At 43.4% G+C, this 46,464-nt stretch carries 42 protein-coding genes, 1 tRNA gene and 1 riboswitch (1 of these 44 running past the window's edge); of the genes, 31 read left to right on the top strand and 12 right to left on the bottom strand.

Annotation, left to right across the window (positions count from 1 at the left end; translation table 11 throughout):
• The 3 genes from BM003_RS08385 to BM003_RS08390 form a co-directional block, all read right to left on the bottom strand.
• A protein-coding gene (locus BM003_RS08385; RefSeq protein ID WP_342742015.1) for a M23 family metallopeptidase crosses the window boundary here: on the bottom strand, positions 1-245 show its 5' portion. Its footprint begins 163 nt before the window's first position; the window shows 245 of its 408 coding nt (coding positions 1-245); the start codon lies at positions 243-245; its stop codon lies beyond the left edge, outside the window.
• A 71-nt stretch (positions 246-316) separates the two neighbouring features.
• The gene (locus BM003_RS17830) at positions 317-622 is read right to left on the bottom strand and encodes a hypothetical protein (protein WP_218143233.1); all 306 of its coding nucleotides are present in this window, start codon (positions 620-622) and stop codon (positions 317-319) included.
• A 79-nt stretch (positions 623-701) separates the two neighbouring features.
• The gene (locus tag BM003_RS08390) at positions 702-1,328 is read right to left on the bottom strand and encodes a TetR/AcrR family transcriptional regulator (protein ID WP_093672042.1); all 627 of its coding nucleotides are present in this window, start codon (positions 1,326-1,328) and stop codon (positions 702-704) included.
• Positions 1,329-1,706: 378 nt separating this feature from the next.
• Between BM003_RS08390 and BM003_RS08395 the strand changes: the two genes are divergently transcribed.
• From BM003_RS08395 to BM003_RS08425, 7 genes are all read left to right on the top strand, one after another.
• Positions 1,707-2,258 (top strand): CvpA family protein, encoded by a 552-nt coding sequence (locus tag BM003_RS08395; protein ID WP_093672044.1) that lies wholly within the window; start codon positions 1,707-1,709, stop codon positions 2,256-2,258.
• Positions 2,259-2,306: 48 nt separating this feature from the next.
• Positions 2,307-4,025, top strand: coding sequence for a DNA polymerase/3'-5' exonuclease PolX (gene polX / locus BM003_RS08400; RefSeq protein ID WP_093672046.1), 1,719 nt, complete (start codon positions 2,307-2,309; stop codon positions 4,023-4,025).
• Between the two features lie 36 nt (positions 4,026-4,061).
• Positions 4,062-6,413, top strand: coding sequence for an endonuclease MutS2 (locus tag BM003_RS08405; RefSeq protein WP_093672048.1), 2,352 nt, complete (start codon positions 4,062-4,064; stop codon positions 6,411-6,413).
• Positions 6,414-6,508: 95 nt separating this feature from the next.
• Entirely contained in the window at positions 6,509-6,826 is a 318-nt protein-coding gene (gene trxA, locus BM003_RS08410; RefSeq protein WP_010027600.1) for a thioredoxin, read from the top strand.
• A 234-nt stretch (positions 6,827-7,060) separates the two neighbouring features.
• Entirely contained in the window at positions 7,061-8,020 is a 960-nt protein-coding gene (locus tag BM003_RS08415; protein ID WP_245734159.1) for an AEC family transporter, read from the top strand.
• A 157-nt stretch (positions 8,021-8,177) separates the two neighbouring features.
• Positions 8,178-9,959 carry an excinuclease ABC subunit UvrC gene (uvrC, locus tag BM003_RS08420; RefSeq protein WP_093672052.1) on the top strand — a complete coding sequence of 594 codons (1,782 nt, stop codon included), beginning with the start codon at positions 8,178-8,180 and terminating at the stop codon, positions 9,957-9,959.
• A gap of 61 nt (positions 9,960-10,020) precedes the next feature.
• A riboswitch (Lysine riboswitch) is annotated at positions 10,021-10,237 on the top strand.
• 175 nt (positions 10,238-10,412) lie between these two features.
• Positions 10,413-11,645 (top strand): aspartate kinase, encoded by a 1,233-nt coding sequence (locus BM003_RS08425; protein WP_093672054.1) that lies wholly within the window; start codon positions 10,413-10,415, stop codon positions 11,643-11,645.
• Positions 11,646-11,790: 145 nt separating this feature from the next.
• Here the strand turns inward: BM003_RS08425 and BM003_RS08430 are convergent, their stop codons facing one another.
• A complete protein-coding gene (locus BM003_RS08430) occupies positions 11,791-12,258 on the bottom strand; it encodes a YslB family protein (RefSeq protein WP_093672056.1) in 468 nt (155 codons plus the stop codon).
• Between the two features lie 257 nt (positions 12,259-12,515).
• Between BM003_RS08430 and fumC the strand changes: the two genes are divergently transcribed.
• Positions 12,516-13,904: a class II fumarate hydratase gene (gene fumC, locus BM003_RS08435; RefSeq protein WP_093672058.1), complete on the top strand. Its 1,389-nt coding sequence runs from the start codon at positions 12,516-12,518 to the stop codon at positions 13,902-13,904.
• 260 nt (positions 13,905-14,164) lie between these two features.
• Positions 14,165-14,389 (top strand): helix-turn-helix domain-containing protein, encoded by a 225-nt coding sequence (locus BM003_RS08440; protein WP_093672060.1) that lies wholly within the window; start codon positions 14,165-14,167, stop codon positions 14,387-14,389.
• Between the two features lie 243 nt (positions 14,390-14,632).
• Here the strand turns inward: BM003_RS08440 and BM003_RS08445 are convergent, their stop codons facing one another.
• Positions 14,633-16,312, bottom strand: a complete 1,680-nt coding sequence (locus BM003_RS08445; RefSeq protein WP_245734161.1) for an AMP-binding protein — start codon at positions 16,310-16,312, stop codon at positions 14,633-14,635.
• 419 nt (positions 16,313-16,731) lie between these two features.
• On the bottom strand, positions 16,732-17,163 hold the full coding sequence (locus BM003_RS08450; RefSeq protein ID WP_093672064.1) for a hypothetical protein: 432 nt from the start codon (positions 17,161-17,163) through the stop codon (positions 16,732-16,734).
• A gap of 303 nt (positions 17,164-17,466) precedes the next feature.
• On the opposite strand from BM003_RS08450, the gene BM003_RS08455 reads away from it, so the two are divergent.
• Entirely contained in the window at positions 17,467-18,048 is a 582-nt protein-coding gene (locus BM003_RS08455) for a GNAT family N-acetyltransferase (RefSeq protein ID WP_093672066.1), read from the top strand.
• A 158-nt stretch (positions 18,049-18,206) separates the two neighbouring features.
• Here the strand turns inward: BM003_RS08455 and BM003_RS08460 are convergent, their stop codons facing one another.
• Positions 18,207-18,572: a FlxA-like family protein gene (locus BM003_RS08460; RefSeq protein WP_177184713.1), complete on the bottom strand. Its 366-nt coding sequence runs from the start codon at positions 18,570-18,572 to the stop codon at positions 18,207-18,209.
• Positions 18,573-18,828: 256 nt separating this feature from the next.
• Here BM003_RS08460 and BM003_RS17615 point away from each other — a divergent pair, with 256 nt between their 5' ends.
• The 5 genes from BM003_RS17615 to BM003_RS08485 all read left to right on the top strand — a co-directional run bounded on the left by BM003_RS17615 (position 18,829) and on the right by BM003_RS08485 (position 26,651).
• Positions 18,829-18,987, top strand: coding sequence for a hypothetical protein (locus BM003_RS17615; RefSeq protein WP_177184714.1), 159 nt, complete (start codon positions 18,829-18,831; stop codon positions 18,985-18,987).
• A gap of 705 nt (positions 18,988-19,692) precedes the next feature.
• A complete protein-coding gene (locus BM003_RS08470; RefSeq protein ID WP_093672072.1) occupies positions 19,693-21,333 on the top strand; it encodes an L-lactate permease in 1,641 nt (546 codons plus the stop codon).
• A 284-nt stretch (positions 21,334-21,617) separates the two neighbouring features.
• A complete protein-coding gene (locus tag BM003_RS08475; protein ID WP_093672074.1) occupies positions 21,618-23,405 on the top strand; it encodes an MptA/MptB family glycosyltransferase in 1,788 nt (595 codons plus the stop codon).
• A gap of 34 nt (positions 23,406-23,439) precedes the next feature.
• Positions 23,440-25,644 carry a glycosyltransferase family 39 protein gene (locus tag BM003_RS08480; RefSeq protein ID WP_093672076.1) on the top strand — a complete coding sequence of 735 codons (2,205 nt, stop codon included), beginning with the start codon at positions 23,440-23,442 and terminating at the stop codon, positions 25,642-25,644.
• Between the two features lie 26 nt (positions 25,645-25,670).
• Positions 25,671-26,651 carry a glycosyltransferase family 2 protein gene (locus BM003_RS08485; RefSeq protein WP_093672078.1) on the top strand — a complete coding sequence of 327 codons (981 nt, stop codon included), beginning with the start codon at positions 25,671-25,673 and terminating at the stop codon, positions 26,649-26,651.
• 60 nt (positions 26,652-26,711) lie between these two features.
• Here BM003_RS08485 and BM003_RS08490 read toward each other — a convergent pair whose 3' ends face one another.
• Positions 26,712-28,082, bottom strand: coding sequence for a methyl-accepting chemotaxis protein (locus BM003_RS08490; protein ID WP_093672080.1), 1,371 nt, complete (start codon positions 28,080-28,082; stop codon positions 26,712-26,714).
• Between the two features lie 234 nt (positions 28,083-28,316).
• On the opposite strand from BM003_RS08490, the gene BM003_RS08495 reads away from it, so the two are divergent.
• From BM003_RS08495 to bsh, 9 genes are all read left to right on the top strand, one after another.
• Positions 28,317-29,336 (top strand): GerMN domain-containing protein, encoded by a 1,020-nt coding sequence (locus BM003_RS08495; protein WP_093672082.1) that lies wholly within the window; start codon positions 28,317-28,319, stop codon positions 29,334-29,336.
• Between the two features lie 294 nt (positions 29,337-29,630).
• Positions 29,631-30,383 (top strand): ribonuclease PH, encoded by a 753-nt coding sequence (gene rph / locus BM003_RS08500; RefSeq protein ID WP_093672084.1) that lies wholly within the window; start codon positions 29,631-29,633, stop codon positions 30,381-30,383.
• Positions 30,380-30,985 carry an XTP/dITP diphosphatase gene (locus BM003_RS08505; protein ID WP_093672086.1) on the top strand — a complete coding sequence of 202 codons (606 nt, stop codon included), beginning with the start codon at positions 30,380-30,382 and terminating at the stop codon, positions 30,983-30,985. Before rph ends, BM003_RS08505 begins: the two co-directional genes overlap by 4 nt.
• Complete coding sequence (locus tag BM003_RS08510) at positions 30,982-31,509, top strand: metallophosphoesterase family protein (protein WP_093672088.1); 528 nt, start codon at positions 30,982-30,984, stop codon at positions 31,507-31,509. Before BM003_RS08505 ends, BM003_RS08510 begins: the two co-directional genes overlap by 4 nt.
• 487 nt (positions 31,510-31,996) lie before the next feature.
• On the top strand, positions 31,997-32,764 hold the full coding sequence (locus BM003_RS08515; protein ID WP_093672127.1) for an epoxyqueuosine reductase QueH: 768 nt from the start codon (positions 31,997-31,999) through the stop codon (positions 32,762-32,764).
• A gap of 379 nt (positions 32,765-33,143) precedes the next feature.
• Positions 33,144-33,965, top strand: a complete 822-nt coding sequence (ku, locus tag BM003_RS08520) for a non-homologous end joining protein Ku (protein WP_177184715.1) — start codon at positions 33,144-33,146, stop codon at positions 33,963-33,965.
• Positions 33,966-33,968: 3 nt separating this feature from the next.
• Positions 33,969-34,922: a non-homologous end-joining DNA ligase gene (ligD, locus tag BM003_RS08525; protein ID WP_093672092.1), complete on the top strand. Its 954-nt coding sequence runs from the start codon at positions 33,969-33,971 to the stop codon at positions 34,920-34,922.
• Positions 34,919-35,827, top strand: coding sequence for a non-homologous end-joining DNA ligase (gene ligD / locus BM003_RS08530; RefSeq protein ID WP_093672094.1), 909 nt, complete (start codon positions 34,919-34,921; stop codon positions 35,825-35,827). The genes ligD (BM003_RS08525) and ligD (BM003_RS08530) overlap by 4 nt, the downstream gene beginning before the upstream one ends.
• Positions 35,828-35,937: 110 nt before the next feature.
• Positions 35,938-36,927, top strand: a complete 990-nt coding sequence (gene bsh / locus BM003_RS08535) for a choloylglycine hydrolase (protein WP_093672096.1) — start codon at positions 35,938-35,940, stop codon at positions 36,925-36,927.
• Positions 36,928-37,059: 132 nt separating this feature from the next.
• On the opposite strand, the gene BM003_RS08540 is transcribed toward bsh, so the two are convergent.
• Positions 37,060-37,491 carry a hypothetical protein gene (locus BM003_RS08540; protein WP_143128444.1) on the bottom strand — a complete coding sequence of 144 codons (432 nt, stop codon included), beginning with the start codon at positions 37,489-37,491 and terminating at the stop codon, positions 37,060-37,062.
• Between the two features lie 203 nt (positions 37,492-37,694).
• A complete protein-coding gene (locus BM003_RS08545; protein ID WP_093672100.1) occupies positions 37,695-38,042 on the bottom strand; it encodes a hypothetical protein in 348 nt (115 codons plus the stop codon).
• Between the two features lie 227 nt (positions 38,043-38,269).
• On the opposite strand from BM003_RS08545, the gene BM003_RS08550 reads away from it, so the two are divergent.
• The 6 genes from BM003_RS08550 (at position 38,270) to BM003_RS18100 (ending at position 44,081) form a co-directional block, all read left to right on the top strand.
• On the top strand, positions 38,270-38,632 hold the full coding sequence (locus BM003_RS08550; protein WP_245734163.1) for a 3D domain-containing protein: 363 nt from the start codon (positions 38,270-38,272) through the stop codon (positions 38,630-38,632).
• Between the two features lie 400 nt (positions 38,633-39,032).
• Positions 39,033-40,775: a DUF4153 domain-containing protein gene (locus BM003_RS08555; protein WP_093672104.1), complete on the top strand. Its 1,743-nt coding sequence runs from the start codon at positions 39,033-39,035 to the stop codon at positions 40,773-40,775.
• A 160-nt stretch (positions 40,776-40,935) separates the two neighbouring features.
• On the top strand, positions 40,936-41,397 hold the full coding sequence (locus tag BM003_RS08560) for a DUF2975 domain-containing protein (RefSeq protein ID WP_093672106.1): 462 nt from the start codon (positions 40,936-40,938) through the stop codon (positions 41,395-41,397).
• 11 nt (positions 41,398-41,408) lie between these two features.
• A complete protein-coding gene (locus tag BM003_RS08565; RefSeq protein ID WP_093672108.1) occupies positions 41,409-41,621 on the top strand; it encodes a helix-turn-helix domain-containing protein in 213 nt (70 codons plus the stop codon).
• A 15-nt stretch (positions 41,622-41,636) separates the two neighbouring features.
• Positions 41,637-43,214 (top strand): DUF4153 domain-containing protein, encoded by a 1,578-nt coding sequence (locus BM003_RS08570; RefSeq protein WP_093672110.1) that lies wholly within the window; start codon positions 41,637-41,639, stop codon positions 43,212-43,214.
• A 735-nt stretch (positions 43,215-43,949) separates the two neighbouring features.
• Positions 43,950-44,081 carry a hypothetical protein gene (locus BM003_RS18100; protein WP_281242882.1) on the top strand — a complete coding sequence of 44 codons (132 nt, stop codon included), beginning with the start codon at positions 43,950-43,952 and terminating at the stop codon, positions 44,079-44,081.
• A 483-nt stretch (positions 44,082-44,564) separates the two neighbouring features.
• Here the strand turns inward: BM003_RS18100 and BM003_RS08575 are convergent, their stop codons facing one another.
• Entirely contained in the window at positions 44,565-45,335 is a 771-nt protein-coding gene (locus BM003_RS08575) for a 2-keto-4-pentenoate hydratase (RefSeq protein ID WP_093672112.1), read from the bottom strand.
• 339 nt (positions 45,336-45,674) lie between these two features.
• Positions 45,675-45,748 (bottom strand) — tRNA-Arg (locus tag BM003_RS08580).
• Between the two features lie 487 nt (positions 45,749-46,235).
• On the opposite strand from BM003_RS08580, the gene BM003_RS08585 reads away from it, so the two are divergent.
• On the top strand, positions 46,236-46,464 hold a 229-nt coding region (locus tag BM003_RS08585; RefSeq protein WP_143128445.1), incomplete at its 3' end, for a DUF4372 domain-containing protein.

Raw genomic sequence — 46,464 nt, forward strand, 5'->3', positions numbered from 1 at the left:
GTAGAATTTCCTGAATGTCCAACTTTTCCTATTAGTTGTCCTTTTTGAACTTTTTCTCCTGCCTTAATCACAATAGAGTTTTTTTGGAGATGACAAAATACTGCATAGATTCCTTCTTTTTTCTTTAATAATACATAGTTGCCTCCGATTGATTCAAACCCATCTCGTTCAGAATCGAAGAAGAGGGAATTGTGGATTGCCAAAGGCTGGTCATGAAGCCAAGAAGCCTTCTCCCCATCTAGCACACTATTCTCAACAGTAACAACCTCTCCCGAAAAAGGAGCATAGACAGGTTTTCCAAAACAATAATAGCTTTCTAAAGGAATACCTTTGAGAAAATAGTCTGAGTTTTTTTATCATGAGTGGGGTGCTTTGCATTATCCCAGTTTACCTGAATAAAATCAAACGCATACCGTAACCCAAAACGATTGGTTCCATGGCTGGGAATACGGTCTGCTGGACTAACTTCAGTAACCCATTCTCCACGTAGCGGAAATTCAATGATAGTTACCTCTCTATCCATTATTTCGCCTTCTTTCTGAACTGATTTTTCTGGACTAATGTTTGTGAAAAAAGCTCCAATAAATAGCAAAATAAATAGTATGCTTAATTTTTTTATCATGCCTATGCATCCTGCCACCCTCCTTAACCTGATTAAAAAGATCACTCATTCATAGTTGAAATTACGTTCATATAAAGGATTAGTTCTGATAAAAAATTGATTCAAGGTCATTAATATATTCATTGAGTAACTTACTAGTTTTTATATAGTTAATACTGCTATACTCAGTATTCCTAATAGTTTCTAAAATTTGATTTGTAAAGCCAACATTAGACCAGTAAATAATTTGCTTGCATTTTTCTATATCTAAATTTGCTCTAAACCTTGCTTCACTTATCGAGTCGAAGATAGATGGATAACATGTAGTGTTTTGTATACTATGTCTTTTTGTTAGCTCATTATTTATTTCATTAGAACTAGTGGTCGATGAAAGTTTACTAAAATCAAGTATCCACGGATATTTTTTTAGTAGCTTAATTTGAAGAGCGTAAGACTGGCGGAGTCTAGTAAAGATATCTGTTTCATCATAATTGATTAGCTGATAATATTCTCTGTTAAGCAATTCTGCGAAATAGTCATATACGAATAGAAAAAGCTCATGTTTGCTACTTACATAATGAAACATCAAAGGTTTTGAAATTCCAGCTGCTTTTGCAATTTTATTTGTTGAAGCATCGTCAAATCCTTTTAATGAAAACTCTTTAAGCGCGGCATTTAAAATGGCATCACGTCGTTCACTAGTTAAATCCTGTAACCTTGTGTTCATTTAATTCTCCTCAATGTAAATTGACCTATTAGGTTAATGCTAGCGTAAAGTGTTTTACCTTATTGGTCACTATCATCTGCGACCGTATCTTGTTGATGCGAGTAACAGGAGTGTATTCAACTCTCAGCATGAGTTAAGTTCCAAGAGTGCCCGCTTTTTCTAGGGCATACAATTGAGCCAAACTTTTATTGCGAAGAACGGATGATCAATGATGTCGACTGGGTTGCCCCAAAACTTATCAGCACAAGCTAAATCATATTTTTCATCTGCCTGAGTTTCTGATATGATTAATACAAAAAGCGGCATGTTTCGCTATGTTCTATGAGGGCGACAACGAATCTTTATCATATGTAAAAAAAGAAAGTTGGGATAGATGTTATGCTTCTCACGTTCATTTTACTGATCGTACTTGCTTCGGGATTTTTTACTGGTTTCAGGCGTGGCCTGATTTTGCAACTGGTGCATCTGGCAGGTTTTGTCATCGCCTATATTGTTGCGATGATCTACTTTAAGCCGCTCGCCGGCACGTTGAAATTCTGGATTCCTTTTCCTACCTCCGCATCGCAAAGCGATATGTTTCAGTTTCTAGGAAATATGGATTTACAGACCGCGTACTATCGTGCAATCGCGTTCGTCATCTTATTTATCGCCACGAAAATTATCTTGAACATCTTCGGATCAATGCTCAATTTCTTGGCGGAACTCCCTATATTGCGGTCTGTGAACCATTTAGGGGGAGCGCTTCTTGGATTCGTTGAAGTCTATCTCATCGCCTTCTTCCTGCTGTATGCCGGATCGCTGACACCGCTAGGCGAGATACAATCAGCGATTGATAATTCGTCGCTCGCTCAATCAATGATTTCACACACTCCGTATTTTTCTGCGCTGTTAAAAGAGATATGGGTCGCGTTTGCGGTATGGATGGGGTAATCGCAAGATGTTATGTCTATTTTGCTCGATTTTAAAAGGTGAAGACTTGTGAATAAAAAACAGATTATTAATCAATTGGATACAATTGCGCTTTATCTAGAAATAAAAGGTGAGAACTCATTTAAAGTTGCCGCTTATCATCGCGCAGGGCTGGCCTTAGAAAATGATCCACGATCGATGGCCGATATTGACGATTTAAGCAAAATTAAAGGGATCGGAAAATCAACAGCTCAGGTCATTGAGGAATTAATGACTCGCGGAGAATCAAGTGTTCTTGCGGCCCTTGAAAAAGAAATCCCTTATGGATTGCTCGATCTGCTTCGCCTGCCCGGACTTGGCGGCAAGAAGATTGGAAAACTATATCGTGAACTCGGTGTCACTAGCCTTGATTCCTTGCGGGATGTATGTGAACATGGGAAGGTTCATGCACTTGCAGGGTTTGGGAAGAAAACCGAAGAACATCTGCTGCAAGCATTGAACGATCAGCAGCAGCGGCCGATCGTGTTGCCGATTCCTTATATGCTTGATCTTTCGGAAAAGATCGCACGCGTCTTGAAGTCGATGGAATCCATCAGCCGATTTTCTCATGCGGGCAGCCTCAGACGTGCGAAAGAGAAGATGAAGGATCTGGATTTTGTTATTGAAACGACTGATCATGAGAACGTCTCAGAAGCACTGCTTGAGAAATTACCGATTCATGAGATCGTTGGCAGAGGGGACGCCAAAATGACCGTCCTGCTTGATGATCCTAATCGGGTTTCTGTTGATTTTCGATTTGCCACGGTAGATTCCTATGCCTCGATGCTGCTGCATTTCACTGGTTCGAAGGAACATAATGTCCAACTGCGCCGAATGGCGAAGGAACGCAATGAGAAAATCAGCGAATATGGCGTCGAGATGGAAGACGGCACCATGCGCACATTCACTACTGAAGCGGAATTTTACCGCTATTTTGGTCTGAATTTTATACCTCCGCAGGCACGCGAGGGGAAGGATGAGTTAGACCGAGCGAAAGACGGGCCGCTTAACTTGATTCAGTTTTCCGACATTAAAGGCGACTTGCATATGCACTCAACATGGAGTGATGGATCGCATACAATCGCAGAAATGGCAGAAGCAATGCACGCGAAAGGTTATGCGTACGCTTGCCTGACTGATCACTCCCGCTCACTTCGGGTTGCAAACGGATTGAGCACGGAACGTTTGCTTAAACAAATTGATGAAGCAGCGAAAATTGATGATCAATACGATGATTTTACGCTGTTTTCCGGCATAGAGATGGATATTTTGCCTGATGGATCATTAGATTATCCTGACGAAGTATTAAGCAGGTTGGACTTTGTAATTGCTTCCATTCACTCATCATTTTCCCAAGATCAGAAACAGATCATGAAGCGCTTGGAAAATGCTTGCCGCAATCCCTATGTACGCTTGATCGCGCATCCAACCGGGCGCATGCTTGGCAAACGGAAGGGTTACGCCGTTGATGTAAACCGTCTCATTCAAATCGCAGCGGAAACAGGAACAGCGCTCGAACTGAACGCTAGCCGATTTCGACTTGATTTGTCTTCGGAGTGGTTGGGAAAGGTTCAGGATGCGGGCGTGAAGATCGCGATTGATACAGACAGCCATTCATTGAAGATGATGGACGACATGAAACTAGGCGTAGCGACAGCAATCCGCGCAGGTATAAAGCCGGAGAATGTGATTAATACATGGCCGATAGATCGGCTCAAGCAATTTTTCAATCAAAAGAAAAAATTTTAATCGATACGTATCCTCAAATAGAGGGAGATGTCATTGTTGAACAAACATGCACTGCGCATTCTTGAATATGAGAAAATTAAACAACAATTAATGCATTATACAGCTTCGTCTTTGGGCAAGAGCCGGATCGCAGACCTAACGCCATCTGGTGATCTGGATGAAGTGAAGCGGATGCAGGGAGAGACCGAGGAAGGCGCTACGGTGCTTCGTCTGAAAGGATCAATTCCGTTTGGCGGAATTACCGACGTTCGTTCGGCTTTGAAGCGTTCAAAGATCGGCGGAATTCTTCAGGCGAAGGAATTAATCGACATCGCCGATACAATCCGCGGCGCGCGCTTGATGAAAAGTTTTATCACAGATTTGGTTGAAGACCGCGCGCTTGATCTTCCAATCCTGATGGAGTTGGTTACAGCAATTGACCCGCCGGGAAGCTTGGAACGGAAAATCCGCAGTGCGATCGATGACCAAGGCGGTGTTATGGACTCAGCTAGTCCGGCATTGCGCCATATTCGTGGGCAAATCAGAACCTGTGACAGCCGAGTGAAGCAGAAGCTGGAGAACATTGTCAGATCGAACGCCAAGATGCTGTCTGAACAGATCATCACAATTCGTAACGATCGTCAAGTTATTCCGGTGAAACAGGAATACCGAGGATCATTTGGCGGAATTGTTCATGATCAGTCAGCCTCGGGCGCGACACTATTTATTGAACCGCAAGCCATTGTGGATCTGAACAATCAGTTAAGTGAAGCGCGAGCTAAAGAACGCCATGAAATTGAACGGATCTTGCGCCTCCTGTCTGAGGAAACAGCGGAATACGCTGAATCGATGCTTGAAAATGTTGAGGCACTGGCACAGCTTGACTTTATCTTTGCGAAGGCTGCCTATGGACATCAGATGAAGGCGACACGCCCCAAATTAAATGCCCAAGGTTTGATTCGTTTGAAGAAGGCACGCCATCCGCTGATTGACCGCGAACGTGTTGTACCGATTAATGTTGTGTTTGATGAGCATACACATGCGCTGATCATCACAGGACCGAACACCGGTGGCAAAACCGTTTCGCTGAAAACGATCGGTCTGCTCACACTTATGACCCAATCCGGTTTGCAGATTCCGGTGGATGAGGATTCAGAGGCAAGCGTTTTTCACGAGGTGTTTGCAGATATTGGTGATGAACAGTCGATTGAACAAAGTCTTAGTACCTTTTCCTCACATATGACGAATATTGTTGAAATTCTGAAACACGTTGATTTTAACAGCCTCGTTCTTTTTGACGAACTTGGTGCCGGAACCGATCCGCAGGAAGGCGCGGCGCTGTCAATGTCGATTCTTGACGCGGTTTATGGAAAAGGAGCAACGATCGTCTGTACAACGCATTACAGTGAATTAAAAGCGTACGCTTACGAACGGCCGGGTGTAATGAATGCGAGCGTGGAATTCGATGTTGCAACCTTGAGTCCAACCTATCGACTGCTGCTTGGCGTTCCCGGCCGAAGCAATGCCTTTGAAATTTCGCAAAAATTAGGCTTGCCGGCCGATATTATAGACGGGGCGCGTCTTCAAATCAGCACAGAGACCAATCAAGTCGACAAAATGATCGCTTCACTGGAAAAGAATCAGAAGGCTGCTGAGATGGAGGAAGAAAAAGCGCGCGAGCTGAAGCTTCAGGTTGAAGCGAAGGAAGCGGACTTATCTAAGAAATTAAGCGAACTGGAACGGTCGAAAGAAGACATTCTGAAAAAGGCGCGTGATAAGGCGGAGCGCGCGCTCAAGGATGCTCGGCGTGAGGCAGAGGAAATTATTGATGAGCTGCGCCATTTCAAGAGGAATGGTCAGGTTAAGGATCACCAATTGATCGATGCGAAAACCAAACTCACACACGCGCTTGACGCGCTCGAACAGACGGATTCTGCTAATAAAGCGAAGCCTGCTCAAGAGACAGGCTCCGGATTCCATCCGGGAGACACAGTGAAGATCCTCAGCTTCGGTCAGGATGGGTACATCGTCAGCAAGATCAGCAATCAGGAATATCTGGTTCAAGCCGGCATTTTAAAAATGAATGTCAAGGCGAGTGATTTGAAGAAAGTTAAAGAAAAAAAGAAAGTCAAACCGGTTGTGAACGTGCGTACATCGGGGCAAACCGTGCGTCCGGAATTGGACTTGCGCGGTGAGCGTTATGAAGACGCGATGCTTAAGGTCGAGAAGTATTTGGACGAGGCCTTGCTCGCCGGTTACGCGCGCGTCTCCATTATTCATGGGAAAGGAACCGGCGCGCTTAGAAAAGGCGTGACTCAATTGATTGATCGTCATCCACGTGTGAAAGCGTCACGATTAGGTGCACAAGGCGAGGGCGGAAGCGGCGTGACCGTCGTTGAATTCAAGTGACGCGGGCGCCAAGCTGAATAATGGCATCTGCTTCTTGCACATGCTATACTTTGTGACATAGAGCATTTTGAACTTTTTGAGGAGGTTTTTCAGTAATGGCAATTAGTCAGGTAAATGATGCAAATTTTACGGATGAAACGTCAAAAGGACTCGTACTTGCTGATTTTTGGGCAACATGGTGCGGACCATGCAAAATGATGGCTCCAGTTCTTGAAGAAGTTGATTCCGAATTAGCGGATAATCTTAAAATTGTTAAGTTGGATGTTGATGAAAATCAAGCTACTGCGAGCAAGTACGGAGTTATGAGCATCCCAACGATGTTCTTGTTCAAAGATGGCGAAGTGGTCGACAAAGTTGTTGGTTTCCAGCCGAAAGAAGCATTGGCTGAACGTATCAAGCAGCATATCGGCTGACAGCTAAGCAATTGAATTAAGTAATTCACCGAAACCGGGACGTATCGCTCACATGCGACAACGCCCGGTTTTTTTTATGCTGATCAATCACACCGAACATGGTAAACACGGATCAAATTTCATATATACTGTCACAAATTATTGTTCAAATTTTTTAAATAGTTGTTGACTATGATTCTAGCAAAGATGTATGCTCATTGGTACAAGAAAAAAACGACAATGAGTAGACGCATCATGTCAGTCATGGAGGCACTCGAAGTGGGCACCTTTTTTCAAGGAATTCAAGGGATTTTAGTAATTATTGTAATGATCAGCGTGGGCTATGGTTTGACTCATCTCGGCTGGTTTGATAAAAAGGCAAGTAAATTAATCGCCAAATTGGTGACACAAATTGCGCTTCCTGCTTATATGATTAGTACAATTACCAATCATTTTACAAGTAAGGAATTAATTGAATTGCTACCGAATCTGCGTTTTCCGATTCTGTCGATGCTGATTTTGTTCGCCATCTCTTTTTGGGCAGTTAAGATCTTTTCTGTTCAGAAAAATCATAGCGGATTGTTTAAATCAATGTTTTGCAACTCGAATACGGTTTTCATCGGTCTGCCGGTCAATCTGGCTCTGTTCGGCGAGCAAAGCCTGCCCTATGTACTTGTGTTTTATATGGCCAATACAACTTTCTTTTGGACGTTGGGTGTCTATCTGATCCAACGAGATGGAAACTATCTGAGCAAAATAAGTCTGAAACAAACACTTGGCAAAATATTTTCACCGCCGCTGCTGGGGTTCATCATAGGCGTCATTTTAGTTCTTCTGCATGTGAAGCTGCCTGCGTTTCTCATGTCCGATTTTAATTATATCGGTGGGCTCACCATTCCGTTATCAATGATTTTTATTGGTATCGCGATTCATCAGGCGGGTCTGAGCAAACTCCGTCTTAATAAAGACAATATAGGTGTCCTGATCGGCCGTTTTGTTGCGGCGCCCGCAATCATGACCTTGCTTGTACTGCCGGCACCGATGCCAGCGCTTATGAAGGAAGTATTTATCTTGCAATCAGCAATGCCGGTCATGACGAACGCCCCTGTAGTCTCTGAGTTGTATCATGCAGATTCGGACTATGCGGCTGTGATGGTGACCGAAACAACGCTCCTCAGCATGATTGAAATTCCAATTCTGATGACCATTTTTTAACAGAGAGAGCTAACCGGGACAGAGGCGTGCATTTTCCCGTCCGCTGTCCTTTTTTGTTTTTGAATTCTAAAAGTTGAATGTTTCTCTCATCTCTTAGATAATAAATGAAGAATGAGTTTATGAACTTATGTACATCTATTAAAGGATGATCCATAGAATGGTCAGTCAGAAAATAAAAGAAAAGCTCAGCTTGCTTCCAAAACAGCCGGGCTGTTATCAAATGAAGAATGTACAGGGAGAAATTATTTACGTCGGCAAAGCGAAGAATCTGTTCAACCGCGTGCATTCCTATTTCAGCGGTTCGCATGACGCAAAAACGCAGCGGCTTGTTGCAGATATTGCAGATTTTGAATATATCGTCGTTTCTTCAGAAATTGAATCGCTGCTTTTGGAAATTAATTTGATTAAGAAATATGAGCCTAGATATAATATCATGCTTAAGGATGATAAGAGTTATCCATTCATCAAGCTGACGTCTGAGAAGTATCCGCGCCTAATCATTACGAGAAAGGTGAACCGTAAGAGCGGCAAGTATTTTGGTCCCTACCCGAACGTGACTGCGGCGAATGAGACGAAGCGGCTCCTTGATCATCTCTATCCTTTGCGAAAATGCCGCACCTTGCCGAATCGTGTCTGCCTTTACTATCATATCGGGCAGTGTCTGGCGCCGTGCGTCAACAATATTCCGAAAGAAACCTACGAGTCGATGTCGGAGGATATCACCCGTTTTCTGAATGGCGGCTATCAAGATGTGAAAAAACGCTTGAAAGAGGAGATGCTTGAAGCCTCAGATCAACTTAATTTTGAAAAGGCTAAGGAACTGCGCGATCAGATCAGCAACATTGAGACGATCATGGAAAAGCAAAAAATTATTTTTAATGATCTCGATAATCGAGATGTCTTTGGTTATGCCTTTGACAAAGGCTGGATGTGTGTTCAGGTGTTCTTTATGCGCCAGGGAAAATTAATCGAGCGGAAAGTCTCTCATTTCCCTTTTTATCAGGAGCCGGAGGAAGACTTTCTGACTTTTATCGGCCAGTTCTACAGTCACCAGAATCACATCAAACCTAAAGAAGTGCTTATTCCAAATTCTGTTGACCAGAATCTGATCGAACAGATGCTGGAAACCGATGTCATTCAGCCTCAGCGTGGACGAAAGAAAGATCTAGTTGAGATGGCGGTGAAGAATGCGCGTATCGCACTCAAAGAAAAATTCGCTCTGATTGAGCGCGACGAGAAGCGAACCGTCGGCGCTGTCGAACAGCTTGGCGAGGCATTGGACATGCCGGCACCGCGCAGAATTGAAACCTTTGACAACTCGAACATTCAAGGTGCCGATCCGGTATCGGCGATGGTTGTCTTTGAAGACGGACGTCCAAAAAAAAGCGACTATCGAAAATATCGTGTCAAAACGGTGAACGGGCCCGATGATTACGCGACGATGCGCGAGGTTGTGCGCAGACGCTATACAAGGGTTCTCAAGGAAGGAAAACCGCTTCCTGATTTGATTTTAATTGACGGGGGTAAAGGGCAGCTATCCGCGGCGATTGATGTGCTGGAAAATGAATTCGGACTCTATGTTCCGGTCTGCGGTCTTGTGAAGGATGACAAACACCGGACATCTCAGCTTGTGATTGGCGAGCCGCCGCAGATTGTTCCGCTTGCGAGAAACAGCCAAGCCTTCTATTTGCTTCAGCGTATCCAAGATGAAGTGCACCGGTTCGCGATCACATTCCATCGACAAGTCAGAGACAAGTCAATGATTCACTCGTTGTTAGACGATGTGCCCGGCGTTGGCGAGCAGCGGAAGCGAATGCTGCTGCGCAAATTTGGTTCGATTAAGAAGATACGTGAGGCGAGCAGTGAAGAACTTCGGGAGGCGGGATTGCCTAAAAAAGTTGCCGAATCCATGAGAAATTATTTGGACAATTCCCGATGAAGGGTATTGTTTCAATTCTTTAGGTTTGTTATAATTTCCATAACTTAATTTTTCAAATAACTGAAGTGATAGAGGAGCAGTCTTCATAAGTATGGCGCGCGAGAAAGATGAATTTCATTGACCGCGACAGAAAGGGAATCCTGCCGAAGTCGGAACAGCTTCATCACCGTTCCGTGCTGGATCTGCATTGAATAAATGCAGAGCTGTCACATTTTAAGGAGTTTATAAAGGCGTTGAGCCTTATGAAACATCCTAAAGTGTGGAGAACTATCTCAGCATGTTGAAATAGATTGACTGTTCAACAGCGGGGATTTCTCGCTGTTCTTTTTGTCACTGACGTGAACGAATCATAAGGAGCACGCTCTTATCACAGAGATCCCGCGGCTTCATTAAAGAGGATCCGGAGAGAGTAAGCACGTATATGCCGGTCATAGTTTAAAGGAGCGAGTGAAGTTGTCTTTAACGGTAATGAAGTTTGGCGGAACATCGGTAGCGTCAGTTGAACGGTTGCAGAAGGTAGCGGATAAAGTCATTAAGAAAAAAGAGGCTGGGCATCAAGTAATTGTGGTTGTTTCCGCAATGGGGAAAACAACGGACGCACTTGTTTCGATGGCCAGTGAGATTTCGAGCAGACCGTCTAAACGGGAAATGGATGTGCTCTTATCCACAGGCGAGCAGGTTACGATCGCTTTGCTTTCCATGGTTTTGGTTGAACGTGGATATGACGCTGTCTCATTTACCGGCTGGCAAGCCGGTATCAAAACGGAAGCAGTTCACGAAAACGCGCGGATCGCGTCAATTGATACCTCATTGATCCGGCCGCAGTTGAAAAAGGGTTCGATTGTCATCGTCGCAGGATTTCAAGGTGTGACTGAAGACAGTGAGATTACAACACTGGGCAGGGGCGGATCCGATACATCCGCCGTGGCGATCGCTGCAGCATTCGGTGCGCGGCGATGCGAGATCTACACGGATGTGACCGGTGTCTTTACTACAGATCCGCGCTACGTGAACAAGGCGCGAAAACTGCAGGAAATCAGTTATGATGAAATGCTTGAATTGGCTTATCTTGGAGCGGGTGTACTCCACCCGCGCGCGGTTGAGTATGCGAAGAACAGTCATCTCGAACTCGTGGTGTGCTCTTCGTTTTCCGACGAAGAGGGCACGGTAATTAAGGAGGAAGTGTCAATGGAGAAGACGAAGTCGGTCAGAGGACTCGCGTTTGAGAAAAATGTGACGAAGGTGACGCTGCTCGGACTTCCAAATAGTGTGGAGGCAGTATCGCGTGTATTCGACGCGATTGCGGCGAAGCATATAAACATCGACGTTATCGTTCAGAACGTGCTCGATGAAGCGAGAACGAGCCTGTCGTTCACTGTTGATCACGATGTCTTAAATGAAACACTGGATGTACTCCGTGAACAGGAGAAAGAACTGGAATACCATCAGATGATCTTTGAGTCGGAACTTGCCAAGGTTTCAATTGTCGGATCAGGAATGGCATCTAATCCGGGCGTTGCCGCTCAGATGTTTCACGCCCTGTCAGCACGAGACATCAAAGTTAAAATGATCAGTACTTCTGAAATTAAAGTGTCAACGATTATTGACGAGAGCAAGCTTATTGAAGCGCTCGATACGCTCCATGAAACCTTTCATTTGGCAGAAGAAGAATCGGTAAGCTTGTAAGGTTAAAGGAAGATAAGAACAATAAAAAGCAGGCGATATGCCTGCTTTTTATTGTGTCTTAATTTGAGTGTATAAAGAAAAACAACACACCAAGTTTCGTCTTCCCCGGGCTATGATCATATACAGGTTCATGCAGAGAGAAAAGTTAATTTTCCACTTTTACATGGTCTTTTGCGTCCCACTTTATAAGAAAAACAACTTTTTTTTGGCGGCCGGTTTTGATTTCCATATACGTTTCCGCAACGCAACCGATCTGATGCTGTATCTGCTCTGCAATGAACCCGGATTCTAATGAAAAACTGCCTGAATCAGGAAAATCATTGATCCGTGCTTCAACAAGCGGAGAACTGCATTCAAAAATCGTTTTATTTTTCGCCTTAGTTACGTGTTCCAAATTTCCCCATCCTGCCCGATTAAAAAAATCGATAATCTGTTGTTCGTTATCGAGAGGATATTGGCGCGCCAATTTTCGTCCCGACCAATAAAGGATCGATGCTGTTTCCTTGCCAAGAAGCTCAGGAATCAGTAAATTTCTTATTAATTCATAACCGAAAGCCGGTACGGTCGCGTCTCCGTAGTGTTCCGGCTGCGGACAGGTTGCGTTTCTCGTCATCTTCTATCCCTCCACAGACTATTATAACTTTCTTTTCCTCGTTTCACTATTAATGATATGGAATGAGCGCATTTTATTTTCCAAACGGTTTTTCCCTTTTATTCGATTGGTAAATAGCACCTTTTACTGTAAAATGAATGGAGTTAATATAGACTATTTACCATAAAGGGGTTATGAAACCATTAATAACTGATTTTTTACAAAAAGAGGATTATGCAGCAATCTGATAGAAAAATAACGAAAGGGATGATCGATCAATGGAATTCAGGATTGAACATGATACGCTTGGAGAAGTCAAGGTACCGGCTGAACGCCTGTGGGCCGCACAAACGCAACGGAGTAAAGACAACTTCAAAATCGGATGGGAGAAAGTGCCGCTTGAAATTGTTCACGCATTTGCCATCTTAAAAAAAGGTGCGGCACTCGCAAATCATAATTTAACTATATTAGATGCAGATAAAGCGGAGGCGATCGCAAACGCAGCGGATGAGGTAATTGCAGGAAAATGGAACGATGAATTTCCGCTTGTTGTTTGGCAAACCGGCAGCGGTACACAATCGAACATGAACATAAATGAAGTACTCGCCAATCGCGCCAATCAATTGCTTGAGGCAGGAGGAAGCGATGCGCGTGTTCATCCGAACGATGATGTCAATAAAGCGCAAAGCTCAAATGATACCTTTCCGACGGCGTTACATATTGCGGCTGTTCAAGCCATTGAAGAAAATGTATTCCCTGCTTTGGATGAACTGAAAGCGACACTTGACAAAAAGGCACAGGAATTCAGCGACGTTGTCAAAATCGGCCGCACCCATCTTCAAGATGCGGTTCCGCTCACCGTGGGCCAGGAAATCAGCGGATGGGTTTATATGTTAAAGGAGTCTAAAGAACTCATCGAAGGAAGCCTAAACCACTTAAAGAGTTTGGCAATCGGCGGAACTGCGGTTGGTACCGGCCTAAACGCACCGAAGCAGTTTGGCGATCTGACTGCTAAGGAAATCAGCTTGATGACCGGCAAAGCCTTCTATGCTTCGGATAATAAGTTTCACGCTTTAACCAGTCACGACGCAATTGTCACGGCACATGGCGCTTTGAAGGCGTTAGCTGCGGATTTGATGAAAATAGCGAACGACGTGCGTTGGCTGGCGAGCGGTCCACGCTGCGGACTTGGTGAATTAGAGATTCCTGCTAATGAACCGGGCAGTTCCATTATGCCCGGCAAGATAAATCCGACTCAGGCTGAGGCAGTCACCATGGTTGCGGTTCAGGTTATGGGTAATGACGCGGCGATTGGATTTGCGGCGAGCCAAGGGAATTTTGAATTAAACGTATTCAAACCAGTGATTGGGTACAATTTTCTCCAAACGACGAAGCTTCTTTCTGACGTGATGCGTTCGTTCAACGTCCATTGTGCGACTGGTATTAAAGTAAACCAGGAAAAAGTGGACTATTTCCTACACCATTCTTTAATGCTGGTTACAGCGCTGAACCCGAAGATTGGTTATGAGAAGTCAGCGAAAATCTCGAAACTCGCCCATAAAGAAGGTATTAGTCTTAAGGAATCCGCCATAAAGCTAGGAATTCTCAGTGGCGAAGAATTCGATGCCCTTGTAAAACCGGAGGAAATGGTTCATCCGCGTCACTAATTTTCTTTGAGTCATAAGTAACCGTCCACCCGCAATGATTGGTAGTCCGACAATCACTTTGTGATGAAATTCGCCATAATTTGCATAGTTCATGACTGACTTCTTGGGGGGACACGCGTCACTGTGTTCGTGTTCTCTCCATGTTACGGGCACTTGCGTAAAATGATCAATCTGCGCACGCATCGACACTGCTTTCATAAAATGTTAAGGACTAAAAGCCTTTCCCGCCCGCTCTTCTGCTGAGCAAGGAGGGGGAATTTTTGAAGGAAGATTATCACCGTCCAAAACCTTTACTTACGAAGAGGGAAAGAGAAGTTTTCGAATTGCTTGTCCAAGACAAGACGACTCGAGACATAGCTAAAGAACTCTTCATAAGTGAAAAAACAGTTCGTAACCATATTTCAAACACCATGCAAAAATTAGGTGTGAAAGGTCGTTCCCAGGCGGTTGTTGAACTGCTTAGGCTCGGAGAACTCAAACTATAGCATTAGCCGGTCCCTGATAAAGGGCCGGCTGTTGTTTTTTTATACTATAAGAAAGTATATAATTTTAAGGATCATAGTATAAGTGCAACTAAGTCTTCGCCTTCGTCAGAGAGGCTTGGCGAAGCCAACTTTTCTTATCGTAAATTGAGAAAAGTCAAAAAAATAGAGAACTTTTCATGCGCCGTCATACGGGCAACAGCGCTAAAAAGTCCTCTTAAAATGCTTTTCATTTGCAGGATTCTATCAAACGAGATTTATGCCGCATCGTCTGATTTTCCGTGTCGTTGTTTTTTCAAATTCTTTTTCCAAAACTTCAAACACACGGATGTGTTTATAATTCGGCATTTTGTTGTTCACATCATCGATCATTGATTTTATCGTAGCTTGTATTTCTTCTTTGGCAGGCAGATGACCGATAATCTCGGTCAGACAGTCTAAATTAGGGAATATTTTGGCCTTTACACAGACACTTCCATTACGATCATTTCCAGTAAGAATAAGCGCTTCACTGATCGTTTCTTTTTCCAACAGTCGCGCCTCTAATTCCTCCGGATAAATGTTTTTGCCATTAGCTGTGACAATCACATTTTTCATGCGGCCCTTGATATACAAAGCCCCGTCTCCATCGATGTATCCCAGATCACCTGTCCGAAAATAGCCGTTGCAGAATGTTTTTGCGGTAGCCACCGGATCGTTATAGTAACCAAGCATGATATTATCGCCCTTGGCGAGGATTTCGCCAACACCGGATTCATTGGGGCTGTCAATCATCAATTCGACGCCGGGAACAGCAACACCGGTTGATTTGGCATTGAAATAAAAATCGTTGTTTCCCGCCAAAAGAGGAGCCGTTTCAGTAAGCCCGTAGCCTTGCAAAGCCCGAATGCCAAACGCCAGAAAATCTTCGACTACAGCAGAGGAAAGATCTGCCCCGCCGACAATACATGTATGAATTTTTCCCCCAAGTGATTTCTTCACTTTTCGACGTATAGCAATTCTTACAAGCGCAGGCAATTCTCGAAGCGCTGTTGAGATTGACGATGATTTGAGTTTTGTTTGATACTTTGCCGGACTATTCTTTACAATAGCCGCTTGAATCCGCTTGTCTAAAAGCTGAAGCAATGCGGGAACGACGACGAGAATCGTTGGCCTGTATTCAAGAATATTGCGACGTATTGCATTCAGGCTGTCGGCGTAAGCAATGCAGGCTCCGCGCGACAGAAGAAGCAAACAATCTAATGTGCATTCGTACGTATGACAAAGCGGCAGGATTGAAAGCGTTTTGTCACGGGATGTGATCTTTACGATTTGCGAAGTAGAATAAATATTCGCGCAAATATTTTTTTGCGAGAGGCATACACCTTTTGGATTTCCTGAAGTGCCTGAAGTGAAAATAAGCACACTTATTTCATCTTCAGCAATCGGAACCGTGTCAATGCGCGTATCATCCGCAGGTATCGGTGCCAGGGTATCCTGCAAAGGCAAAAGTAATCGTTGACTGCTGATTAACGGTCTTAATTGTTCGAGTATCTCCTTGTCCGCACATATCGCGGCACAGTCGGCACTGACAATGAAGTGATGCATATCTTCCGGCAACAGTTCACGATCAATTGGAACCGCCACACCGACCGTAGCGGCGCACGTATAGTGCAGCACCCATGCGTAGCTGTTTTTACCGATCACGGCGATTCGCTTACCGTGCAAGCCGAGATCTAGAAAATGTGTGCCTACCGTCCTGTACCCCTCTTTAAATTGAGAATAACTCACATATCGGTAACTCCCGCTTCCAATCTTTATTTGGAAGGCAGTTTTTTTTCTGAATTTCTTTGCACTCGCATAAATCATTTCCCGAAAATCAGTATACCGTGTGGCTTTGTTCAACCGTTTTGTTCTCAAATTAGTGCTCCTTCGCCTGTTCGTCATTTATAATCATTCAGAAATTTGTCTCAGACAATTGTTCAGCCAATTGCGCAACTGGTTCATTCTAGAGCACAGTGAAAGTCGTGGGTTCTGAAAAAATACGAATCTGCTCATTGTGATTCGTACGGCATCCCTTTTGCTAAATGGAGAGGGATTAATAACATAAATTTTAGATTTTAATATCACCTCTAAATACGTTACTTTTCGCGGATAGTTTCAATTAATAACACGAGAACTTTTTGATTAGGATCACGGGTGCTTCTGTTGATTTAGTTGACTTAAATCAGGGCGTGGTTACTTGAGCAGAGGTGCGAAGAATGGTCACAGCATTTGTTTACTTAGATTAGAATTGAAGGACTTAACAGCCGGCACCTGAAAAAGGGCCGGCTGTTGTTTTTTGTCTGTTTTTCAAATGCAAATGATTAGTTAATTCTAAAGACATAGTAGGGTTTATAAATTCTTTTCCTGTGCAGATTAATCAATTCACCGTACTGTTTTCCATCTTTTTTCCATTTGACAAAAACGATTAAAATGCTTGTGTCTGGTGATGGTTGTGCATCTTGCTCTACAAATCCAACACTTTTTCTTACAGTGATATTATCGTTAGCATTGGTAGCCCTTTTATTATTTTCATAAAAGGTAGTTTGCGTGACCGTTATCTTTTTGGAACCCCTCCAATAGAGTCTTCCTGTGTATCGTTTCATGGGCAGAGTATAGTAATAACGACCCGACCAGTTTTTAGACTTTCCCTCCCAGATTGGATGTTGGTAAAGGTAAACTAAGTAACAGGCAAAGAGTATTAGAATCACAAGGCCGCACATGGCTAGTGTTTGGATGAGACGCTTCTTTGACATTTAATCGATGCTCCTTTGGTCACTACACGATCAAGTATAATGATTAACGGAAACTTGTTACAACGCATTTCTTTTGCGTGGTACCGAACCCAATGATACGCGATCACGCATGAACACGCCCTTTTTTGCGGCTAACATCAGGTGAATGATGACCGCTACTCATCTATGGTAGAAGGTGAGTCCTTATTGAGGCTCGATTATAAATAAAAAAGTGAATCTTGGATCTTAATACGTTAAAATTAAGGTATTCTAATGGTTATGACCTAACTGTAAAAGGAACATCAAAAATAAGGAGTTTTTCAATTGTTAATCAGAGAATACCGAACAGATGACGAGGAAGGCTGGCTGCGCTGCCGCGTTCTGTCCTTTTTACATACGGCTTATTATGATAATGTTTTACAGGAAAAGGAAACTTATGATCACCCGTCGATTGAGCTGGTTGCGGTTGAAAGTGGGAAAATTGTCGGCTTGATTGACATTGAATGTGAAGAAGAAATCAAGACCGTTTGTGCAGAATGTTCGTCACTTGGCGGGATGATCTGGCACTTGGCTGTCCATCCCGATTTTCAGTGTCAAGGAATTGGGCAGCAATTGCTTCTTGAAGCGGAAAAGAGACTCAAAGCACAGACTATTGATCAGCTGGAAGCCTATACGCGCGATGATGAATGGGTGAATCGCTGGTATCAGAAAAACGGTTTTCACCAAGTGAATCATTATCTGCATGTGATTATGGAAAACAATGAATTGAATGGAATTATTGAATCGTCACTAAAAAAATTGAGACCGATTAGCTGTTTTGCACACTATACAGGAGAAGAAGAGAATACGATCAAGAACAAATTCAGCCGAGTTCATGAGTGCCGTTGTTATCGAAAAGACATTTGAACCATGGCGGAATTAATAAAAGAGGTATGTTTAATGAATGCAGTGACTAAGTCTGGTGCGGACGTAACAGAGCAGTATATCGATGGTGCCTAGTTAACTTTGAAAACAGAAATAAACGAGCGTCCGTAAAAGATGCTCGTTGTTTCAATAATTTTAAATTATTCACTTTGCTCTAAACTGTTTTGGCTAATCGTTAGCTGATCGCCATCTTGCGACTGTTCGGAAACAGCAATGCCGGTGTCAATCTGATTCGAAGTGCGCTGCGCCTGTGTTCCGGTCGTATTACCGCTTTGTGATCGGGATTTTAACTGCTCAATTTGCGCTTCAATTTGTTGAATTTGTGCTTGAATTACTTGGATTTGTTTTTGCTGATCTTCTTGATCCGATTTTTGTGATTCTAATTGTTTTAATTGAGATTCTAATGTTTCTTCTTGCTTTTCAAGTGTTTCGATTTTTTGACTAGAGTCGGAGCTGCTTCCGGATTGATATGTACTGCTTGAAGACCCAATGGATTGAATGTTCACAACGAACCGCTTCCCTTCATAATTGAACAGGTATATACCTCCCCCATAGTAAAGTTTAATTATTAATAAATCCTTAATTTTTCTCGCATGTATTTTCAGTTATGAGGTGTCTGACTATCTCCGGATCAACACGAGCTGTTGCTTCATCAATAATTCTACCGAATCGCTCATTATTTTGTGCAAGTTCTATATTTTCCAGAATTCGAATGAGATTGGATAAGGCTGTCAAGTGATGAGGGAATAAAGGGTCAAAATTATGGTGAATGCAGTAAGCGATAATAACCAAGAGAATAAGGCAGATGAAAGAAAGAATAAGGTAGAGAAAAGCGTCCTCAATGTGATTGCCGACAATATGATCAAAAAGCCAAAGATTGAACGAAATCCAGATGCAAACGAAAAGGACAAATGGATATAGTGATAGATTATAAAAAGCATTTTTCTTAAACGATTTTGCTCGTTCCTTTTTCTTTTCTTTGAGACCTTTGATCAAAAAAAATATATCTATAGCGGTAGTGTTCTTCTTCAAAAAATCTCTGAGGATTGCATAAATAAATACGCGCCATTCCTCTAAAAAAAAAGAAACGTGGTATAGCTGTCTGCTTTTTTTTACGGCTTGAGGGAATAAAAAGTACTTGAGATTAATTAAAAAAGCGATTTCAAAAGTGACGAGACAAAAAAGAGTATCAGCAAGCCACGATAGCCGCACAAAAAGTGGGACTAAATAAGCTAAAATTAGCGATACGCAGATTGTGGAGACAAGGTTGAGTACCATAAAGATTACGAGATTCTTTTTCATGTGCCGAAGTACGAGATTCCAAACGGACAGTCTTTTATAAAATAATATCAACCGGTGTTCAATGTTCAAAATAGTCATTCCTTTAGCAATTTTGTCACCTCTAATTATCGTTGTTTTTAATAAAAACTGATATGTGACTAAAGTATTATTTATTCGACAATTGGCACGAACAGGCAATCTCTTTCTGGTTAAGCTGTTCACAAATTGTTCAATAAAATGTCACAGTAATTGCAAATTTGTTTCCGCACATGTAAAATCGAATTATGTAAGCGCTTTAATTTCGGCTGGTCAATCTAATTTTATGTGCGGAAGGGGAATGAATCGATGCAATGGGCCCAGAACTATGATCCAATGAATAACATGTTTTTGTCATTTGTTGTGGCTTGTATTCCGCTTGTCTTTTTTTTCTGGTGTTTGGCAATCAAGAAGATGAAGGGGTATAAGGCGGGCTTATTAACGGTTGCAATTGCTGTGATCGAAGCGATTGTCGTCTACAAGATGCCGATTCATTTAGCGCTTGAAGCGACCGCATTAGGCGGATTGCAGGGTTTATGGCCTATTGGGTGGATCATTGTCACTGCAGTGTTTTTGTATGAATTAACGGTCGCCTCAGGCAAGTTTCAAATCATTAGTGATTCGATTGCATCCATCACTCAAGACCGGCGTCTGCAGGCGCTGCTTATTGCTTTTTCTTTCGGGGCATTTCTCGAAGGAACGGCAGGCTACGGCACGCCGGTTGCCATTGCCGGTGGATTGCTTGCCGGACTTGGCTTCAATCCATTTTACGCAGCCGGGCTTTGCTTAATTGCGAACACGGCACCGGTCGCATTCGGCGGTGTCGGCATTCCCATTCTAACCTCTGCTCAAGTTACCGGCATTGATGTGCTTTCAATCAGTCAAATGGTTGGCCGCCAGGTTCCTTTTCTTTCTCTTTTTGTTCCATTCTGGCTTGTGTTTATTATGGCGGGTTGGAAACGAACGATCGAAGTACTTCCGGCGATTCTTGTATGCGGAATTTCTTTTGCCGGTACGCAATACGTAACGTCCAACTTCTTAGGACCGGAATTACCGGATGTGACCTCATCGATCGTCAGTATGGTATGTCTCATAATTCTGCTTAAGTTCTGGCAGCCGAAATCTATTTTCCGATTTAAGGATGAAAAAGAGCAGCCTGTTCCAGCACATTTGCAAACTAATAACAGCTTTTCTTTCGGCAAAATCGCGCAAGCATGGTCACCATTCGTTTTGCTCGTTGTTGTTATTTGTGTCTGGGGCGGTTCCGCAAGCATTAAGGCGTTTCTCAGCAAAGCAACGTTCATGATTCCTATACCCGGACTGGATCGGATGATCGAACAAGTGAAACCGATTGTTGCTCAGACGACAGCTTATGGCGCTGTTTATAAGTTTGATGTGATTGCGGCTACCGGAACGGCTATTTTAGTGACCTGTATTCTAAGCAAATTTTTAATTGGCATCAGTTGGAAAAAGTGGGTGCTGACCTTTGGCCTTACACTAAAAAAACTGGCTCTCCCATTGGTGATGATCGTATCCGTTCTCGGTTTTGCTTACATCGAAAACTATTCGGGCATGAGCGCGACTTTGGGGCTTGGGCTCGCATCGACGGGTACCGTTTTTCCGCTTCTGGCACCGCTCATTGGATGGATCGGTGTATTTCTTACCGGGTCGGATACTTCGTCGAACGCCTTGTTCTCAAATCTGCAGAAGGTATCTGCACAGCAAATTGGTGTCGATCCGACTTTGCTTGTCGCTGCCAATTCAACCGGTGGTGTCGCTGCAAAAATGATTTCACCACAATCCATAGCTGTCGCGACAGCGGCTACCGGATTGGTCGGTAAGGAAGGCAGTTTGTTCCGGTTTACAATTAAGCATAGTTTGCTTTTCGTCGCGATAACCGGAGTGATCACGCTACTTCAAGCCTATGTACTGCAATGGATGATTCCATAAATAAGTTCCTTGTGAGATTAATTAATAAGAAAGAGATGCGGGTTCCGTCTGCATCTCTTTTTTTCTGCAATTGCTCGCATACATGCATACACGACTTTGGTCATACGAAAATGGTGTCTATCCGCATGATCAAACTGGTAGCTAAAGTACGTCGTTGAGGAGTCGAATGAGTATTAAACCTCAGTATCGAGAATGTCATGCAGTACTTGATAATGAGCGGTTAAGCGTTTTTTAATATATTGAGGTTACGATCATCACATCGAAACAGAAAGGATGTGGGATGAGTGATCAAAGGATTAAACAAAAGACTCATTGCGAGTCTTTTTCTTGTAATGATAATTGCGATTGGTGTTGCGTTGTTTTCTATAGTGAGCAGTTTGACGACAAGTCAAGCTACTCAAAGTGGGCAGGGGGTGGTGAAGCAGAATGCAGCCCCTGGTTCGAACCAAATTTCCGCAAAAAAACCCGGTTCACAGCAGAAAAGCGATTCAACCAATCATCCAATTGCGAATCAAAACAAAGCTGATTCTACTCGTGCAACGAATGCGCCGCCAACATCGCAGCAGCAGAAAGGAACGACTTCGAGCCACGGACCGCCAACGCATAACGCACAGGATGGACAATCCGCTAAAAATGGAGCAAATAGTCAAGCAGGACCATCTGCATCAGGCAAAGGTGCTCCCATGATGGGCCAGCAAAGCGGGTCACAATCAAGCGGGTTAATCAAAAATCTCGTTATTGGTTTTTCAATCTTATTTTTCGTTGGATTCCTCGTACTGACACTTTTTCTTTGGAAAAGAAAAATCAGAGTTAGGAAAAAAACGATGAAGCTCCTTATGTTGACTCTTTCGGTGATTGGACTATGTACTCGATTGGCAATTGCTCCTTGGGTGTCAGGACATATGGATTTAACGCTTTTTCAAAACTGGGCTCAGTCGGCGTCTTCTGGCTTCTTGCACTTTTATCAAAATAGTTCTGCTGATTATCCTCCGCTTTATGTTTACGTGCTCTATCTGATTGGAAAAGCGGTCACTCTGCCTGGATTGAGCAGCGGATATACATTGTTGCTCAAACTACCGTCAATCATTGCAGATGTACTCACGGCATGGCTCATCTATCGGTTAGCCAAGAAAAAAGGTCATGAATCGCTTGGTCTGCTCGCAGCTGCTTTTTATGTGTTCAATCCTGCAGTTTGGATGGATTCGGTCATTTGGGGACAAGTTGATTCATTTTTTACATTGATTATTGTCCTTGCGCTTACACGCTTGATTGATCGGAGATATTTCCTGTCTACAGCGTTGTTCGCAGCAGCAGTCATGATGAAACCGCAGGGAATTATTTTTCTTCCGGTGCTTGCTTATGTGTTTATTATGGATCGAAAGATAGGTAAAGGATTCCTTGCACTTGGTTGGTACGCATTAGTTACGGCACTCATCGCGCTGCCATTTTCCTTTTATGCAAACGGAGGCGTGCTGTGGCTTGTCCAGTTGATGAAGCGGACAATCAGTGAATATCCCTATGCATCGGTCAACGCGTTTAATGTATACAGCTTGCTTGGCGGCAATTATCAATCGGACAGCGCATCGCTCTTTCTCTTCAGTTACCACACATGGGGACTGATCGCGATCAGTCTTGTTTCGCTCGCTTCACTCTGGCTGATGCTGCACGCGCGCAGTATTCGGTCAGCGGCAATCGCAGGCTTGATGCAGATCGCCGGTGTGTTTACATTTGCTTCCGGGATGCATGAACGCTACCTTTATCCAGCCATTGCTCTAGCTCTTCTTTCATGGTTGCTTACTGAAGATCGGCGCTTCGGTATACTTGCCGCCGGCTACAGTCTCACGATTTTTATGAATATAGTTTGCGTCTACTATTTATCCGGAAATTTGATGGCACCCTATAGTTGGCCTCTTGTTGTCACGTCGATAATGAATATACTGCTTTTCATAGTTCTGATTTGGACAGCATTTGGTAAAGAAACAACACAATGGTTGGCTGTTAAGGATTCTTTAAGAATGAGTTGGCATAATGACGCTATACAAGGAACCCGTGCTGACGAGCATGGACATTGATTAAGACGCTTTTGGTTAACGAGGAGGAATTAAGATGAACTTATTAAAACACAAACGCATTGATTTTTATTTGATTGGGGTTATTCTCTTATCCGCATTTATGAATATTTTCCTACTTAATCAAGCGAGCACGAATGAGTATTATACCGTAGCAGTAAAAAGCATGATGAAGAATTTTCATAACTTTTTCTATGCGTCCTTTGACCCCGCAGGATTTATCACTGTTGATAAGCCGCCGGTCGCGCTCTGGATCCAGACGCTCAGCGCAAAGCTTTTTGGTTTAAGTAATTTTAGTGTGTTGCTTCCCGAAGCTCTTGCTGCAATTGTGTCGACGATCATTGTTTATCAAATGGTGAAACACAAAGCGGGCAGGCTTGCCGCATTTCTATCCGGAATTACGATGTCGGTCACACCAATCTTTATTGCTGTGACCCGCACAAATAACGTTGACAGTATTCTGATCCTGACCTTAGTTATCGCCGCATGGGCAGTGATGAAAGCTGTTCAAAAAACACAAATGCGTTGGCTAATTCTTAGCGCGGCGATGATCGGCATCGGTTTTAATGTGAAAATGCTTGAAGCATTTATGATTCTTCCTGCTATTTATCTTTTTTACTGGATCGCCATGAACGTAAATTGGAAGAAAAAAATACTGCATCTCTTGGCTGCGACTGTGGTTTTGGCAGGCATCTCGCTTTCCTGGGCTGTCGTTGTCGATTCGATTCCGGCAAGCAAACGGCCATATATCGGCAGCAGTCAGACAAATTCGGTTTTGGAACTTGCTTTCGGCTATAACGGTGTTTCTCGTCTGACTGGTCAGCAGAATAGTGGAGGCGGACAAAAAGCGCCGACATCCACGAGAAAACAGTCCGGTAACCAATCGACGGCTCAGAAAAGAACGACTTTCATGAAAAACACATCAGGGCAACACTCCTCTGAAAACCAAATGGGCGGAACGCCTCCAAACGGCAGAACAGGAAGAGGAGGCGGACAACAGGGCAATATGTTTGGTACGGGAACTGCCGGGCCGCTCCGTTTGTTCTCTAAATCGTTATCAGGACAAGCAAGCTGGCTCCTCCCGTTCGTGCTCTTCAGCGTTATTGCGATTGTCGCTGATTGGCTTCGTCGTAGAAAAATGGATGAAAAGCACAGTTTCGCAATTTTCTGGATTGCATGGCTTATTCCGGCAATGGTCTTCTTTAGTATCGCTGGATTCTTTCATCAATACTATTTAAGTTTATTGGCACCGCCAATCGCAGCACTTGTTGGACTTGGTTTTTCCTATCTATGGAGAGACTTCAGTGATCCGAAGAGTTCATGGCGAGGCTATTTGTTGCCAATCGCATTTGGTACGACCCTATTTTTTGAAGCTCTTATCTTCAATCAAAACAGCATTGCGACGATTTGGATTGTGCTGCTCATCATTGCCGGCGTTTTAACGATGGGATTCGGGATCGTTTGGCGGACTGCCGAAAGAAAAATTCAGGGTACGATCGCCGGAACAAGCCTTCTCCTAATGCTGCTTGCGCCGCTGTATTGGACACTGCCATCCACAGTCAATCAGACCAATAGTGCAACACCGATTGCCGGACCAAGCGCGACCCAATCAGGTATGGGCGGCATGGGCGGTGGCCAAATGGGCGGCCAAAACAGCAAGTCAACAGGAAAAACAAATGGTTTCGGTGGCCCAGGCGGAGGAGGGCAGGGCGCTCCTAGCAACTCGGAAGGTCAAGCACCGCCATCAATGAACGGTGAATCCGGTGCTCCCGGCCAGCCGACAAGTCAAAAAGGCTCCGCTAATGAATCAAAACAGATGCCAAGCGGCACGATGAATCGGAGAATGACCAACCGAGGCGGTATGGGTGAGCAGGTCAATACGAAATTACTCAACTACCTACGGAAACAGTACAGTGGTGAAAAATACATTCTTGCCGTTGAACGCGCACAGTCCGCTTATTCCATTATGATGAAAACGAATTATGCGGTCATGGCGATGGGTGGTTTCGGAGGAAGCGATCCTGCATTAAGTGTAAGCAAATTGGAAAAAATGGTTGAAGCAGGAGAAATCAAGTATTTCATGATTTCCGGTAGTCAAGGTGGTGCTCAGAATTCGAGCGTAACGAATTGGATTAAAAAGAATTGCACGAAAGTCTCTTCAAGTGCATGGTCGAGTGGAAGTTCTAGCTCAAGCCAAAACGGACCTGGTGGACAAGGAACACTATATGTCTATAAAAAATAATGCGGCATGGAAATTGAAAAGGAGGTATTGCCATGACGGTGAAATTCTCAATTGTTGTTCCGGTATTTAATGAAGAAAAGGTGATTTATGAATCGTACAAACGACTAAAAACAGTCATGGATCGCACTTACGAACGCTATGAATTACTCTTCGTCAATGACGGCAGCCGTGACCGTACTTCCGAACTACTCAATTATATTTCTGAGGGAGACACGAATGTGAAAGTTATCGAGTTCTCTCGTAATTTCGGACATCAAATTGCGATAACGGCGGGTATGGACTATGCGACCGGCCAGGCGGTTGTCGTCATTGATGCGGATCTTCAAGACCCGCCGGAACTGATTTTGAAAATGATTGAGAAGTGGAAAGAAGGCTTTGATGTTGTCTATGGGAAGCGCGTGGAACGCAAAGGAGAAACGTTCTTTAAAAAGATTACCGCAGCTCTCTTTTATCGAACCCTGCGCATGTCCACAGATATTGATATTCCGCTGGATACAGGTGACTTTCGTTTGATCGATCGTCATGTATGTGATGAAATGAAACGTATTCCTGAGAAGAACCGTTTTATACGCGGACTCGTGAGCTGGGTCGGCTTTAAGCAGACGGCAATTGAGTATGTACGTGACGAACGGCTTGCCGGAGAAACGAAGTACCCATTGAAAAAAATGCTGAAGCTATCGGTAGATGGGCTCACCTCATTTTCCTATAAGCCGTTAAAGTTGGCGACTTATGGCGGCGCATTACTCTCGATTGCCGGGTTCGTGTACATGATCGTCGCGCTCGCATTAAAGCTTTTCACATCGAACACCGTTCCCGGATGGACGTCGTTGATTGTGATTCAGCTCTTGTTCAGTGGTTTTACACTATTCATCCTTGGCGTGATGGGCGAGTATATCGGTCGAATCTACGATGAAACCAAAGATCGTCCCCTGTACATCATTAAAGAGGCCAAAGGTTTTGGCGCTGTGAATAAGGTGCGAACCATTTCCAGTGTTAAGCACGGTTAATATAACAAAAAATAGGCTGAATAGATCGTAAGGATCTGCTCGGCCTATTTTTTGCATTCGTTACGTGACTGTCAAGTCTGCGCCGAAGACGCCGATCACAGATCCGTCTTGACTAATTGGAAAGGATAATGTCACACATGGTTGTTTCGTAATTGCAGAATAATAGGGTTCGGACACATAAGTCGTCCCTTTCATAGCCTCTAGGAACCATGGGCGGGCCCCCGCATTCGCTAAAGCTGCTTCCGGATCCGAATAGACAAAGGCGCCATCCGGAGTATTTGACCAAACCGCCTCAAGCTCATGATACTTCTGACGAAGGGCGCTTAAAATTGTCTTATGCCGAATTGGCTCAAGTGGAACGAGCGGGTGATTCTCACAGAATTGATGGATTTCTCCTTTGATATGATCCACCAGCTCTGTGTTAACGTGAATCGTCATACGCTGGTCTTGGTGAATGGAATCCTGCAATTCATTCGACGTGTCGATTAAACGTTTATTTAATGCCAACATTTGATCAATGCTCTGGAACTGGTTGGCGACGTCCCGATCAACGGTTTCAGCAAGTGCTTGATTCGATTGTGTCATTGCCGAGATTTGATTGAGCAAATCAGAGACGGCAGATATACTGTTTGTCTGCGCGCCAACTGAAGCCGCGGATTCCTTGCTCCCAAGTGTGATTGTTTCTAATTTTTTCTTAAAGGCATCGAGATGTGTAATGATATTCTTCAGTCGCTCTGATCCATTGTCTATTTCGGCAGTTTCCAGATTCACTCGTTCTGTTGATTTTTTAATTTCCGATTGGATTAATTGAGTGGTTTGTTTCGTTTCGGAAACCGCCTGCTGCGTTTCGCCCGACAACTTGCGGATTTCGGTGGCGACTACGGAAAAACCTTTGCCCGCTTCACCTGCTCGTGCAGCTTCAATGGCTGCATTTAATGAGAGTATATTGGTTTCCTCAGAAATTGAACCGATGAATTGAAACACTTGATCGATCTTTTTCGAATGCGCGACAAGTTCATTCATCTGATTTATTAACTGACGGTGCCCATTTAGGATCGTATTCATCGTCTTTTCTAAGTCATGAATCGCTTCTAACGAAGAAATCAAATCGTGATAGGACTCCTGACTATCGTTCTGTACGCTGGTGACGATTGAGAGAATCTTTTTTGCGGATTGTTGAATGACCTGTACTTGCTCATTGACCTGTGCGGTATCCTCAGCGGTTCGAGTTGTATGTAATTTAAACTCCGAGACGCTTGACTGGCTCGAAATGGAGGACTTACTCAAAGCCTCTGCCGCGTGTTTGAGCTGTTCGACAATGCCTTTGAGCTGGTCGGATGCAACCTGAATTCTCCCTATTGATGTGCTGTCACTCGATGTCTTTTCGAAATCGGCAGCTTGGTGCGGCGACCGCTTTTTTAAACGTATCAATGAAAATCCCTCCTCGTTCAGGCAGTGAATAGTGCGGATACGAAATAATAGTTTAAGCAAAGTATACCATGACTTAACAAAATTTTCTTACTGCTTCATCGATTGATGCCATAATGATTCCTTGATGATCTCTTTGCCATAAAAATATATTGTTCGAATTGAAAAGGTCTATTCGCCCCGATAGCCCGTATACATGGTAGTACAACCCCATAGGGATTAAGGGAGGGTACGACTATGTATCGTCGAGCATCGATTCTTATTACGACGACTTTGCTTATAGTCTCGATGACGCTGCTTGCCGGTTGCGGAAGTATGGCAGATCAAGAACCAAGCAGTGTAAAGTATGTCGACAGCAAAGCTGATTTGACGAAAACCGCGACACATCAACAATTCACGGAAAGGGTGTTGTATTTAACAGATGCGAATGGTTTTGTTGCACCGCAGATGGTTGGATTGCCTAAGAGCAGTGCCGCGATGAAACAGGTATTAAGCTATTTAGTTAATGATGGGCCTGTTTCTAACTTGCTCCCAAACGGATTTCAGGCGGTACTGCCTTCAGGGACAGAGGTTAAAAATGTGACCACCGATCAGCGAGGCAATGTGATCGCAGACTTTTCTAAAGAACTTTTGGATACGCCTGCGGCCAGCCAGAAACAAGCCGTTCAATCCATTGTCTGGACGTTGACCCAATTTCAAGCGGTTAAATCGGTTACGATCACGGTGGATGGCAAGGCGCTTGATGTGTGGCCCTCAAGCAAGATGGATGTAGGACGAGGGCTCACTCGAGCAGACGGCATTAATCAAGGTGTCAGTGATGTTGCGGATGTGACGGGAAGCGAGCCGCTTACGGTCTATTATATGGCTGCCAATAAAGGTAAAACGTACGATGTACCGGTTACCGTTCGCGGTGTGGTGGATTCAGATCGTGTGACGAGTCTCATCAACGCGCTGATCAATGAACCTGCCACAGGTGTGCTCATTTCGCCGATGAATCCCGACGTGCAACTGACCCGTAAGCCGCAAATTAAGAATGGAACGGTTAGTCTTCATTTTAATAATGCGATTTATGATAATAAAAAAGCGAAGACTATTAATGATCAGGTACTGCGCAGTCTCGTGCTCACGCTTACGGGGGAGGCAAATATTCAGAAGGTATCGATCCAAGTCGGGAATGCAACGAAGATGACACTGGAATCGGGAAAAACATTGTCGGGACCTGTTTCTCGTGATTTTGTTGATGCAACGGGCTTGTAATTTTATAGGATAAAAAATATGGTATAGTAAGAGGAGCGAAATCAGCTTCTCTTATTTTTTTACTATAAGAAAGTATATAATTTTAAGGATCATAGTATAAGTGCAACTAAGTCTTCGCCAGAGGCTTGGCGAAGCCAAGTTTTCTAACACTGATAAGAAAGTATAAAAAAATTAAAGATTCAAGGAAACGAGTGTAAGTGCAACTAAGTCTTCGCCTTCGTCAGAGGCTTGGCGAACCCAAGTTTTCTAATGAGAGCAGGCTATTACTACTAGACACGGGGGCTAAACGGAACAATGAGACCAGATGGCAGAGCAAGTGATGAACTTAGGTCTGTTCAAATACAGCCGGATTTTATTATTCATCCTGAGGGATCGGTCCTGATCACTGTGGGTAAAACAAAGGTGATTTGCAACGCGAGCATTGAGGATCGAGTACCGCCGTTTTTGCGTGGGCAAAAAAAGGGATGGATTACCGCGGAGTACGCGATGTTGCCGCGAGCGACTCCTGATCGGAATATACGAGAATCGTCACGGGGAAAAGTGACCGGAAGAACAATGGAAATTCAACGCTTGATCGGGCGCGCGCTTCGGTCTGTGGTCGATCTGGACCGATTAGGCGAGCGTACCCTATGGATTGATTGTGACGTCATTCAGGCGGATGGAGGCACACGTACTGCTTCCATTACCGGCGCGTTTGTGGCAATGGCGCTCGCATTTAAAAAAGCACTTGAACGCAAACAAATTGCGAAGCTTCCGATTAAGTCCTATTTAGCCGCGACCTCAGTTGGAGTTCATCCTGTTCACGGACCAATTCTCGACCTTTGCTATAAAGAGGATTCGACGACCGATGTCGATATGAACATTGTGATGAACGGACATGATGAATATATTGAGATTCAAGGAACCGGTGAGGAAGCGACGTTTAATGAGAAGGAATTGGCAACGCTGCTTTCTCTTGCGAAAAAAGGGATCCATGAGCTCATTGAAATTGAAAAAGCGATTCTCGGCGATCTAGTTATCGAACAAAAGGTGGGGACGAACAAGTGACCAAGGTATTGATTGCTTCGAACAACCCGGGGAAAATTAAAGAATTTAAAACCTTGCTTGCCGGATTTGGCGCTGAGGTTTTCTCGTTGAAAGACATGGATATCCATACGGACGTTCCGGAAACCGGGACAACATTTCGTGAGAACGCGGCGTTGAAAGCGGAAGCGTTGGCACAAACGACCGGAATGATCACGTTAGCTGATGATTCCGGATTATGTGTGGATGCGCTAAATGGCGAACCGGGAATTTATTCGGCGCGTTACGCGGGACCGGATAAGAATAGTGAACACAACATTGATCTTTTGCTGCGCAAGCTTGACGGCGTGCCTGTGGACGCGCGAACCGCACATTTTATTTGCGTGCTTGCGATCAGCAGACCCAATCATCCAACTCATTTTGCCGAAGGACGTTGTGACGGATTAATCACGATGGAAAGGCGTGGTGAAGATGGATTCGGCTATGATCCGCTATTCCTGATTCCGGATCGGCAGCAGACGTTCGCTCAAATGGGCGAAGAAGACAAGAACAAGATCAGCCATCGCGCACGTGCGCTGCTTCAGTTAGTTGACAATTGGACAAGCTGGGTTGGTGAAAACCAATGAAGGGATTAATTGTCAGCGACACGCATGGCTTTACTCATGAATTGTCGACAGTGAAACAGCGTTATGCGGGACAGTTGGATTTCATGATTCATTGCGGTGATTCGGAACTGCAACCGGATCGACCGGAAATGGACGGATTTGTGGCTGTTGAGGGAAATTGCGACTACATGGGCGCATATCCAAATGAATGCACGAAACGGTTTGGTGCATTGAACTTTTTTGTTGCTCATGGACATTTGCTTGGCGCGCGTCAATCACCTGCACGTTTGTGCTACCGTGGACTTGAGGAGAAGGCGAATGTTGTCTGTTATGGCCACACGCATTTCGCCGGTTGCTTTCAAGAAGAAGGTATGATTGTCATCAATCCCGGAAGTCTGCGTCTGCCACGTAATTATCAAGAAGGAACCTATGTCATTTTTGAGTATGATGAAGAAAAACAGCAAGCTCAGGTTGCCTATTACAACTTTGCGGGACAATCTGTAGACATGTTTTCCAAAACGTTTACACTCAATCTGAATGAATAACGAATAGAACGACAAAGAGAGCCGGATTTCCAGTCCGGCTCTCTTTGTTTGCGGAACAAACCGCTACGCTTAGGAGTGATGAGGAGGGGCACTCATATGGCGGCTATCAGACATCGTTAACCTTTTGCCTGATAATACATATTATGTTGGTTCAGGTGTTTTGAGTGGGGAGATGAACGAGCAGAAAAGCCTGTTTTGCGTCCAAAAGTATAAAAAGTATCACTTTGCGGAGAGATGGACATACTGCCAATAAGTAAATTCTGACAGATGCGCGACGTAAAATCCGCTCATTCAGAGATCATGAGGTGTTGACGTGGAGGGAAACTTTTTTAAAGGTGCGTTATGGGCGATGGTGCTCTGTATCCCGTTTTGGTTGGTTGTCATTGGCCTTGCTATCGTACTTTTGTGATCATTTACTCATTGATCGGATGATTTAACCTTGATACAATTGAATGAATTGATGTGCAATTAAAGAGGCCTGATTATGCTGATTAATGCTGAAGAAATTCTAAATAAATTACAACCAAATCAAAAGATTAATTATGACGATGTATTAAGGAAAATGATTGAGTCCTGGAAAAGGCAAGGCACACGACCAAGGCTGCTGATTCATAGCTGCTGCGCGCCATGCAGTACCTACGTACTTGAATTTCTGTCGCAAAGCGCCGACATCACGATTTATTATACCAACTCCAATATTCATCCCAAGGCGGAATACGAGCGGAGAAAGTATGTCCAAGAGAAATTTATCATGGACTTTAATGAACGCACCGGTAATCATGTCGCGTTTATTGCTGCGCCGTATCGGCCACTCGACTATTTCGCAAAGGTAAAGGGTCTGGAGAAAGAGCCGGAGTGCGGCAAACGGTGCAGCGCGTGCTTTGAGATGCGGCTGGATCTGGCCGCAAAGAAAGCGAAGGAATTAGGTTTTGATTACTTCTCAACAGTTCTGACAATCAGTCCGCATAAAAATAGTCAAGTAGTGAACCGGATCGGACTTACGGTTCAGAAGACTGATAATTTTCCTTATCTTCCTGCTGATTTTAAGAAAAGAGGCGGCTATCAGCGGTCAATCGAACTGTGCAATGCGTATGATGTCTACAGACAGTGCTATTGCGGCTGCGTGTTTGCGGCATTGCAGCAAGGAGTCGACTTGGTACAGACCGTTCGTGAAGCAAAAGAGGCACTCAAAGAAGCGAATCGCGCTGATGGCTTACATGAAAATGATGAAAAATTTGAGGTAACAAAAAAATAATAAAGAAAAAACATTATTATAATAAAAAATTTGCAAAAAATGTAGAAAATTTATAAATTCTCTGTTATGCTAAACTTGTAACTCGGTAAAGCAATAACCCCCCTTTTTAGGACCTTGAAAAAGGTCTTTTTTTTTCTCTTAAATCATTTAAATTGTCGATGACCATACTGATTCTTAAAAACAAAAAACTTGTGTATGCTTAAATTCAAGTTATATAATAGGAATCGCCTTCTGCTTCTGATAAGTAACATCCTTTTCTTTCGCTTCTCAATAATTTGAGAGGCTTTTTTTTATGAATAAATCGTGGGAAATTGTTCCTTTTTGACATCGATCATTAAACTTTATGTGACGCGCGCATACTATCCGTGAGGTGAACATGATGCGAACAATGTGGAAGGGCTCAATTCAATTCGGACTTGTTTATATTCCGATAAAACTGTATACAGCCACAGAAAACAAAGACATCCGGTTAAGAATGCTTCATAAAGAGTGTTTGGCGCCGATTAATTATACGCGTACGTGCTCGAAATGCGGAAAAGCGATTGAGAATGAGTCAATCGTCAAGGGGTATGAGTATGCACCGGGTCAGTTTGTACCCATTAGCGAGCAGGAATTAAATGATCTTCAAGATAATGGTGACAAGCATATCGAAATCATAAATTTCGTGAAGCTGAGTGAAATTGATCCTATCTATTATGAAAAATCCTATTTTATTGGTCCGGACAGTGGAAATGGTATTCGTGCCTTTTCTTTGCTGAAACAAGCGATTCAGGATTCTGATCGGATTGGAATCGCAAACATCATTATTCGATCAAAGCAGCATTTGGCCGCAATCCGCAGCTTTGAGAATGGCATGCTTCTAGAGACTCTGTACTATCCAGACGAGGTGCGTGCGATTAGTGAAGTGCCTGGCCTCGGAGACCTCGCCACGGATAACGCTCCCAAAGAAATGACGATTGCCAATCAATTAGTTGATCAGCTGACAACTGAATTTAATCCCGATCAGTATAAGGACGACTATCGGTTGAAATTGGAGAAATTGATAGACGACAAAGTCGCCGGACTGCCTGTAGAGAAGAAAAAGGGACGAACCTCGCAGCCGAATGTTGTTGATCTGCTCTCTGCGCTAGAAGCGAGCGTAAAAGAAACCAAGCCGAAGCCAAAACGAAAGACAGTCGCGCGCCGAAAGAAAACGGTGTAGACGATGAATCTCCAACCGATCGTGCCATTTGAACCAATTCGCAAGACTGCCATTCCCGCAGGCGCAGGGTGGGTGCATCAAGTAAAGTGGGATGGTGTGCGTATTCTGACTTACTATGACGGACAAGAAGTACGTCTGTTCAACAGAAGACAAAATGAACGTACCGATAACTATCCTGAACTGACGAAGATCAACCAGACTGCGAAGGCGAGTTCGTTGATTCTCGATGGGGAAGTGATCGCGCTTGATGTGCATGGACGACCGTCATTTCATGAAATCATGAAGCGGGACAGCATACGCAATCCGGCCCGTGTTCATCTGTTAATGGCTGCTGTCCCAATCGATTACATGGTTTTCGATCTAATTTATTGTAATGGTCATTGGGTGAATGATCGTCCGTTCAGTGAACGTACGGAACTGCTGAAGCAATGGCTGCCCACTAATGAACGGATCCACATCGTTCCGAACTACGAAGATGGCGACGTCCTTTTTGAAAAAATTAAAAAGCAGCATATGGAAGGAATCGTTTCGAAAAGGCTGGATAGTACCTATGCCATTAATCGCAAAAGCGATCAGTGGATAAAAATAAAGGTAACGCGTGATTTAATTGCGGTGGTTGGCGGTGTGACGTACAGAGGAGCTGTCGTGAATGCGTTGCTGCTCGGTCTCTATGCGTCTGGAGGTCATCTTGTCTATATTGGGCACGCGGGGACTGGAAAGTTGACAGGAGACGATTGGCTATCAATCACCAATTTTGTAGAAAAATTAAAAATTGAAAGAAGACCATTTCTTAATCAACCGGATCGGAACACGAATGCAAAATGGATTGAGCCTAAGTTAACGGTCAAAGTGGCTTTTCAAGAGTGGACAGCTGGCCATGTGCTCAGACAGCCAAGTATTCAGGCATTCGTGCATGCTGATCCCAAACGATGCACGATCGAGGAGATGGATGAATGAAAAGCGAAGAAACGAATCGCTTAATAAACGGGCTGCAGGTTACTCATCCGGAAAAGCCGATATGGCAGCAACCGCCGATTAATAAAGAACAATTTATCGCTTATTTAGATTTGGCGGCACCATTCATGCTTCCGTTTTTATCGAGAAGAGCATTAACCGTCATTCGTTTTCCTCATGGCGTTCCCGGAACATCCTTTTTTCAGAAAAACTGCCCGGAATACGCGCCTAAATCGGTAGATACCTATGAAAAAGAGGGAACACGCTACATTGTTTGCGACAGTAAAACAACCTTATTGTGGCTCGGCAATCAACTAGCAATTGAATATCATATCCCTTTTCAGAAAATCGACTCCGTTCGGCCGACGGAGATTGTCTTCGATCTTGATCCGCCTGATCGGTCGGCATTTCCACTCGCAATAAAGGCAGCTAGTGAGATGAGGCTTCTATTTGAGCGGCTTTCCATCGTTAGTTTCCCAAAATTGTCAGGAAGTCGTGGGCTTCAGATTCATATACCAATCGCTGATCTTGGATTGAGCTATGCGGACACGCGACTGTTTACCGCACTAATTGCAGATCTCCTCATACGTCAATCGCCGGAGCTCTATACGGTTGAACGGTTAAAAAAGAACCGAGGCAACCGGCTTTACATTGACTATGTACAACATGCAGAGGGGAAAACAATTATTTGTCCTTATTCTCCTAGAGGAAGGGAGGGAGCGACAGTCGCTGCTCCGTTATTGTGGCATGAGGTTAACGAATCATTACGAATCGAATCGTTTACTATTGCGACGGTCCTCGAACGCATTTCTCAAGGGGTGAATCCAATGCATAATTATTTTGAACAGAAAAATGAGTCATTGATTCCAATCGTTAATCAGTTAAAACGAGTGAACTCGGCAAGCTAATGTACTCTATGACTAGGGAACGTTTCCTCCTTTAATTTGATGACAGTATGCTATACTGGAAAAAATCGGATTATTTTGTAAATCTGATTCATCATGAGGAGGAACCTGCCATGTGTACAAGCGTGACACTCGAAACTACAGAGGGACATCATCTTTTTGGAAGGACGATGGATTTCGCAACTGACCTTGGTCAGACGGTTACGGTTGTGCCGCGAAACTATTCCTGGATATCCGCCGCTTCCGGCGAATACATTAAAACCAGGTACGGGATGATCGGCATGGCTTCGGTCGCAGAGGACGTTATTGTGTATGCTGATGGTATGAATGAAGCGGGTCTGGCCTGCGCGACGCTCTATTTGCCGGGGTTCGCGGATTTTAACGATCAGCCGAGTAAAGGGAAGGAAGCCGTCGCTCCACATGATTTTGTGTTTTGGAGTTTATCTCAATTTGGCAGTATTGCGGAAGTGAAGGAAGCACTCGCAAAAGTTTCCCTTGTGGATTTTCCATTAGCAGCGATGGGAATCACGCCTCCTCTGCATTGGATTTTGTCGGACAAAACAGGGAGAAGTATTGTTGTCGAACCCTTGGAGAAAGATATTAAGATAGTCGATAATCCTGTTGGCGTCATGACCAATAGTCCTGATTTTCAATGGCATTTGACCAATCTGAGACAGTTTATCGGCTTGCGCCCGAAGCAATTTGAGGCGACACGCTGGGAAGATCTTGAGTTGTCAGCACTTAGCCAAGGTTCGGGTTCAGTTGGATTGCCCGGTGATTTTACCCCGCCGTCTCGGTTTGTGCGTGCGGCATATTGGAAGAACAACATTACTGGCATTGATACAGAACGTGACGGTATTACAGGATTATTTCATATTCTATCTACATGTGATCTTCCAAAAGGGGCGGTTGTGACGCCGGACAACATGGAAGATGTGACCCTTTACACATCGGCCATGTGCGCTGAATCGGGTAACTTTTACTATCATGGTTATGACAATCGGCAGATTACAGTGGTGAATCTCTTTCGTGAAGATTTGGATGCTGCTGAGATTAGAACTTATCCGTTTATCCGGGAACAGGCTTTTCATTTTGAAAATTAATAAACGAAACATGCCGATTAAATACCTTCATAAATAGTCAAAAAAGCCCTGAATAAGGGCTTTTTCGCTTACCTGTATAATTGGTAAGTGATAATCGGCTCAATTATGAAAAAAATATTTTTTCATTTTGATTCAAGTAATACTGATGCCGCGAGCGAAGCGCCCAATAAAATGAATATCTGCGAAGTCAATGACTTCACAATTAACGTCCTTGTTATTTCTGAGGATAAGGGAATGGTTGGTGAGTAGCTTTGACTTCCCTGCAAACAGACGACGATCGGTAGTCTGAAGGATCACGCGGTCTCCTTCAATAAACATTTGGCGCGGCTCAACGACCCATATAGGATAACTTTTGATGCCAATATAATCACAGATCGCAACATCAAGACTATCGAGTGCAAAGGTCTTTGGAAAGATATGCTCTCCTTCACGGATGGTATACGGGTAATAGTCATCGTGATCGTTGACGGCTTCCGATTGGATCAGTTGATCGAATTTCAAATCAGTGATAATGGGAAGCTTTACGATACGAGTTGGTTCAAGTTGAATTTTAAAAACCTCCAAACAGTCATTCGCATTACAAGTAAGCAACAACCTTGCCTTTTATTATTTATCGGTTTCATCATGGATCCATTATACCAGTAATGAATAAGTCGTTAATCATTATGAACCAAGTGAGGACTGTGCGCAAGAATCTGCCATTTTTTTTACTTATTATTCCTGTTATGTACCTAAATTTTGCAGAATACGACTACTGAATGATGAACTTAGTGGAAAAATGAAAATAAATAGTAGACAGCAATCGCGAAGATAATAATGATGAGAAGAGTAATGTACAATTTATAATCATTTGTTGGTCGGAGTGTGCGATCAAGTTCGTCGACATCGCAGACCTCGATAATGCTATCGAATTCGCCATCATCTTTGTACAAATTAAATTCAATCACATAGGTAATTCCTGATTTTGTCTGATAAGACATATTCTCCAGACCGACAATGTCCTTCCAATATAACCGTTTGAATTCTTCCTTCCCACCGGTAATTCGCGCGCAAAGCTCATCAAGCTCATGGGGTTTAAACGTTTTTCCAACAAGGTTCTTTAATTCATCCAACATATGAAGTCCTCCCGTGTAATCCATTCAAACTAGTATATGGGCGAACGCCTGATTTTCTGACAGAGAAAAATGACGAATGGGCACCATTTTGCACTTTATATGTACGCAGCTAAACAAAGTGCAATCAACTTGTTATGCCGTTGTAATGAAACGAGAACAGTTATGATACATGGTTGTTATATAGAATTGGTAAATTGTAGACAGACGGAAAACAAAGGATGTTGAAAATGAAAAAGATCATTTTGTTAATCGCCATCATCGCTGTTCTGTTTGCGGGAATGCCGGAGAATGCTGCGACAGCGAAATCAAAGTATAAGAAAATTACAGTCAGCGCGACCTCTTACTGTGAGCTTGGACGTACAGCAACAGGATTTAATTATAAAAAACACCCGAAGGCAAAGGCGATCGCGGTTGATCCGCGTGTCATTCCGCTTGGGTCAAAAGTATATGTGCCGGGCTATGGATACGCAATCGCAAGAGATGTTGGCGGCCGAATTAAAGGAAAAGTCATCGATGTTCACTATAAAACAAGAAAACAAGCAATCAATTGGGGAAGGAAAAAAATTAAGATTAAGGTTTATCGCAATTAATTGAATGAAACCGAATAGGTCAACAGATAAAAGCTCATGCCTGAGTTATCGGGCATGAGCGATTGCTTTTTAATAGGGGATAATGTCTCTATAGTTTGGGATAAACCCGGGAGTTACTGAACCCGGGTATGATAGCGATCCCAAATAACTGCTGCAACGACCGGAATGATAACGCAAACTGATCCAAATACACCTAAAGTAATCATCTCTCCGTCACGCTCCTCAAGTTAATATGTTAAGCGCTTACACAACTGTAGTGTACTCCTTTAACTTTGTCCTATGCAAGCAAAAGCAGCCCATTTTCACCGATCACTGATAAGAATGATTAAAATGAAGCCGTCGCGTGTTTTTTTTCGTAAATAGAACGTTAGGATAAGAACATCTCAAAGAGGTGATCACTATGAGACTGCTTGCAATGTTGACAAGTCGATTGACGAGTCTGAATACAACGATTATGCGATTTCCGATAACCGTTATTCTGCTCGTTATCCTTGCCGTGATGCAATGCATAGCCATTGAGACCGGTCATGAATACGGTAACGCAGTTGTTACATTGATTTTTGCTGCGCTGGCATTTAGCGCGGCTCAGGTATATGCTGAGCGGTACGCGCATTCATGGCGGACACGCGCGCTCCCGATGGCGGGAGCAGCGTTGCTCACTATTCTTTATTTTCTTTTAATTCGCCATGAGCCGGCTTTCAGTACAATCGAGACGACGCGTACGAGTATCGCTATTTTTGGGCTTATTATTGCCTTTGCTTGGCTTCCCTCGCTCAGGGGAGGCAGTTCTTTCTATGCAAACTTTATGATTTTATTTAAATCCGTATTTCGGTCACTTTTTTTCTCCACAATCATTTACGGCGGGATCATGCTGATCCTTTTTGCGGTGGATACGCTGCTCGTTCAAATCGGATCACGACCATATTCGTATACGGGTATCATTCTATGGACGGTGTGGGCACCGACACTCTTTTTGTCTCTGATTCCCGTATTCCGTGCGAACTCCATTGAGATCGAACATGCGGCAAAAGTTCCGAAATTTTTTGAGGTACTGATTTCATATGTCCTGATTCCAGTTGCGGCAATATACAACCTTGTCCTATTAATTTATATGGTAAAAACGATCATGCTAAGCGATTGGAATGAGAACTTGCTCGAGCCGCTCATCCTGTCCTACTGTATCGCGGTACTGATGATCTATAGTTTATCGAATCAGCTAATGAATCGGTTTGCAGTGCTTTTTCGCCATTTAGCACCTAAATTACTAATTCCTGTTGCTCTGTTCCAATTTGCATCGACTTTGCTCATTGTCTTAGATCAAGGAATGACGCATACCCATTATCTCGTTTTACTTTTCTGTCTTTATGCCGCGGTAAGCGGCGTCATTTTAAGCATCTCATCACTGAAAAGCAAAGGATATATTGCCATCCTCGCAATGGTTTGCTCTGTGATCGCAATGACACCGCCAATCGACGCGTTTACGACAAGCCGGATCAGTCAGACTGCCCAGCTTCAAACGGTGCTTGAACGCAATCAAATGATTCGCAATCATCAAGTCCAACCCAATCCAAGTATCGATCGAAAAGATCAGGAGACGATTGCTCGTTCGATAAGCTATCTGGAGCGGATCGACGCGCTTCAACGCCTCTCCTACTTACCGAAGTCCTTTGAGGTCTCAACTGATTTTGAGACAACCTTTGGATTCTCGCCTTATGCAAAGAGCGACTACCAAAGCTTTGACATCGGCACGGATCATGCGGTGCGTATTTCCGGTTATGATCATTTAGCGAGGCTTTCAATCAGCAAATCGGGTGGAAAGAGCGATTTTTCGATAAGCAGAATGTCGGAGGACGGAACTGTTTATCAAGTGTCCTTTGATCCTGAGGGGAGATACGGAGCCATTCAGATTACTGATTCGAGGGAACGCGTCCTTATATCCGCACCACTTGCCCCAATGATTCATCACATAGAAAGAAGTAAAAAAACTGAGGGAAGTGATACGGTAGCCGTTGATCAGATGTCCTTCGAAAAGGAGAACGATAAGGCAAAACTAAAGGTGGTTTTTCAAAATTTCACCATTGAGGGAGCATCAGAAACTACCTCATTTAATGCCATGGTTTATGTTCTCACGTCACTAAAATAATGATGAATTTCGATCGGTGCGGGTTATGACTGCACCGGTTTTTTATTGCACTGGTTATCTTTAAACAGAAAATGATTATCGAAAAACAATAAATAAATACTGTTTTTCAATAAAATGTATGCTATAATCACTTTGGAAATTAAATGAGAGGTGAGCAAGAATGGTTATTCTTGATGAAAAAGGGCTTTCGGGTTATGTCAAGCGCATGCTTGATCTGATTTTTCTTGGCGGTATCGGCATACTCTTGAGCCTTCCTTGGTCGGTCAATTGGTATATGGATCAATTGAGCTATGAAACAAACCGCAACTATTGGTTTTTACTCATTTTTCTTTATGTCACAGGCGTTTTTGCCTTGCAGATTGTCTACGAGGTCAGACGGATCTTTAAGACATTGAACAGACATAATCCGTTCATGATGGATAACGTGCACAGCCTGAAACGAATCGCAATTGCTTCTTTTATTATTTCATTCTGCTATGCGGTAAAGGTTGTGTGCTTTAATTCTTTTTTCACAATTATCATTGCAATGATTTTTATTATCGCGGGATTCTTCTCCATTATTCTTGCTGAAGTTTTCAAGCAGGCAGTGGTTGTCAAAGAAGAAAATGACTTAACAGTATAGAGGTGCGAAAGATGGCTATAGTTGTAAATCTTGATGTCGTTATGGCGAAAAAGAAAATGAGCGCGACCGAACTTGCGGCGAAGGTACAGATCACACCTGCAAATCTTTCCATTTTAAAGAACAACAAAGCGAAGGCGATCCGGTTTTCCACGCTTGAGGCGATTTGTAAAGCGCTCGACTGTCAGCCAGGCGATCTGCTGGTTTATGAAGAGGACGATAAATAAAAGAGGTGTTAGGGAATGGACGACTTTTCAACGACAAAAACGCTAGGAGAACAGAGTGATCATCCGATTCTACATAATAGGAGCAGCAGACTTTTGCTTTGCACCGTACTGCTTGGTGTTTTGGCCAATTGGTTCTTTTTTGATCAATTGCCTGGTATTTCAATTCCATTGTTCGTCTTTGCATTTTACAGCGTATTTCTTTGGAATACGCGCAGCATTGTAACGGTACGCAGGGATTTTTCCGGGTTCTTACTGATACCGATCAGCTTGCTGTCACTAACTTACTTGATTTTCTCGAATATGGTTTTCTATGCATTAAACCTTATGGCGATACCGATATTGATCGTGATGCAGACCACGCTTGCCGCAGGACGTTCCAAATCCGCATGGCATTCTGTTAAATTCATCGGCGATGTGTTTCTCGGATTTTTTTATCGGCCGTTTGCTTTTCTTTTCCTGCCATTCCGTTTGATTGCGAAACGGTTGAGTAAAGGATTGTCCATGGGCAAAAGCAGTACGCTGACCAGAGTATTGCTAGGAGTGCTGATTGCGATCCCACTCGTTGTCATCGTTGTCACTCTTCTTGCATCTGCAGATGAGGTATTCAGCTACTTTCTAGGGGCGATTCCAGAGCTGCTTGAGGCGATTAATTTCGATGAATTTGTTCCTCGATTTATTTTTGCGACAGTGATCGCATTGTGTTCGTTCAGCTATATATGGAGTCTGATCACAAAACGAAGGCCGCTAACCACGTTTCGGGAACCCGAGGATTATGTAAATTTAGCAAATAGTATTGATCACGTTGTTGCTGCCACAATTTTGAGTATCATTAACGCGATTTATGTATTCTTTACACTGATTCAATTTTCGTACCTATTCGGCGGTTTTTCACTCGACCTTCCGCAGCAATTTACCTATGCGGAATACGCGCGCCGCGGATTTTTTGAGCTTATCCTTGTAACGTTGATCAACTTCAGCATCTTGCTCGCGCTGATCTATTGGACCAAAAAAGTCGGCAAGGTCATGGACCGGACGATTCAAGTGCTTGAATCACTGCTCGTCGGCTGCACCTTGATCATGCTCGGCTCTGCATTTATCCGCATGTATTTATATGAGCAGATGTATGGATTTACCTATCTTCGCGTATTGACCCACGCGTTTATGATTTTACTCTTTGTCCTGTTCATTTTTACGCTATGCAGAATCTGGAATGTGCGCATCGAGCTGTTTAAGTATTATTTGCTTACTGCGATTACCGCATTTGTGCTGGTTAACTATTTCAACAGTGACGTACTGATCACTAAATGGAACATGGCACGTTATGAGCAGACGGGAAAAATTGATGTGGGTTACCTGTCTTCGCTTTCTGACGGCGCCATTCCGCAGCTCACCGGATTGCTTCAGGCGGAAGATGAGGCGGTGCGCGCTAAGACAGAAAATTATTTATTCGAACGTAAAAAGGAATTGAACGACGAACGTTCTTGGCAATCATTCAACCTGTCACGCTTGCATGCGAAAAAGGTGCTCGCAAATTTTGAACTGCGCCATAATAAAGCCTATGATTATCACACACCGGATCTACCAAATGACTAAAGCGGTTGATCATGCTAGAGCAGGTGAAAAATTAAAAAAATAAGGGCGAATTCATATACATCATTGTCATCTTGATCATTTTTGGTGCGGGGTATTATTTTGTTGAACTTGGTGATTCGGAAAATTAGGAAAACATGACGCGGCTGTTAAAAATGTGAATCGAGTCCTTGCATTCAAAAATAAAAAAGAAATCAATGCCATTGCTGCAAATGAAACGACAAGAAGCTTTCTTTTGACTATAAGAAAAGGCCAAAATGTAAAAGTACGTCCGGTCTCAAGGCGAAGAACCTAATGGTTGGCACTACTATGTAACCGAAATTAATAATCGGGATTTTGATTTATCTGTTGAACCGGAAAAGAAGAATAAACTTTTCGATTATATTTTTCCAATATACAAACTCAGAAAGATAAATATGCAATAATCAGGCCGCTAGTGGTTTAGGCCATCAAAACAATAACCGGGAAAAACTAATCGACACGGACTGCTTCATGTTGGCATCAGTCAGTGGGTGGATTGTTTCGCAATTGACGGAAGAAGCGCAGTAAACGGCTCCCGAAAATTTGCGAATGGATGATCTGAATCGCAAAACGATGGAAAAAGTGATAAAACTAGGAAAGCTGGGCCGAAGAGAAGGAGTTAGACCGACTATTGAAGTTCAACCTAACGGGAAAAGTTGGACCCAAGAGAGGAGAAGTCGAACCGAACCATTGGAAAGTCGAACCGAAGAATAGAAGTTGAACCGAACCATTGGAAAGTCGAACCGAAGACCCGAAGTTGAACCGAACCATCGGAAAGTCGAACCGAACGCGACCAAAGTCGAACCCAAGAGCCGAGAAGTCGAACCGAAGACCAAAAGTCCAACCTAACGAGTGAAAGTTAAACCCAATTCTTGGAAAATTCAACCTAAGAGAGAAAAAGTAGTAACGAATTCCCAAACTCGTATCGAACCGAAGTAAAATCGTAACGAAGGACCTCAAACTCGTAACGAACTCACAGAAAGTTGTAGCGAATTCCCAAACTCGTATCGAACCGAAGGAAAATCGTAGCGAAAGAGCTCAAAATCGTAACGAATTTACAGAAAGTTGTAGCGAATTCTCAAACTCGTATCGAACCGAAGGAAAATCGTAACGAAGGACCTCAAAATCGTAACGAACTCACAGAAAGTTGTAGCGAATTCCCAAACTCGTATCGAACCGAAGGAAAATCGTAGCGAATTCCCAAACTCGTAACGAACGACGCAGCAAAGTCGTAACGAATTTGCTGCGTACTCCGTCTTAACTGCGCAGCAAAAAATAAAACGGCCGAGTCCCTAGGTGTGGGATCCAGCCGTATTTCAACAATCAATTAATTTATTTTACATGCAACGTGACGCTGCCAAGGTTGTGATCAAACGTTGCGACATAAGTTCCTTTTTCCAACTTCTTCGGCAAGCAGAAGGTACCTGTTGAAACGGTTGTGCCTTTAGTTACCTTCTTACCTTCTTGATCGAGTTTTTGCACAAGCCATTTTAATGCGTGCAACGGATTACCCAGCACCTCGGAGGAAACACCGGATGTGAGTGGTTTGCCATTCAATGTGACCTTGGAAGTGACATCAGACAATTCGTCCAAAGATGGTTTTGGCGCCGCATCGCCTACTACCACGCGACCGCAGACGGCGCTGTCTGAGATGACAAGTTCAAGAGGCAGCACTGGAAACCAATCCTTGAAACGTGAATCAGGAACCTCAATACCTGGCGCAACGTCGGTTTTATCGAGCAAGGCTTGTTCATCATCTTCAGGAGACAAATCTTCCAGAGCGGTGAATTCCAATTCGAGTTCGAGCAACGGTTCGTTCAATGTACTCAGATCAACAGTTGCGCCGTCCTTTAAAACGCTTGAATCAACGATCTGCCCATAAAGAGGAGAGTCTGAATGGAACATATCCTGAGTCGTTTTACTTGTCAGGCTGATTTTGTAACCTTTAACTGATTCGCCTTTCTTCGCGTTAAACGTGTGCTGAACATCATAAGCGAGTGCAGGTGTCAGCTCGGAATGTTCAACACCCTTCCAAGCAAGCGGTTCACCTTTACTCAAAGACTTGTACAACTTTTCTGACAAATTATCTTGTGTAAACACCATCCTAAAACGCCTTCTTTTTCTCTTTTTTTTAAAAATTTATGTAGTGCTCATTATAGTACGGTCAGTTGTATAGTCAAGACTGATGCGCAAAAAAATCTAATAAAATAATGAATTTATTCACCAAATTAGGAGAATAGAGACACCAAGATTTATTTACTCATTCAAACCAAAAAAATTCCAATGAGGACAGGAAGGGAAGGCGTGCAGCATTTTGATAAGCTTTTGTCCGAAAAGCAGAAAAATAAAAAACACCCCATTATGACCACAATTCGCGCTAAATAATACTTGTTAGAAATTCGATCAAAACAAAAAAGCCTTATCTATCAAGGCTTTTCGCTATGTCCCAGAAGGGATTCGAACCCATGACCCACGGCTTAGAAGGCCGTTGCTCTATCCAGCTGAGCTACTGGGACAAGATTTAATAATGTATTTCATGACGACCTATATTATTTTAGAGAATGTGACAAGATCTGTCAATGGCTGAATGCAAATACTTTGAGCAATCGTGTTTTTTCTTATTGAAAATTTGTTTTATTAGATGATGGGAATGACTTTTTTCTAATGAGCAGTCAAACCTCCATCCAGAAGTTTTCATAGTGGATTCGTACCGAACCATGGCGAAATACTATCCGGTCGCAGCGTCTTACTATTTATATCAGAAAAAACGAAAAGATGATTTTGAATGTCACTGAAATGATAAGGGTATTGGCTTACCCGTCTTCGTACCGGAAAACATGATCGAGTATTGCTTCGATAAGGAGATACTAGCGTTGCGTTAATTATTTCTAATCATTCATAATACTATGAATGTTCAAAAATATAGTGATTTCCAAACAAAATAATCCTTTATAATGGAAGAATAGGTGATTCCTATCCAAATCCAAAAATAAAGGACTACGCATGGATAAGGATACACAATTCTCTTCATTTAAACAATGGTTACATCCAATTAATTTTCAACAACTTGACCAAACGGTCAAGGAAAAACAAAGCGATAAATACGTAAAAAAGCTGACAACTAAAGCCTATATCTTGCTTTTCTTATACGCACATCTTCACCAAGAAGACAGTCTGCATTCACTCTCAACTCGTGTTTTGGATGATAAGCTACAAGAAGCAATCGGCTTTT

The organism is Sporolactobacillus nakayamae, from assembly GCF_900113325.1.
In the GTDB taxonomy this organism is placed as follows: Bacteria; Bacillota; Bacilli; order Bacillales; family Sporolactobacillaceae; genus Sporolactobacillus; species Sporolactobacillus nakayamae.

Bases quoted from the DNA above. Each gene is read 5' to 3' on its own strand.
- BM003_RS17830 (WP_218143233.1), bottom strand. From the start codon at position 622: ATGATAAAAAAATTAAGCATACTATTTATTTTGCTATTTATTGGAGCT.
- BM003_RS08390 (WP_093672042.1), bottom strand. From the start codon at position 1,328: ATGAACACAAGGTTACAGGATTTAACTAGTGAACGACGTGATGCCATT.
- BM003_RS08395 (WP_093672044.1), top strand. From the start codon at position 1,707: ATGCTTCTCACGTTCATTTTACTGATCGTACTTGCTTCGGGATTTTTT.
- trxA (WP_010027600.1), top strand. From the start codon at position 6,509: ATGGCAATTAGTCAGGTAAATGATGCAAATTTTACGGATGAAACGTCA.
- BM003_RS08415 (WP_245734159.1), top strand. From the start codon at position 7,061: ATGTCAGTCATGGAGGCACTCGAAGTGGGCACCTTTTTTCAAGGAATT.
- uvrC (WP_093672052.1), top strand. From the start codon at position 8,178: ATGGTCAGTCAGAAAATAAAAGAAAAGCTCAGCTTGCTTCCAAAACAG.
- BM003_RS08430 (WP_093672056.1), bottom strand. From the start codon at position 12,258: ATGACGAGAAACGCAACCTGTCCGCAGCCGGAACACTACGGAGACGCG.
- fumC (WP_093672058.1), top strand. From the start codon at position 12,516: ATGGAATTCAGGATTGAACATGATACGCTTGGAGAAGTCAAGGTACCG.
- BM003_RS08445 (WP_245734161.1), bottom strand. From the start codon at position 16,312: ATGACGAACAGGCGAAGGAGCACTAATTTGAGAACAAAACGGTTGAAC.
- BM003_RS08450 (WP_093672064.1), bottom strand. From the start codon at position 17,163: ATGTCAAAGAAGCGTCTCATCCAAACACTAGCCATGTGCGGCCTTGTG.
- BM003_RS17615 (WP_177184714.1), top strand. From the start codon at position 18,829: ATGGTGAATGCAGTAAGCGATAATAACCAAGAGAATAAGGCAGATGAA.
- BM003_RS08470 (WP_093672072.1), top strand. From the start codon at position 19,693: ATGCAATGGGCCCAGAACTATGATCCAATGAATAACATGTTTTTGTCA.
- BM003_RS08480 (WP_093672076.1), top strand. From the start codon at position 23,440: ATGAACTTATTAAAACACAAACGCATTGATTTTTATTTGATTGGGGTT.
- BM003_RS08495 (WP_093672082.1), top strand. From the start codon at position 28,317: ATGTATCGTCGAGCATCGATTCTTATTACGACGACTTTGCTTATAGTC.
- rph (WP_093672084.1), top strand. From the start codon at position 29,631: ATGAGACCAGATGGCAGAGCAAGTGATGAACTTAGGTCTGTTCAAATA.
- BM003_RS08510 (WP_093672088.1), top strand. From the start codon at position 30,982: ATGAAGGGATTAATTGTCAGCGACACGCATGGCTTTACTCATGAATTG.
- ku (WP_177184715.1), top strand. From the start codon at position 33,144: ATGCGAACAATGTGGAAGGGCTCAATTCAATTCGGACTTGTTTATATT.
- ligD (WP_093672092.1), top strand. From the start codon at position 33,969: ATGAATCTCCAACCGATCGTGCCATTTGAACCAATTCGCAAGACTGCC.
- ligD (WP_093672094.1), top strand. From the start codon at position 34,919: ATGAAAAGCGAAGAAACGAATCGCTTAATAAACGGGCTGCAGGTTACT.
- bsh (WP_093672096.1), top strand. From the start codon at position 35,938: ATGTGTACAAGCGTGACACTCGAAACTACAGAGGGACATCATCTTTTT.
- BM003_RS08545 (WP_093672100.1), bottom strand. From the start codon at position 38,042: ATGTTGGATGAATTAAAGAACCTTGTTGGAAAAACGTTTAAACCCCAT.
- BM003_RS08550 (WP_245734163.1), top strand. From the start codon at position 38,270: ATGAAAAAGATCATTTTGTTAATCGCCATCATCGCTGTTCTGTTTGCG.
- BM003_RS08555 (WP_093672104.1), top strand. From the start codon at position 39,033: ATGAGACTGCTTGCAATGTTGACAAGTCGATTGACGAGTCTGAATACA.
- BM003_RS08560 (WP_093672106.1), top strand. From the start codon at position 40,936: ATGGTTATTCTTGATGAAAAAGGGCTTTCGGGTTATGTCAAGCGCATG.
- BM003_RS08565 (WP_093672108.1), top strand. From the start codon at position 41,409: ATGGCTATAGTTGTAAATCTTGATGTCGTTATGGCGAAAAAGAAAATG.
- BM003_RS08570 (WP_093672110.1), top strand. From the start codon at position 41,637: ATGGACGACTTTTCAACGACAAAAACGCTAGGAGAACAGAGTGATCAT.
- BM003_RS08575 (WP_093672112.1), bottom strand. From the start codon at position 45,335: ATGGTGTTTACACAAGATAATTTGTCAGAAAAGTTGTACAAGTCTTTG.